Here is a 57314-nt window from a genome sequence, read left to right as displayed (position 1 = left end):
CCTGCGGCATCTGCAGGACTTTGTTCTCTTCGGCAGGGCGATAGCCGACATCATCGATGACAATGGCCAGTTTGCCCGCCTGTGCAGCATAGCTGAACAGTAAGGCGCTCAACAGAACGGAGATTTTTCGACGTTGCAGCAAAACTTATTTTCCTAACCACGGGAGTGGATTGACGGCCTGTCCCTGACGTCGGATTTCAAAATAGAGCGACGGGGTACCGCGGCCACCACTGGTGCCCACCAGTGCTATAGGCTGTCCTGCCTTCACCTGCGTACCCACGCTCACCAGCGCACTTTGGTTGTAGCCATACAGGCTCATATCACCTTTGCCGTGCTCCAGCACCACCACCAGACCGTAGCCCTGCAACCAGTCGGCCATCAGCACACGACCATCGGCAATCGCTTTCACCTCGGTGCCTTCCCGCGCATCAATCACCAGTCCTTTCCAGCGCAGTTCACCCTGCAGCTGTTCACCAAAGCGATGTTCAATGCGTCCGCGCACCGGCCACAACGCCTGTCCGCCCGCGCGCCCCAGTCCACCCGTGCGGGCTACCAGTTCACGTTCGCTCTGAGTCGGCTGATAGCTGGAGCCTTTGGCTTTCGCCTGCGCCTGACGCTGACGCACTTTTTCCGCCTCGCGGGCTTCACGAGCTGCGCGCTCGCGCGCCTCACGTTCCGCCCGGGCGATCTTATCCTGCAGACGGCTTTCGTTCTGGCGCATCTCGACCAGATCGGCCTGATCTTTTTCCAGCGCGCTTTCCAGTGACGTCAGGGTCTTTTTACGCGCGTCGCTCGCCTGTTGCAGCTTCTGCTGCTGCCCCTGCTGCTGCGCTAATAACTCTTTCTGCTGCTGCTGCTTCTGCTCCAGCGAGGCGCGTTGCTGGTCTAAATCCTGTCGCGTTTTTTGCAGCGATTCGATACTTTTCTGGCGGGCAGCGTTCAGATAGCCGAAATAGGCCAGAATACGCTCACTGCGCTGGCTCTCTTCACCGCCCATCAGAAGCTGCACGCCGCTGTGCTGACCCTGACGAAATGCCGCATCAAGTTGCTCAGAAAGCAGGTTTTCCTGGCGGGTTTGCTGTTTTTCAAGCCGGGCGATGGAGGTGGCGAGTTGTTTCATCTCATCATTCAGGGCAGTGAGACTATTGCGGGTATCTCGCAGCTGACGACTTGCCTGAGCAATGATCTTTTCCTGGCTCTGCAACTGATCCAGCAGTTTGCTGCGCTGCAATTTCTGCGCTTTAACGCTTTTCTCTTTTGCAGCAATGTTTTGCTGAATGGATTGCAACTGAGATTTACTGTCTTCTGCACTGTGAACAACGGCAGGCAACAACAGTGCTCCCGCACAAAGCAGACTAAGGGAGAGGCTGGACAGGTGTGTGAACAACGGCAGGTTATCGCCGTTGGGACGGGTCCTTGTGTGCGAAACGGTTGTTTTTCCCTTCATAGGCCAATGATTATTCCACGATGAACCGCCGCTTACCAGTGCTGCCAGCGGGCATTTGCTTTTCCAGTTATGTCCACTTTCGCCATGACATGGATTAACCCTTACGCCATTTTTGCCTTTCAGCCACTTTTTTTGGAAAATGGAGCACAAATCGATACTCTGGCCGCATAGCATCTGTACATGCGAAGTGGCGCAGGTATACTCAGAACCCTTGTTTTAGCTTATTAGCCCGGTCTGGAGTCGTTACCCCTCATGCAAGAAATTATGCAGTTTGCAAGCAATCACCCCATCCTGAGTCTGGCATGGGTCGTTTTACTCGTTATGGTGATTGTGACTACCGTTAAAGGAATGTTCTCTAAGGTAAAAACGATCAGCCGCGGTGAAGCCACCCGCCTGATTAATAAAGAGGACGCGGTAGTAGTAGACGTGCGTTCGCGCGACGATTTCCGCAGGGGGCATATTTCAGGTGCGCTGAATGTGGCAGCCGCTGAGATTAAAAAAGGCAACCTCGACGAACTGGCAAAGCATAAAGCGCAGCCCATAATTGTGGTGTGTGCAACCGGACAAAGCGCAGGCGATTCTGCTGCACATCTAAGCGCGGCAGGCTTTGAGCAGGTTTCAGTGCTGAAAGAGGGTATCAGTGGCTGGAGCGGCGAAAATCTGCCGTTAGTTCGCGGTAAATAATCTTACAGAGGTGCTGATCATGGCAAATGTTGAAATGTATACCAAGGCCACCTGTCCTTACTGCCATCGTGCGAAGGCGCTGTTAACGCAAAAAGGTGTTTCGTTTCAGGAAATCCCCATTGATGGCGATATGGCGAAGCGCGAAGAGATGATCAAGCGTAGCGGTCGTACCACCGTGCCTCAGATTTTTATTGATGCGCAGCACATTGGCGGCTGCGATGACTTATTCGCACTCGATAATCGCGAAGGTTTAGATCCCTTACTGCAGGCGTAATTTTACGCCGGACAACCTCATATATAGGATTTGGTCACATGTCAGAACACAACACCAACGAAATGCAGTTCCAGATTCAGCGCGTATTCACTAAAGATATCTCCTTTGAAGCGCCAAATGCCCCGCAGGTTTTCCAGAAAGAGTGGGAACCGGACGTTAAGCTGGACCTGGATACTGCATCTTCTCAGCTGGCTGACGAAGTTTACGAAGTGGTACTTCGTGTGACTGTAACCGCAACTGTGGGCGAAGAGACCGCTTTCCTGTGTGAAGTTCAGCAGGCCGGTATTTTCACCATCAGCGGTATCGAAGGAACGCAGATGGCACATTGCCTGGGTGCATACTGCCCGAACATTCTGTTCCCATACGCACGCGAATGCATTACCAGCCTGGTATCACGTGGTACCTTCCCGCAGCTGAACCTGGCACCGGTTAACTTTGATGCGCTGTTCATGAACTACCTGCAGCAGCAACAAGGTGAAGAAGGTGCTGAACCACATCAGGATGCCTGATGACAACTCACGCTTCGATTAGCGTCATCGGTGCCGGTTCCTACGGCACCGCTTTGGCGATTACGCTGGCCCGTAACGGCCACCCGGTGCTGTTGTGGGGACATAACCCGGCGCATCTGGCGCAACTTCAGACTGACCGCTGCAACACTGCTTTCCTGCCCGATGTCCCGTTTCCCGATAACCTCTCCCTTGAGCCTGATCTGACCAAAACCATTACCGCCAGCCGCGATTTATTAATCGTGGTGCCGAGTCATGTGTTTGGCGATGTGCTGCAGCAGATTAAACCTCATCTGCGGCCAGACTCACGTATTGTCTGGGCGACCAAAGGGCTGGAAAAAGAGACGGGCCGTCTGTTGCAGGACGTGGCACGTGAAATCGTAGGCGATGCCATTCCGCTGGCCGTGATCTCCGGGCCGACCTTTGCGAAAGAGCTGGCGGCAGGATTACCGACGGCCATCGCGCTGGCCGCCACGGATGCGCAGTTTGCTGACGACCTGCAGCAGAAGCTGCACTGCGGTAAAAGCTTCCGCGTTTATAACAATCCTGATTTCATCGGCGTACAGCTGGGCGGCGCGGTAAAAAACGTGATTGCTATCGGTGCTGGTATGTCCGACGGAATTGGTTTTGGCGCGAACGCGCGAACTGCACTGATCACCCGTGGTCTGGCTGAAATGAGCCGGCTGGGCGCAGCGCTGGGTGCCGATTCCACTACCTTTATGGGTATGGCGGGTCTGGGCGATCTGGTGCTGACCTGTACCGATAATCAGTCACGAAATCGTCGTTTTGGCATGATGCTGGGCCAGGGCGAAGATGTAGATAGCGCGCAACGCATTATCGGACAAGTTGTAGAAGGGTACAGAAACACCAAAGAAGTCAAAGCATTGGCTGCACGTTTTGGTGTGGAAATGCCGATCACCGAGCAGATTTATCAGGTGTTGTATTGCGAAAAACCGGCGAGAGATGCAGCATTGAGCCTGCTGGGACGAACAAGGAAGGACGAAAACAGCATCAGCTAACGCAGGAAGCGTAGCATCATCACCTGCAGCGCCATTCAGGCGCTTTTTTTATCGGGAGAAAGCAGCAATGTCGTCTGATGAGTTAGAACTGGTCTGGAATAATATCAAAGCAGAAGCGCGCGCCCTGGCTGATTGTGAGCCGATGCTGGCCAGCTTCTTCCACGCGACATTGCTCAAGCATGAAAATCTCGGTAGTGCACTGAGTTACATGCTGGCCAACAAGCTGGCAAACCCGATTATGCCTGCTATCGCCATTCGTGAAATCGTTGAAGAAGCCTACCGTGAAGATCCGTCAATGATACTGTCAGCGGCTTACGATATTCAGGCGGTACGTCAGCGCGACCCGGCGGTCGATAAATATTCCACGCCGCTGCTCTATCTCAAAGGGTTCCATGCGCTTCAGGCCTACCGCATTGGTCACTGGCTGTGGAATGAAGGCCGACGCGCGCTGGCGGTTTATCTGCAGAATGAAATTTCCGTCTCCTTTGCTGTCGATATTCATCCCGCTGCGAATATAGGCCACGGCATCATGCTCGACCATGCCACCGGCATTGTGATTGGTGAAACCGCCGTGGTTGAGAATGATGTCTCGATCCTGCAATCGGTGACGCTGGGCGGTACTGGCAAAACCAGCGGCGACCGCCATCCGAAAATCCGCGAAGGGGTGATGATTGGTGCCGGTGCGAAAGTGCTGGGCAACATTGAAGTCGGCAGGGGAGCAAAAATCGGCGCGGGTTCTGTGGTGTTACAGCCTGTACCACCACATACCACGGCAGCAGGCGTACCCGCGCGTATCGTCGGCAAGCCAGGCAGTGAAAAGCCGTCAATGGATATGGATCAGCACTTCAATGGCAGCCTGGCCGGTTTTCAGTTTGGCGACGGCATCTAGTCTTTAATCAGTGCGCCCGCGTAATCCAGCTGGCGCCACGCTTCATAGACCACCACCGACACGGCATTCGATAAATTCATGCTGCGGCTCTCCGCTCTCATCGGGATGCGGATTTTCTGCTGCGCCGGTAATGCCGCCAGAATTTCCGCTGGCAGTCCACGGCTCTCAGGTCCAAACAGCAGATAATCGCCCGCCTGATACGCGACGGCACTGTGTGCAGGCGTCCCTTTGGTCGTCAGCGCAAACAGACGTTCAGGCGACTCCGCGGCGATAAACGCCTGATAGTCAGCATGGAATTTTATGGCCGTGAATTCGTGGTAATCCAGTCCGGCGCGACGTAAACGCTTGTCATCCCACGCGAAGCCGAGCGGCTGAATCAGATGAAGCTGGAAGCCCGTATTGGCGCACAGGCGAATGATATTGCCGGTATTTGGCGGAATTTCTGGTTCAAACAAGACAATGTTAAGCATAAGGCCCCCGATGACAGGGGCCGAAGCATAGCAAATTATTGACGACCGGAGGAGTAGAGTGGCAACCAGAGGGTCAGACGCAGGCCGCCCAGTGGGCTGTCATCGGCTTTAACCCAGCCGCGATGCTGCTGCACTGCTGTTTCGACAATCGCCAGGCCAAGGCCGGTACCGCCTGACTCACGATCGCGTGCTTCATCAGTACGATAGAAGGGACGGAAAATCTGTTCGCGATCTTCCGGGCTCACGCCAGGACCGTCATCATCAACGTGTACCGTGATACCAGAAATATCGACGGAGAAGCTGACGCTGATATGCGTGTGTGAATAGCGCAGCGCATTGCGGACGATATTTTCCAGCGCACTCTCCAGCGCATGAGGGTTGCCATAGAGCGGCCACGGGCCAGGCGGGTAGGGGATATCCATCTTCTTGCCCATCTGTTCCGCTTCGAAACGGGCATCTTCCAGCACCCCATTCCACAGCTGATTCGCCTTCATCGCTTCGCTGACCAGTGCATTTTTATGCTGGGTGCGTGACAGCACGAGCAGGTCGTTGATCATGCCATCAAGACGCTGTGCTTCCATCTCAATCCGCTCCAGCTCTTTACCTTCGCCCTGACGCCGACGCAGCAGCGCGGTAGCCAGTTGCAGACGGGTAAGCGGGGTACGAAGCTCATGGCTGATATCCGATAGCAGACGTTGCTGACCGGTCATCATCCGCTCCAGCGCACTGACCATCTGGTTAAAGCTGGAACCCGCCGCCAGAAACTCCTGTGGGCCCGATTCCAGTTCCGGATGCTGACGCAGGTTTCCGCTTGCGACTTCATCGGCGGCATATTTCAGCTTACGCGCCGGACGCGCCAGGCTCCAGGCGAGCCACAGCAGCAGCGGTGAGCTGATGAGCATGGTGACAATAAGCAGCAGTAACGGACGGTCAAACAGCAGGTTGACGAAATCGAGCTGGGAGCTGTTGGCGGGACGGATCATGTAAAGCTGGTAGTTATCTTCGCCATCCCGGACGGCAAAAGGCCCTACCAGCTCAACACGACCATATTTCTTCTTCTGCGGATGATCGGCGTTATCAGACTGGCCGATAAAATTGCGGATAACCTGCATTTCATTATGTTGCGCGCCAATCACCCGACCTTCACTGGTCACTAACAGCAGCCGCTGACCCGGCGGTGCCCACTTCTCCACGGCGCGAAACAGACGACGCCACCACATCAGATCGTTAGGGGGATCCTGTGACAGCTCTGCTTCGACGTGTTGCTCAATCATGATGCCCTGCCGCTGCTCACTCTCCAGCAGCGAGGTCATCTGTCGTGAATCGAGCTTGGGCACCATTAGCACCAGCATCAACACCAGCGCCAGCGTTAACCAGAAGATGGCGAAGATACGGGTGGTCAGACTTCCAATCATGATGCCGAAACCATCAGGTAGCCGCGGCCACGTAAGGTTTTAAACCAGGGATGACCGTCACGGCGTTCAGGCAGCTTGCGACGCAGATTTGAGATGTGCATATCAATGGCGCGGTCAAAAGGTGTCAGGCGCTTGCCCAGCACTTCCTGACTCAGATGTTCACGCGATACAACCTGGCCCAGGTGCTGCGCAAGCAGATAGAGCAGGGTGAACTCCGTGCCGGTGAGATCTAGCGTGACATCATCAAAACTCGCTTCCTGACGGCCAGGATTGAGCCGCAGGCAGTCCACTTCCAGTGTGGGCGAGCTATTGTCGTGTTGCTGCTGCTGTTCACTCCAGTTGGAGCGCCGCAGAATAGCGCGGATACGCGCCACCAGTTCGCGATCGTTAAACGGCTTGGGCAGATAGTCATCTGCACCCAGTTCAAGGCCCAGTACGCGATCCAGCTCGCTGCCGCGCGCCGTTAGCATGATGACGGGGGTCTGATGTTGCTGTCGCAGTTCTTTCAGGGTGTCGATACCGTTTTTCTTCGGCATCATGACATCCAGTAAAAGCAAATCAATAGAGTTATCGAGCAGGTTCAGCGCTTGTTCACCATCGCTGGCTACCACCACTTCAAACCCTTCCATTTCTAACAGTTCTTTTAAAAGCGAAGTTAATTCGCGGTCATCATCTACCAACAGGATTTTATTCATTTTTGTAGCCCTCCGCAGGCAAAATACCGTGTTCCTGGCGCACCTATCTATCGCTTTACGTAGTTTTACACCCCCTGACGGATGTTTGCAGCTGTCGCCGTACACTGGCTCTCGTTGAATCGCAAAACGGAACGAACTGGAGTACACGATGCGCAAATTAACCGCCGTCGTCCTTGCCTCAGCGATGGCTCTGAGTCTCGCCAGCGCAGGTGCTAAAGATGCGACGACGATTGACGAGATGCATCATGGCGGATTGCCGACAGGCAGTATGACGCAAAATCCGCAAAGCCACATGTTCGATGGTATCGAGCTGACTGAAGAGCAGCGTCAGCAGATGCGGGACCTGATGCAACAGGCCCGACATGAGCGCCCGGTCGTTCATATTGACGATATCGCAGCACTACACGACTTAGTGACTGCAGACCAGTTTAACGAAGCGGCCATCCGCGCAAAGGCGGAAGTCATCGCCAGAGTTCAGGTTGAACAGCAGGTTGAGATGGCGCGCGTACAGAATCAAATGTTTCAACTGCTAACGCCGGACCAGCAGGCCACGTTGCAGAAGAATTACCAGCGGCGACTTAACGAGCTGCGACAGTTTTCGAATCTGCAGTCAGTGTCATCGCTGCAGGCAGTGAGTAGTACCAGCAGTAACCAGTAACATAGTATCCCTGTTTTCCTTGCCATAGACACATCCCTGTCTTCCCCCGCCATGATGGTGGGGGTTTTTTTTATCTTTTTTTCGCTTTTTTTAATTTGACTGGAATCATCACCGCGCAACAAAACCTCCATTTTATTAGCGCTTGTTTAACGTTTGTTTGTCAGGCCCGACGATTATTGACTATTCAGGCCATAACGTAAATTTAAGCGTACCGGTAAGCATTTTAAGGCCATTTAAATACTTTAAGCCACTGAAAATGATAGATTTATAACCTTGTGGTGTAAGCTTTTATCTTAACTATCAACGTGTTGGTTTTCCCGCGTTACGCTTGCCGGTTCAGGCGCACCCTCTACACTTAATCCTGTCACTGCAGGGAAGTTAAGTGTCTTTGCGAAGTCTCAGGGAGCAACAACCACATTATGTAGTCCTGAATGAATCTATTAACGGAGTAAGTTATGGCAGAGCATCGTGGTGGTTCAGGTAATTTCGCAGATAATCCGCAAAAAGCGTCTGAAGCCGGTAAGAAAGGCGGCCAGAGCAGCGGCGGCGGAAACTTCAAAAACGATCGTGAAAAAGCATCAGAAGCAGGGAAAAAGGGCGGCAAAAAGTAATCGCCGCGTCTTTCTCAGCCCAGACCAGCACATGACTGTGGTCTGACACTGATGTGTATGACACTTTGCCCCGTCCTCCCCGAGGTCGGGGCTTGTTTTTTATGCCTGCCAGGCTTTTGCAAAAGAAACTGAGCCGTTGAATGACCCGCTAAGCACTGCCCGCCTCCTGGTGTTAAACTTTAGCCATTCTTTCATTTGAGTACGCATCGTCGCTGATGCTGCATAGGGAATCTGGCATGCAACCCTCTTATGGCCGACTGGTAAAGCGTGCTGCGCTGGCCGCCACCATTCTTGCATCTGTGCTGTTAATCGTGAAAATTTTTGCCTGGTGGTACACCGGTTCGGTGAGTTTGCTGGCCTCACTGGTGGACTCGCTGGTGGATATCGCTGCCTCGCTGACCAATCTGCTGGTGGTGCGTTATGCGCTGCAGCCTGCCGACGAAGATCACACGTTCGGGCACGGCAAAGCAGAGTCGCTGGCAGCACTGGCGCAAAGTATGTTTATCTCCGGCTCGGCACTGTTTCTGTTTCTGACCGGCCTGCAGCATCTTGCCTCGCCCAGTGAGATGCGGGCACCCGGCGTCGGTATTGTGGTGACCGTTGTGGCACTGAGCTCAACGCTGGTGCTGGTCGCCTTTCAGCGCTGGGTGGTGCGTAAAACCCGTAGCCAGGCGATTCGGGCTGACATGCTGCACTATCAGTCGGACGTCATCATGAATGGTGCCATTCTGATCGCGCTGGTCCTGAGCAGCTATGGCTTTGCCCGGGCAGATGCCCTGTTCGCGCTGGGGATTGGCATTTTCATTCTCTACAGTGCGTTGCGTATGGGCTATGAGGCGGTGCAGTCATTGCTGGATCGCGCGCTACCGGAAGAGGAGCGGCAGCAGATTCTGACGCTGGCGACAAACTGGCCACAGGTGCAGGGCGTCCACGATCTGCGAACCCGCCAGTCCGGCCCGACTAAATTTATTCAGCTACATCTGGAACTGGAAGACCAGTTGCCACTGGTGCAGGCGCACCGGGTAGCCGATCAGGTTGAGAAGGCGTTGCGCAAAGAATTTCCTGGGTCAGACGTAATTATCCATCAGGATCCCTGTTCTGTGGTACCGTTCGAGAGAGAGGATTCTTTAGGTTTTTAACGTAAATGAATCAAATCGATACGAAAGGAATGACGTAACGCTAACATTGCTGCAAAAAATAGTGAAAAGTTGTCTGACCTGAATCAATTCAGCAGCAAGCCTTTGATATACTATCTGCCATCACATGTCGCGCTAATCGTAAAATGACCTTCAGCAGCGATCGACAGGCAGGATTAACCCTTAGTTTTGAACAATCCAGAGGTTGTCATGATCAAAAAAATTGGTGTATTAACCAGCGGCGGTGACGCCCCAGGCATGAACGCAGCTATTCGTGGAGTGGTTCGTTCCGCGCTGAGTGAAGGACTGGAAGTTTTTGGGATCTATGACGGTTATCTGGGATTGTACGAAGATCGCATGATCAATCTTGATCGCTACAGCGTCTCCGACATGATTAACCGTGGCGGCACGTTCCTGGGCTCAGCGCGTTTCCCTGAGTTCCGTAATGAAGATGTGCGCCAGGTTGCCATTGAGAACATGAAAAAGCGCGGCATCGATGCGCTGGTTGTAATTGGTGGTGATGGTTCTTACATGGGTGCTAAGCGCCTGACTGAAATGGGCTTCCCCTGCATCGGTCTGCCAGGCACCATCGATAATGACGTGGCCGGAACGGATTACACCATCGGTTATTTCACTGCCCTGGAAACCGTGGTTGAAGCGATTGACCGCCTGCGTGATACCTCTTCTTCGCATCAGCGTATTTCGATTGTTGAAGTGATGGGCCGCTATTGTGGTGATCTGACCCTGGCAGCGGCGATTGCCGGTGGCTGTGAGTTCATCGTCCTGCCAGAGTTCCCGTATACCCGCGAAGAGCTGGTTGCGGAAATCAAAGCGGGCATCGCCAAAGGTAAAAAACACGCTATCGTAGCGATTACCGAACACATCTGCGATATAGACGATCTGGCGCGTTTCATTGAAACAGAAACCAAACGTGAAACCCGTTCGACCGTTCTGGGCCATATTCAGCGTGGTGGGGCACCTTGTGCTTATGACCGTATCCTGGCGTCACGCATGGGCGCTTACTCAATTGAACTGCTGATGCAGGGTTACGGCGGCCGTTGTGTCGGTATTCAGAACGAGAAGATGGTGCATCACGATATCGTCGACGCCATTGAAAACATGAAGCGTCCGTTCAAGCGCGACTGGCTGGACACCGCGAAAAAGCTCTATTAATTCCCCTGCGGGGGTGTGCTGCACAGCATGCCCCGGCATTTTCCTTCTATATTCCCCGCGGTTATAACAGCTTATTTTTAATTCTTTTAGCTCTGTAATAGTTTATGTCACGCTTAGCCCATAACGACATTGGGAGAGTGCGTAATGAACAAGTGGAGTATTGGCGTTACCCTGTTGCTGGCCTCAACCAGCGTGCTGGCGAAAGACATTCAGCTGTTAAACGTTTCCTATGATCCAACGCGTGAGCTGTACGAACAGTACAACAAAGCGTTCAGTGCGCACTATAAACAGGAAACCGGCGATAATGTCGTGGTCCGCCAGTCGCATGGTGGCTCTGGCAAGCAGGCGACCTCCGTGATTAACGGCATCCGTGCGGATGTGGTCACACTGGCGCTGCAATCGGATGTTGATGCCATTGCCGAACGTGGTCGTATTGATAAGAACTGGATCAAGCGTCTGCCGGACAACTCTGCGCCTTACACCTCGACCATTGTCTTCCTGGTTCGTAAAGATAACCCTAAGGGTATCCATGACTGGAGTGACCTGACCAAACCTGGCGTATCTGTGATTACCCCGAACCCGAAAACGTCCGGCGGCGCACGCTGGAACTATCTGGCGGCTTGGGGCTGGGCACTGGATCATAACAACGGCGATCAGGCCAAAGCACTGGCTTACGTCAGAGCGCTCTTCAAAAACGTTGAAGTACAGGATTCGGGTGCACGTGGCGCAACCAACACCTTCGTTGAGCGCGGGATTGGTGATGTGCTGATCGCCTGGGAAAACGAAGCTTATCTGGCCGTTAACAAACTGGGCAAAGATAAGTTCGAGATTGTTACCCCGAGCGAATCGATTCTGGCTGAACCGACCGTGTCGGTGGTCGACAAAGTGGTGGATGAAAAGGGCACGCGTAAAGTCGCTGATGAGTATCTGAAATATCTCTACTCGCCAGAAGGCCAGACCATCGCTGCACAGAATTACTATCGTCCGCGTGATGCTGAAATCGCGAAGAAATTTGCCAGCACCTTTGCGCCAGTGAAGCTGTTTACCATTCAGGACAAGTTTGGTGGCTGGGCGCAGGCTCAGAAAGCCCACTTCGCCGATGGCGGCAGCTATGACGAGGTCATGAAACCATAATGTATTGCGGTCAGTGCGCTCTGCGCTGACCGCTTGTCCGCCACCCTCACGTCTTTTCTCTTCTCTGCCCAGCCGCCAGTTCATCAGGCCGAATTCCCCGTGACATTTTTTTCCCGGCAGGCGAGGATGCAGGCTGCTAAACCATTCAGGAAGCGTTGTTATGCCGACCAATCGTCGTGCAACCCGCCTGGTTGCCGCTCTGCTGGCGCTGGCTGCTGTGGGGATGCTGGCCGCCGCACTGCATTTCAAAAAGAACAGTGATGCACTCTGGCAGATCGTCAGCGAGAAATGCCTGCCTCATCAGCAAAACAGCGGAGACCCTGCGCCCTGCCAGCGTGTCGACCAGCCGCATCGCTATGCCATGCTGAAAGATATGAACGGGCCGTTGCAGTATCTGCTGATCCCGCTCGACAAAATCACCGGTATCGAAAGCCCCCGGTTACTGCAACCCGCGACGCCCAACTATTTTGCCCTTGCGTGGCATGAACGAACCCTGCTTGCACAGCGACGTGGCTCACCCATTGCTGATCGGGTTCTGTCACTGGCGATCAATTCACAATATGGCCGCACGCAGAATCAGCTCCATATTCATCTCTCCTGTCTGCGACCCGATGTGCGTCAACAGCTGGATCAGCTGACGCCGCAGCTGGGCGGTCAGTGGCAGGAACTCATGCTACGTAAGCACCGCTACTGGCTGCGAACCCTGACGGCAGGTGAGCTGACTCAGCAGAGTGCCTTTATCCGGCTTGCCGATGAACGGCCACAGGCACGCACAGAGATGGGGAAATATGGGCTGGCACTGGCTGAATTAAGCGATGGGCGACTGGTGTTAATGGCGATAGAGCGGAACTGGCTGCTACTGAACAGTGGTTCGGCGGAGGAGTTGCAGGATCACGCCTGTCAGCTGATTGCGCCCATAAAAAAGGCGGCTTAAGCGCCGCCTCTGACCGGAATGCTAATGCTTAAGCGCTTTTTGCAGCCGCCGCAGCTTTAACGATTACCGCGAAAGCATCTGCTTTCAGTGACGCACCGCCAACCAGCGCGCCATCGATGTCAGGCTGGGTGAACAGCTCAGCAGCATTCTTATCGTTAACCGAGCCGCCGTACTGAATGATGACCTGTTCTGCGATAGCCGCATCTTTCTTCGCGATATGATCACGGATGAATTTGTGGACGGCCTGTGCCTGAGCAGGGGTCGCAGATTTGCCGGTACCGATGGCCCAGACGGGCTCATACGCGATAACCGCATCTTTGAACGCTTCAGCGCCCTGAGTTTCCAGAACGGCATCCAGCTGACGCGCGCAGACTTCTTCGGTTTTACCCGCTTCGTTTTCTGCTTCGGTTTCACCAATGCACAGTACCGGGACCAGGCCCACTGACTTCAGTACCGCGTATTTCTTCGCGATGAACTCGTCGCTCTCTTTGTGGTAAGTGCGGCGTTCTGAGTGACCGATAATGATATATTTCGCGCCGATATCTTTCAGCATTTCAGCGGAAACTTCACCGGTAAACGCGCCAGACAGGTTAACGTCCACGTTCTGCGCACCCAGTGTGATGTGGCTACCGGAGATGGCGTGTTTTGCCTGCTCGAGATAGAGCGCTGGCGGTGCAATGGCGACGCCACAACCCTCAACGCCAGAGAGTTCCTTGCGCAGACCGGCGATCAGTTCAGCTGTGATCTGCTTGCTGCCATTCAACTTCCAGTTACCCATAACCAGTGGATGTCGCATTCTATCCTCCGCATAACGCGATACATGAAAAATCGCTGCCAGCCGGCAGCGTTGTCTGCCAGACAGTATAGAGATCAAATGTAGTGATGGCTTTGCTTTTCGTCATTTTCAGCCACATCATCAGGGACTCGCGAGCGCCAGTTTGACCGGTTCGACCGCGAAGGTCAGCCCCTTGTCGCCGTTGTCAGCGACCACAAAACGCAATGCGCCGTCGACCTGCGCAAAGTAGGGTAAATCCTTACCTTCCTTCAGCAGACCCTCCAGCTTTTTACGCCCCTCGTCGGTACTTAATCCCGGTACAAAGAAGCGCAGCATGGCGGTCATGTAGGCCAGTGCTTTTTGCTGCGAGGCGCTCTGGTCCGGGCCAGGTAGTGGCAGCCAGGTAATCTGCAGCGTCTTGATTTTGCCGGTGCCGGGCTCCAGCGCGGTTGAGGCATAGAGCGTTTCATTGATTTTGCTGGCGGCGCGAGTCAGGTTGCTTTTATCACCCCGGTTATCAATAGCGCGATACTCCGGCAGCATCAGCGCTGCATTGGCCAGATTATATTTTTCGCGAAACTGGCCGATAGTCATATCAAAGGTGGGCGCGCCCGCCAGCAGATAAGGCGCGGTGGGCAACGCATCGGGCCGATCCTGCGGTGGCGGATCGGCGGCAAAGACCGGAACCGTCAGCGCAAACGATAACAGCAGTGCGCCAGGCAAATTCTTCATTTTGTCGATCCTAACCCGTAAACTCAGGCGCAAATTAAAACGGTTTTTATCCGCGAGGTCAAAAGCGCGGCGGTTCTCTTCTCTCTGGATGATAATGCATGACGTTACAACAAGGGTGTTTTTCCTGGCGCGGCCGGCTGGGACGACGTGATTTCTGGATCTGGCAGGCGGTCTGGTTGCTGACCACGACACTGTTATTCGTCTTAGCAGCAAACGACTGGATTGATACCCAGATGGCGGCCTTTGGCGTGGTCTGCCTGCTGTGGCCCGCCAGCGCGGTTATGGTTAAACGGCTGCACGATCGTAACCGACGTGGCTACTGGGGGTTTCTGGTGATTGTTGCCTGGCTGCTGGTGGCGGGAAACTGGAGCATGCTGGGGAGTGTACTGCCCTGGCTGCTGGGCCGCGCCATTCCGTTTATGTTGATAGCTGGCCTGCTGCTCGATCTCGGCGTCTTTCGCGGTACCCCTGGCGCTAACCGGTTTGGTACCGCGACGCAGCCGGTGCGATACCGGCAAACGGCTCACCAGTAATGTTCACTGGTGATATGGCCCGGCTTACGCTTCAGGTGTTTGCGCATCTCGCGCGTCTCTTTCAGTAACTGCTGCGTATCACGCACCATCTGCGGGTTGCCGCACAGCATCACATGGCTGCTGTCGGCATCCAGCGTTAATCCGGTGGCACGCTCCAGCTCGCCATTTTCAATCAGCGCCGGGACCCGGCCCGTCAGCGAACCGGGGATCGCTTCGCGACTCACTACCGTCTGGATGTGCAATTTACCGTGATAGCGCTGCTGCAGCTGCTGCATCATCGGCAAAAAGCTCAGGTCAGCCGCATAGCGCGCAGCATGCACCAGCACGATGTTTTCAAAGCGATCCAGCCCTTCGCCCTGCTGGAGCATCGACAGGTAGGGACCAATCGCGGTGCCGGTTGCCAGCATCCATAAGGTTTTGCACTCCGGGACTTCATCCAGCACAAAGAATCCCGCAGCTTCTTTGGTGACCATCACCTGATCGCCCGGCTGAAGTGCCTGCAGATGCGGACTCAGCTTGCCGTCTGGCACCGTAACCAGATAAAACTCCAGCAGGTCATCTTTCGGCGCATTAACGTAGGAGTAAGCGCGCTGCACCCGCTCACCGTCGATTTCCAGCGCCAGCTTGGCAAATTGCCCGGCGATAAAGGGATCGATGGGCGCTTTTACCCGGAGACTAAACAATGCATCAGTCCAGTTTTTGACTTCCTTTACTTCACCATTGACCCACTCAGCCATAATCACTCCCTGGTTGTTGATTATTCAGGCAGGTCACTATTTTCGCGACTCGCCGGTGAGATTGCCAGCCTGCGCCCTGGCAAAGGCTCTAATCGACAAACTGTTGCTTTGTCTTTACAGGCTGGCGCATAAACTTGACAGGCGCAAGCCGGGACCTTTTCGCTTACCTCTCGCTTTGTCATCTAATCCTGATATTTTGCCCGCCATAACAAGATGACTGGCGGGTGAACCGCTGTTTTAACCTCCTTTCACAGAAAGAAATTTTGCATAATCATGATTAGTAAACTGGAAAATCGCCCACTGCTGGTGATGCTCATTGTGCTGGTGGCTGTCGGGCAGATGGCACAGACTATCTACGTCCCGGCGATGTCGGTGATGGCGGACGCCCTGAATGTGCGGGATGGCGCGCTGCAGCGAGTGATGGCGGCCTATCTGATGACCTATGGCGGATCCCAGCTGATCTACGGTCCGCTGTCAGACAGCGTGGGCCGTCGTCCGGTGATCCTGGCGGGCATGATGATCTTTATGATCGGCGCAATCACGGCTCTGATGGCGACATCACTCAATATGCTGGTGCTCGGCAGTGCTATTCAGGGGCTGGGAACCGGCGTGGCAGGCGTGATGGCCCGTACCATGCCGCGCGATCTCTACGAGGGTCACGCGCTGCGCCGCGCTAACAGCCTGCTTAATATGGGCATTTTGGTCAGCCCGCTGCTGGCGCCGGTGATTGGCGCACTGCTGACCCAGCTCTTTGGCTGGCACGCCTGTTTTGCCTTTCTGCTGCTGCTCTGTCTGGCGGTGACCGGTTCCATGGCGCGCTGGCTGCCGGAGACCCGGCCGCAGAGTGCAGAAGTGACCCCTTTCTTTAAACGTTATGCCCGCCTGCTCAGCGACGCGAATTTCGTCCGCTATATTGTGCTGCTGATTGGCGCGCTGGCCGGGATTGCGGTCTTTGAGTCGAGCTGTGGCGTTCTGCTGGGCGGCGTGCTCGGCCTGCACAGCCTCACCGTCAGCATCCTGTTCATCCTGCCGATTCCGGCTGCGTTCTTTGGTGCCTGGTTTGCCGGGCGCGAGCAGGGTTCATGGCACAGCCTGATGTGGTGGGGTGTGAATAGCTGCCTGCTGGCGGGCATTCTGATGTGGATCCCGGCGTGGTTCGGCGTGATGAATATCTGGACGCTGCTGGTCCCCGCCGCGCTGTTCTTCTTTGGTGCCGGTATGCTGTTTCCGCTGGCGACCTCAGGCGCGATGGAACCGTATGCGTGGCTGGCGGGTAGCGCGGGCGCACTGATTGGCGGCATGCAGAATCTGGGATCGGGGCTGGTGGCGTGGCTCTCAGCCATGATGCCGCAGCGCGATCAGTTCAGCCTTGGCATGCTGATGTTCTTTACCGCGCTGGTGATGCTGCTCTGCTGGTTGCCGCTCTCACGTCAGCCGGAGCGCGGCAACCAGCCGGTTACAGGATAAACGGATGGAGCGCCGGATCTTTACGGTCAAGATAGTGAATCGACTGGATGCGGCGAATGGTGCGTGATTTACCGCGAATCAGCAGCGTTTCGCTGGTGGCAATATTGCCCTGACGCGTAATGCCTTTCAGTAGTTCGCCACTGGTAATGCCGGTGGCGGCAAACACCACGTTGTCGTTGCGCGCCATCTCACTCAGCGTCAGCTTTTTACCCGCTTCAATCCCCATCTCTGCACAGCGCTGCAGCTCCTGCTCACCGAGCCGACGGTTTTCAGCGCTGTCGCCTTTCACATGATGACGTGCCAGCAACCGGCCCTGCATATCGCCGTCCAGTGCACGGATCACCGCCGCAGAGACTACGCCTTCCGGTGCGCCACCAATGCCATACATCACATCCACTTCGCTGTCCGGCATGCAGGTCAGAATCGAGGCGGCGACGTCGCCATCCGGGAAGGTAAATACCCGCACGCCCAGCTGCTGCAGCTGGCTAATCACCGCATCGTGACGCGGCTTTGCCAGAATCGATACGGTCAGCTGCGACAGCGGCTTGTTCATCGCTATTGCGATATTACGCAGGTTGGTTTCCAGCGGCAGGTCGAGGTCGATCGCACCATGCGCTGCCGGACCGACAATTAGCTTCTCCATGTACATGTCAGGGGCGTGCAGAAAGCTGCCTTTATCGCCGACGGCCATCACAGCCAGTGCGTTAGCCTGGCCAAGCGCCGTCATGCGGGTGCCTTCAATCGGATCGACAGCAATATCGACCGCATCGCCGCGACCGGTACCGACTTTTTCGCCAATATAGAGCATCGGCGCTTCGTCGATTTCGCCTTCACCGATCACAATCTGACCGTCAATTTCAATGGAGTTCAGGACATGACGCATGGCATGGACTGCCGCACCGTCAGCCGCATTTTTGTCGCCGCGTCCTAACCAGTGATAGCCTGCCAGGGCGGCAGCTTCGGTTACGCGGGAAAATTCAATGGCAAGTTCTCGTTTCATGGCATCTACCTGACAAAAAACCGGCAGGCAGTGTAACACAGCGGGGCAGTGGGGCGGGGAAAAGGCCCGCGACGGCCAGCGTCGCGGGCACAGAGATTACTCCTGGTCTTCCCACGCCTGTGCGCGGGCAACCGCTTTTTTCCAGCCGGCATAGCGGAAGTTACGCTCGGTGGTTTCCAGGCTTGGACGGAACTCACGCTCAATAACCGCTTTAGCGCGCACTTCATCCAGATCCTGCCAGAAGCCGACAGCCAGACCCGCCAGATAGGCAGAACCCAGCGCGGTGACTTCACGCACTTCCGGACGCTCAACACGGGTACCGAGGATGTCAGCCTGGAACTGCATCAGGAAGTTGTTGGACACCGCACCACCATCCACACGCAGCGCCTGCAGGCGGGTGTTGGCATCGTTCTGCATCGCTTCAAGCACGTCACGCGTCTGATAAGCGATCGACTCCAGCGTCGCGCGGATGATGTGGTTAGAGTTTGCGCCGCGCGTCAGACCGAAGATTGCGCCACGGGCATACGGGTCCCAGTAAGGTGCACCCAGGCCGGTGAAAGCAGGCACCATGTAAACGCCGTTGGTGTCTTTCACTTTCATTGCGAAGTATTCAGAGTCAGCCGCTTCGCTGATCAGCTTCATTTCATCACGCAGCCACTGAATAGAGGCACCACCGATGAATACGGCACCTTCCAGCGCATAGTTCACTTCACCGCGCGGGCCACAGGCGATAGTGGTCAGCAGGCCATGGGTCGAGGTCACCGCTTCAGTACCGGTGTTCATCAGCATGAAGCAGCCGGTGCCGTAGGTGTTTTTCGCCATGCCAGGCTGTACACACAGCTGGCCATACAGCGCGGCCTGCTGGTCACCGGCAATACCGGCGATAGGAATACGCGTACCGCCTTTACCACCGATGTTGGTCTGACCGTAGACTTCAGACGAAGATTTCACTTCCGGCAGCATTTCACGCGGGATATCTAGGATATCCAGCATGCGCTGATCCCACTCCAGCTTGTGAATGTTAAACATCATGGTACGTGAGGCGTTGGTATAGTCGGTGATGTGAACGCGGCCCTGAGTCATTTTCCAGACCAGCCAGGTATCAACGGTACCGAACAGCAGTTCGCCACGTTTTGCACGCTCACGTGAGCCTTCAACGTGATCCAGGATCCACTTCACTTTTGTCCCGGAGAAGTAGGGGTTAATCACCAGACCCGTCGTGTGCTGGATATACTCTTCCAGGCCCTCTTTCTTCAGTTTGTTACAGTAGTCAGCGGTGCGGGGATCCTGCCAGACGATGGCATTATAGATAGGTTTGCCGGTCTCTTTTTCCCACACGATAGCGGTTTCGCGCTGGTTAGTGATACCGATAGCCGCAATCTCATCAGAGCGGATGTCGGCATGGGCCAGCACTTCCACCAGCGTAGAGCTTTGTGAAGCCCAGATATCCATTGGATCATGCTCAACCCAGCCCGCTTTCGGGTAGATCTGAGTAAATTCGCGCTGCGATACCGCAACGATATTGGAATCGTGGTCGAGAACGACAGCGCGTGAGCTGGTTGTGCCCTGATCGAGCGCGACAATATATTTTTTATCTGTGGTAGTCATAAATTCAGTCCTGATGATAAAAGGTGAAACTTACGCTTTACGCTGCTGAGCGCGTGCAACCGGTTTGTCTGCTGGAATTTTTGCAGGTTCTTTAGCGGCACCTGGCAGGTAGCGGCCAATCAGGGTGCGATAACCGACTGCACCCAGGCAGGCACCGACCAGCGGGCCAAAAATAGGGACCAGGAAGTAAGGAATATCTTTACCACCTGTGAAGGCAACGTTACCCCAGCCAGCGAAGAAGGCGAACAGCTTAGGTCCGAAATCACGTGCCGGGTTAAGAGCAAAGCCGGTCAGTGGACCCATTGACCCACCAATGACCGCGACCAGCAGACCGATTAACAGCGGTGCCATCGGCCCACGCGGTACACCGTTGCCATCGTCGGTCAGTGCCATAATCACTGCCATCAGCACGGCAGTAATCACCATCTCGACCAGGAACGCCTGACCTACGCTGATGTGAGGGTTAGGATAGGTTGAGAAGATACCCGCCAGATCCAGACTCTGAACCGTACCGCGTACCATCTGATGACTTTGTTCGTAATCGAAAAAGAGGCTGTAGTAGAGGCCATAAACCAGCGCGGCCGCGCAGAATGCCCCGGCAATTTGCGCCATAATAAACGGCACCACTTTACGGCCTTCGAAGTTGGCAAACAGGCAGAGCGCAACCGTAACGGCAGGGTTCAGATGCGCACCTGATACCCCAGCGGTAAGATAGACAGCCATTGAGACGGCTAAGCCCCAGATAATGCAGATTTCCCACTGACCGAAGGCGGCACCGGCGAGTTTCAGTGCAGCCACACAGCCTGCGCCGAAGAAAATAATCAAGCCTGTCCCCAGAAATTCGGCAATACACTGACCTTTGAGCGTGTTAGTTGTCTGACTCATAATAGTGGTTCCTGAAGCGAGGTTAAATTTTATCAGTTTTTGTTCTCAGTCCATGAGGCACCCAGCTTTTATGTAGGGCTGATGTGAATTTATCGTTAACGAACATAAACGAGAAATAGCGAAATCGTTTTTTGTGTACTGTGTCATAAAAATGCGCGTTTTCGCGTATTCTGGCTTTCTTAAGCCATTATTCGCGCCTCATTACAGCGATAACGGGCCAGTGCCGGAACGCAGCTTCAGTAAGCGCAGCGTAAATTCAGGGATTGGCTGAAAAGTGTTACAGACTACGCCCGCAAAGGCCGCGTTGCTGGACTTGCGGGGTGAGGCTACATACAATCGGGACAACGTTGCTGGCTTAAGCTGGCATCATCAACGCCTTGCAGGAATTTAGGAGAGGTCAGAAAGATGTCATTTGAAGTGTTTGAGAAACTGGAAGCGAAAGTACAGCAGGCGATTGATACCATCACCCTGTTGCAGATGGAAATCGAAGAGCTGAAAGAGCAGAACAACTCACTGCGTAACGATGCGCAACAAGTCGCGGGCAACCACGATGCGCTGATGCGTGAAAATCAGCACCTGAAAGAAGAGCAGCACGTATGGCAGGAACGTCTGCGTGCCTTGCTGGGAAAAATGGAAGAGGTTTGAAGCCTCAGCTGATGTGAAAAACGGGTGCTCAGGCACCCGTTTTCATGTCTGGCCTATTCGAGGTCCAGCGCATCCTCTGACAGAATGATACCGGTGTTATCGGCATAGAGATGGTCGCCGGAGAAAAAGGTGACGCCGCCGAAATTGACGCGCACATCGCTTTCACCAATCCCTTCACCCGCAGCGCCTGCCGGAATCGCGGCAATGGCCTGAATGCCAATCTCCAGCTCTTCCAGCTCATCAACCTGGCGTACCGAACCGTAAATCACCAGGCCTTCCCACTCGTTGGTGGCCGCCAGACGTGCCAGCTGCGCATCGACCAGCGCACGACGCACGGAGCCGCCGCCATCGATCACCAGGACGCGACCCCGGCCATTCTCTTCCAGCAGATCGTAGAGTAAGCCGTTGTCTTCAAAGCATTTCACTGTGGTAATCTGACCACCGAATGAAGTGCGCCCACCAAAGTTTGAAAAAAGCGGTTCAACAACATTCACTTCTTCATGGTAGATATCGCAGAGTTCAGATGTATCGTATTTCATAGGGGTTTCGTCTGTTTGCCACAGGAAGGGTAAGTATATCGCTATATGCAGATTGTTGGCAAAATCATCAGTATGAAAAAAGCATCGTTCGATCAAGAACATGCATAAAAAAGCCCAGCCGGATGGGCTGGGCTTCGGAAAAGCGCTGATTCAGTGAATCAGAGAATGAAGCGGCTGAGGTCTTCGTCAGCCACCAGTTCATCCAGATGTTTACCGACATAATCAGCATCGATGGTCACGGATTCACCGTGACGATCGCTGGCGTCATACGAGATATCTTCCATCAGACGCTCCAGCACGGTATGCAGACGGCGCGCACCAATGTTTTCGGTGGTTTCGTTGACCTGCCATGCGGCTTCTGCGATCCGGCGAATACCCTCTTCGGTGAACTCGATGTTCACACCCTCGGTATTCATCAGCGCTTTGTACTGTACGGTGATGGAGGCATTCGGCTCAGTCAGGATGCGCTGGAAATCATTCACGGTCAGCGCCTGCAGCTCTACACGGATTGGCAGACGACCCTGCAGTTCCGGAATCAGATCGGAAGGGCTGGCCACCTGGAACGCGCCTGAGGCGATAAACAGAATATGGTCAGTTTTCACCATGCCATGTTTGGTCGAAACGGTACAGCCTTCAACCAGCGGCAGCAGGTCACGCTGAACACCTTCGCGAGAAACATCCGGGCCGCCGGCATTCTGGCCGCCGCGCTTACAGATTTTATCGATCTCATCGATAAACACGATACCGTGCTGTTCAACGGCATCAATCGCGTCCTGCTTAAGTTCTTCAGGGTTAACCAGTTTTGCCGCTTCTTCTTCGATCAGCAGCTTCATCGCTTCTTTGATCTTCAGCTTACGGGCTTTCTGCTTCTGACCGCCGAGGTTCTGGAACATCGACTGCAGCTGGCTGGTCATCTCTTCCATGCCAGGAGGCGCCATGATCTCAACACCAGGCGCGCTGGCGGCCAGATCGATCTCAATCTCTTTATCATCAAGCTGGCCTTCGCGCAGCTTTTTGCGGAACGACTGGCGCGCCGCAGACGGCTCAGCGCTCTGCTCTGCCTGGCCCCAGTTGTTTTTCGCAGGCGGAATCAGCACATCGAGAATGCGCTCTTCGGCCATCTCTTCGGCACGGTATTTGTTCTTTTCAATCGCCTGACTGCGCACCATCTTAATGGCCGAATCGGTCAGATCACGAATGATAGAGTCCACTTCCTTACCGACATAACCCACTTCGGTAAATTTAGTCGCTTCGACTTTGATGAACGGTGCATTGGCCAGCTTAGCCAGACGACGCGCGATCTCGGTTTTACCGACACCGGTCGGACCGATCATCAGAATGTTTTTAGGGGTCACTTCATGACGCAGCTCTTCGTCGAGCTGCATGCGGCGCCAGCGGTTGCGCAGTGCAATCGCCACGGCGCGCTTGGCGCTGTCCTGGCCGATGATAAAGCGGTTCAGTTCGCTGACGATTTCGCGTGGAGTCATCTCAGACATATTTATACCCTTACGCCTTAGACGTTAATTCTTCGAAATTAACGTTGTGGTTAGTGTAGATGCAGATATCACCCGCGATATTCAGCGACTTTTCGACGATGTCGCGTGCGCCCATTTCGGTATTCTCCAGCAGCGCACGTGCCGCTGCCTGGGCGAAAGGCCCACCGGAGCCGATGGCGATCAGATCGTTTTCAGGCTGGATGACATCACCGTTACCGCTGATGATCAGAGAAGCTGACTCATCCGCGACGGCCAGCAAGGCTTCAAGGCGACGCAGCATACGGTCAGTACGCCAGTCTTTCGCCAGTTCCACCGCGGCTTTCACCAGATGGCCCTGATGCATTTCCAGTTTACGTTCGAAAAGTTCAAACAGGGTGAAGGCGTCTGCGGTGCCGCCAGCAAATCCGGCAATCACCTTATCGTTGTATAAACGACGCACTTTTTTAACGTTGCCTTTCATCACGGTATTGCCGAGCGTAGCCTGGCCATCACCGCCAATCACTACCTGGCCGTTGCGTCGTACACTTACTATTGTTGTCACGGGCAGACCCCTTGTTGCAGTCGGAAAAGGACTCCGCGCACGGGGCGCGGAGTATCATGCAACAGATATGGGGCGGGTTTGACGGGTTTCAACCCCCGACGGAGAGTGGAATACAGCTGGAGTGTCCGGAACTGCGCAGGCGTTTCAGGGTGCTGTCAGCGGATGCGCGGTCTTTATACGGACCGATAACCACACGATTCCAGCCGCCACCGGTTGTAATGCGGCTTTCAAAGCCTTCAAAGGCTAAGCCTGCACGCACCGATTCAGCCTGGTCAGTGCCTTTGAACGAACCACACTGCACCATCCAGCGCTGCGAAGAAGCTTTCTCCGCTGGTTTCGCCTTCGCTGTCTCCTGCGGTTTAGACTGTACGTCCGGTTCCCGCGTAATGGGGGCAGGCTGCGACTGGCGCTGTACGTTTTGCTGCTGCTGCTGCTGCTGCTGACGTTGCTGTTGCTGTAATTGCTGCTGTTGCTGACGCTGTTGTTGTTGCTGCAACTGTTGCTGGCGTTGCTGTTGGGCCTGCAACTGCTGACGCTGTTGCTGAACCTGTTGTTGTTGCTGATGTTGCAGTTGCTGTTGTTGCTGAACCTGCTGCTGCTGACGTTGCAGCTGTTGCAACTGCTGCTGATGCTGCAGCGTCTGCTGACGTTGCGCCGGCGTCTGTTCGTTCCACGGCACTTCGTTGAGCTGCGTCGGCTGCTGACGCATATCAGCCTGCATCTGCTCCAGCAACTGGCGCTGCTCGTCGGTCAGCTGTGTCTGCGACTTCACTTCGCCACCTGAAGAGGGTTCGATAGGCGTTGGCACGGTGACCTGACGGTTTTCCAGCTCTTTAATATATTTCCAGCGCTCTTCTGGCTTCGGCGGCAAGCCATTGCCGTTGGCTTTATGATCCGTAATGACCGGCACGTCTTCTTTCTTGTGATGCGCCAGGAACCATAAACCACCGGCAAAGGTCACCAACACTGCGACCGCCAGTACAATCATCAATTTAGATATTCCCGAACCGACTTTGCTCTTCTTGCCACGGCTGGGGCTTTTTTTGCGACGCGTCCCTGTTGAACGCCCGCGGCCTACGTAATCTTTTTGTGCCACTCTCGTTCTTATACCCTTCAAAAATAGTGCCAGTTGGGCGAAATGATGATTTTACGCGCCCGGCAAGGAGTCCGCCATGTTACTCAAGGGTCGGAACTTTGACCAGCAGTGTTCGCTTTAAGAATCTACTGAAAAAACCAGACGAACAGGCTTATTTTTCACGTTTTTTTGCGCGCGCCGTACTGCCACGAATCGTTAAGCCGGCATCCAGCAACCGCGATCCGCTGATCACCCGTTTACCATTTAACTCATCCAGCAGCAGCAGCATCGCTTCCCGACCAATCTGGTAACGTGGCTGTGTCACCGTGGTCAGCGGCGGCTCGCAGTAACGTGACAGCTCAATGTCATCGAATCCCACTACAGAGAGATCCTCCGGTATGCGCAGTCCACAGCGTCTGGCCTGATTCATCGCCCCCAGCGCCATAATATCGCTGTGACAGAACAGGGCGCGCGGCGGTTGTGGCAAAGTCATCAGCTGATTCATGGCGGCAACGCCTGCTTCAAACGTGAAATCACCGCGCACAATATAGGTGGGATCAACCGTCAGCCCGCTGCGACGCATCGCCTGTACATAGCCCTGCAACCGATACTGACAGAGCGGCATCTCTTCCGGCCCGGCAATACAGGCGATCTGCGTGTGGCCTAACTGCAGTAAATGATTGACCGCTTCAAATGCGGCGGTCAGGTTATCGATGTGGACCGTGGGCAGCGACATTTCCGGCGCAAACTCATTCGCCATCACCATGGGCGGCAGGTTGCGTTGCTCATCAATGCTGGCATCAAAGGGCAACTGTGACCCGAGCAGCACCATGCCATCGATCTGTCGTGTGACCATCAGATTGAGAAAGGTTCGCTCCTGCTGATTCTGATGAGCGCAGTCACCAATCAGCACCAGATAGCCCTCTTCGGCTGCCGTGACTTCGACGCCACGAATGATTTCACTAAAGAAGGGATCGCAGATGTCAGGGACAATCACCAGAATGGTTCGCGTTTCGTTACGCCGCGCGTTGCGCGCAGGGCCGTGTGCTGCATAGCCGACGGCGGCAACGGCCTGCTCGACTTTCTGACGGGTCGCCGCAGAAACCTTCTCCGGATTCATCAGCGCACGCGATACGGTGGCGGTTGAGACGCCCGCGTGCTCCGCGACATCCTTCATCGTGGCGGCGGGCGGTTGTTGATTCTGCTCCAACACATGCTCCTGACGCGTTATGGCGCGTTCGATTCTGTTTTTGCCTGACCTGAAAGCAATCCGGGCAACATTGTTAACGATTGCCCGGCTGGTTGTTACTTAATTTGCATAAAAATTGTGACTTATGCGACGTTTTTCGATCTGGCTCGCAGTGTCAGCAAAAATCAGCTCTCGGTCGGGTCGATATCCAGCGTCCATTTCACTTTGCGCGCAGCGGGGAGCGTTGAAACCAGCGGCAACGAACTGCTCAGTAACTGTTGCAGACGTTGCCGGGAAGGATGCTGCAGCAGCAGTTGCCAGCGCCAGCGTCCACTGCGTTTGGGCTGCAAAGCGGGCAACGGACCCATAAACCACATCGCCTTATCGTTCAGCGGGCTCGCTTCCAGCAAATTGCGGAGTTGCTGCAGGAATTCCGCCGCCTGCTGGTTATCCATATCTTCCGCGCGGAACAGTGCATGCCGGCTCCAGGGCGGCAGGTGAACCGCCTGGCGCTCCAGGAGTGCCTGCTGGGCGAATGCCGAATAACCCTGGTGCAATAGCGTCTGTAACAGCGGGTGTTCGGGATGGTGCGTCTGCAGTAGCACCTCGCCCTGTTTGCCAGCACGGCCAGCGCGACCGGCGACCTGGGTATAGAGTTGAGCAAAGCGTTCCGCTGCACGGAAATCGGCTGAGAACAGCGCGCCATCGACATCCAGCAGCGATACCAGCGTGACATCGGGGAAGTGATGGCCTTTGGCCAGCATCTGCGTGCCGACAAGGATACGTGCGCCGCCGCGATGGACGTCAGCCAGATGCTGCTCCAGCGCCCCTTTGCGGCTGGTGGTATCACGATCGATGCGCGACACCGGCACGCCAGGGAAGAGTGTGCCGAGCTGCTGCTCCAGCTGTTCAGTCCCGACCCCGACCGGCAGCAGATGGGTTGAACCGCACTGCGGGCACTGATTTGGCAGCGGACGCTGGCTGTCGCAATGATGGCAGCGTAGCTGGCGGTGGTGCTGATGCAGTGTGTAGTAGCGGTCACAGCGGGTACATTCTGCAATCCAGCCGCAGTCGTGACAGAGCAGGGCGGGGGAAAAGCCGCGGCGGTTAAGAAACAGCAGCACCTGATTATCAGCCTGCAGATGCTGGCGCATTTTACCAATCAAACCGGGCGCCAGGCCGCCGATCAGCTGCACGCCTTTTAAGTCGATAAGCTGTTGCAGCGCCGGTCGGGCGTTGCCAGCGCGCTTTGTCAGGTCGAGCTGGCGATACTTACCGCTGCGGACATTGTGCAGTGTCTCCAGAGCAGGCGTCGCCGATCCCATCACAATCGGGATATCCTCTTCATGCGCACGGAAGACAGCCAGGTCGCGCGCCTGATAGCGCCAGCCTTCCTGCTGTTTATAGGAGCTGTCATGTTCTTCATCAATAATGATCACGCCCGGACGGGCCAGCGGTGTAAACAGCGCCGATCGGGTGCCGATCACAATGGCCGTTTCGCCGCGCCGCGCACGCAACCAGACCGCCAGCCGTTCACTGTCATTTAAGGCGGAGTGCAGCACATCGATGGGCGCATCAAAACGTTCGCGAAAGCGGGCGATAGTCTGCGGGGTTAAGCCTATCTCCGGCACCAGCACCAGCGCCTGTTTACCGCGTGCCAGCACATTTTCCAGCACGCTGAGGTAAACCTCGGTTTTGCCGGAGCCAGTGATGCCCGCCAGCAGCCAGGCGGAGTAATGTTCATCATCTGCCCGAATCGCACCCACGGCCATCGCCTGATCGGTGTTTAATCGCAGACGTTCGCCTTTCACGGCATAGGTGGTACGCCAGTCGTGCATCTGTGGCTGATGCTCATGCAGTTCGCATAAGCCTTTGGCCCGCAATGCCTGTAATGTCGCCTCGGTGAGATCGTGTTCACTGACCTGATGCCGATAGAGCGGTTGCTGACGCAGTGCTGCCAGCGCCTGCTGCTGTTTTGGTGCCCGCTTTAAACTTTCCGGCGTGGTTGCCCGGCCCTGCTCGGTGATTTCCCAGCGCCACAGGGGATTGTCCTGCGCCGCTTTGCCCTGGCGCAGCAGCACCGGAATCGCGTGGCTCAGCACTTCGCCCTGCGGAGAGTGATAGTAGCTGGCGGCCCAGTTCAGGATGCGCCACAGCGACGGCGGATAGAGAGACTCACTGTCCAGCACCTCAACCACGCGTTTGAGTTGTGCTTCCGGCAGATCGCTGCTGTCACGAAAGGCGACCACAATCCCGATCATCCTGCGATTGCCAAAGGGCACACTCACGCGCCCGCCAATGACCGGCTGCGGACCCTGAGGCGGCAGATAGTCAAACAGGCGGGGCAAGGGGACGGGCAGGGCAACCTGAACGACGGGCATAACTCTCTCTTTCCGGCTTAATTATCGGGGAAGCTAGTGTACACGCTGACCCCTATGGCGGGTATCTCAGCATATATTTGCAGCAATCGAAACTTACCTGTATAATATGCCGCCTTCGGTGAGAAATATCTGGCCGGAGTACACCCTATAATGTTCAACCGCGTGTGGTGCTGTGCAGGTTAACGCCTGGCACGGAGAGCGACACGGCCTTCTATGAGGTTTCCCATGAAACAAGGTATTCACCCGAAATACGAAGCAGTTACAATCAAATGTACCTGCGGCAACGAGATCCACACCCGTTCAACACTGACTCACGAACTGAACCTGGACGTTTGTGGCAAATGCCACCCGTTCTATACCGGTAAGCAGCGTGAAGTGGCAACTGGTGGCCGTGTTGACCGCTTTAACAAGCGTTTCAGCGTGCCAGGCGCTAAAAAATAAGATTAAAAGGCACCTGAACCTGCGGGTTCGGCGGCAAGAAAAAACCCAGCTTCGGCTGGGTTTTTTTATGGCTGTTACAGGCTGGTGTCCGTTGCCGGGGTCGCCGCAGGCTTATTCAGTTCAAGTACCTGCGTCGTATAAGTACCATTTAAATCACTAATCGCGGCGATCTTCGGTGCGGTAATCGTGATTTTATCGGCTGACATTGTGCCTTTACTGCACAGCACCCAGAGTAAACAGGATGCGTTACTGATTTTCTCGTCTGTCGCCAGTGTCAGCGTTCCCGCTCTCATGGTACCGCTATTAGAGATGCCGTTTTTACCCGACACGTTTAACAGTCCGGTTGTCTGCATGACGCCCTGATTGCTGACCTCATTCGCCACGACAGAGGCATTCTGAGCGGTCAGGGTCGCTGCGTTAGAGACCTTTGTCGCAGAAACATAGGCTGTACCCTGTGAAGTCACGTCTCCGCCAGACAGGAGGCTGACCTCTTTAACGGCATTCATACTCAGGTTACCTGCCTGAATCGCCCCTGAATTGAGCAGGCTGGTGTTGGCGACAGCCGTGACGACACCGTCAACCGTATTATAACCGGTCTGCATGGCCAACGTTTTTGGCGTCGTGATGGTTCCTCTGTTCTCAATATTACCGGCCAGAGAAATAATATTTACAGCACCAGCAGCATCAATCTGCGCATTATTGTTGTTAGAAATTTTCCCCAGGCTGACGATGGTGGCGTAATCCGTCGTTTTAATGGTGCCGTTATTGGTGAACGCATCCGTTGTCTGCAGAACAGCCTGGCTGGCAGACAGCGTTCCTCTGTTCGTTATGCTGCCACCTGCGGTAGCGCTCAGCAGTCCGGTTTCAATCGTGCCGTTGTTGGTTAATGTGCCATTAGCTGTAATGTAGAGATTAGTCGCATTCAGTACGCCGCTGTTATTGACACCCGCACCGGCATCAGTAGTCTCCAGCTGAATAATTCCCGCAGTTGCCCCACCCAGCGCGCTGACATCAATGGTGTTGCCGTAGGCTTTGACCGTTCCACTCGCTGTCGCCGAACCGGAAGTGATATTGTAATCATAGATACCGGCAATCGCTTTCAATTGAGTGGTATCGATCTCTCCCTGGATATTAATTTTCTGCGCCAGCAGGTCGGTGTAATCGGCTCCTTTCAGACCATCACCATTAACAGTAATTGTGCCTTTCGCCACATTGAAACCAGTCAATGTACCATCGGTAAAGGTGGGCGTTCCGGTGGTCAGCGTGGCGCGTCCGGTGTTAATGAAGCTACAGCCAGAGCAGGTAATACCATTCGGGTTAGCGATAATGACATCCGCTTTTTGACCGGCGACTTCAATATACCCGTTCAGTGAAGAAGAGCTTTTTGAGATAACTTCATTCAGGATAAGGCTGGCTGACTTATCCAGATTGCTGTTTCGCGCAAGATCACCCTTGTCACGCACTAAATCTGTGGTGCTATTATTCAGGACCATTCCATCACTGGTGACGTTAAAGTTCTGATACATATTGTGTGAAAGACCATTTGCATCAGCCTGGTTAATATTAACGACGGTCGATCCATTTGCATGGGTGTAAGTATTGAGTGCAGCCAGCGCAGGCTGTCCACACAATGTGGCCACGGTAGCCAGGAATACCAGGTTAAAATTGTGCTTCTTCATTATCTCTATCCTTTTTTTGTGTGAGTGTGTTTATTTTTTAAAGCTGTTTTTTATTAAAAAATCTCCATCTTTTTTAATATTTCCATTGCAATGAAAAACCCAGCGTAAGTGGATCAGTGTGAAAGGCTTGTGGTTTTTTTAGCGGGGTACCGGCAAAAAGATCAAAGCGTGTTTGCAGAAGTTTTCCACGCAGGCCGACAACGCTGCCTGTGACGGTTTTTCCGGTATAATACTGCTGGTTGTAATTGCCATAGACCTGGCCTGCATCAACACCGATATAGGGCTGAATCGGTTTGCCGGGAATTATCCAGCTAAGATCGTTGCGCCAGTACCATCCCTTATTGTCCTGAAGAGAATATTCACCATCGAAACCGCGCACCGTCCAGCGGTTTGCCAGCGAAAAGCGGTTGAGTGACGAGAGGCTATCGGGCGAATATTGCAGGCTGAAATGAGGAGAGTAGTTTAGCCAGTTTTCATAGACACGAAAGTTGATGGAACCCTCAAGATCTAAAGTAACAATCCGGCCTTGCTTATCAATGAGTCCATACTCCTGCTCAACAGTTTTGCTGCTGTTAAACCAGGGCATCTTTCTTTGGTAACTTAGTGTGGTTGCGAGACCTGCATTATCAACATTGATTTGATGTTGCAGCACCGCTTTCCAGCCCGCACTTCTTTTATGCATGCTGACAAGGTCAAAATCATCCAGGGAGTAACGCGATTCCGCATCGAATATTTGCAGGCCAACCGTACTGGTCTGATGCACGGTGCGTGAAACCAGTCGATTGAGTTGCGCATTGTAATAACGGTTCTTATTATTCAGCGTCCATTTTGCCCAGTTTGCGGTCATAAATTGCCGGTAGTCACTGTGACTGGCGTAGAGATCGAGCCACCAGTAACCCCAGGGGATTGAATAACCTATCGATTTATTACTGTTACCTTTTATCGTGTGCTTCGGGGCAATATCGTGGCCATAAGAGACGTAAAGGGTGTCACTCAGTGAGGTGATATTATTCAGATAGAGCGCTGCACCACCCTGGTAACGGCCTGTTGCAACTGAGCCAGCATCATTAAGCCATGCACCCACCTGCCAGTATTTATCCTGCCTGCGCTGGATATAGATGTCACTTTCACCTTTGCCACTGCCAGGCACCAGATTGACGTTAACCTGCGATCCCGGTACGCGCTGAAGATTAAGGCTACCCTGTTCAAGGTCGCTGAGTTCAAGCACATCACCCGTTTTGAACGGTAATGTGCTGGTTAAATTGATATAGTCTTCCCCGGATTTATTAAGAACGATTTTTCCCACTTTACCGGCATTAATATCAAATTTTAATTCGCCACCTGACAGGTTTTGCTCCGGTAAATTAACGCGAGTGGTGATATATCCTGTCCGGATGATTTCATTCTGCAGGGTTTTTGACAGCAATCTTATACCCGCGATACCCAGACATTTTCCTTCTGCCTGAGAAGTAAAATACCTTAATTTTTCGAGGTGAAGTTTTTTGCTATCCTGCTTTAAAGAGACCTTATCAATGAGATAGCAGTTTTCTTCATGCGGAAAGGGAATATCTTCTGGCCGGAAGCGCTGTTGTTCAGACGCTGCCCGCTGCGGTTCAGGCATCAGTTGCTCTTTGCGTACACGATCCTGTTGCAGTGCATTGATATTCCCATTTGGCTCTGTGAGAGCGGGTGCAGCTTTCGCCGGATAAAAACAAGAGAGAGCTGCTGAGGCGACCAGGATAATAATAAAAGCAGATGCACATGACGTTATTTTATATTTAATGCTCATTTTCTTTCCGTGAAATAGTCGCTCAGACAAAATTTTACGGATGCGGATAATAGTGAACAATAGTAATTATTCTATTATCGAAATAAAAAGGCATTCTTATTGCAACAGAAATAACGGAATAATATGAGAACAGGCTGGATTTTTATGATAAGTCTGACGGGCAATATTCAGAAGGGTCAATCAGATTGCGGAAAGCAGCAAAAGCCGCTCATATCGCATCAGAAAGCGGCTCCCTGAGCGGAGCCTGCTCCTCTGAAGCGGGATTCAGTGAAACCGGACCCCGGGGATCAATACTCCCAGGTATCCGGGTCGACACCCATCTGGCGCATGATTGCTTTTGCTTCTTCCGGAATCTCATCATTACGCTCTTTGCGCAGGTCGACGTCATCCGGCAGCGGTTGGCCCGTAAAGGCATGTAAAAAGGCTTCGCAAAGCAGTTCGCTGTTGGTGGCGTGACGCAGGTTGTTCACCTGACGACGGGTACGCTCATCCGTTAAAATCTTCAGCACGCTCAATGGGATAGAAACTGTAATCTTCTTGACCTGCTCGCTCTTCTTACCGTGCTCAGCGTACGGGCTGATATATTCGCCGTTCCATTCAGCCATGGGTTACCTTAATTAATAAACGTTAAATGTGAGGAAATCAGCGGATTATGCCTGATTTTTTCCTGCCTGACCCCTGATATGGCGGGTTTTCTTCGCTCGCAGCCTCTTCATCACAGAGGGGAACGCCAGGCGATGACGCATAATTTTAGCGGTTATTGCGTTTTTGCTCAATCTATACGCAAAGACATTTAGATGTCCAGATGTATTGACGTCTAATTAGAGGGTGATATTCTGTGGACTACATTTTCTTAACTCTTCAGGAACAATTCGCTCATGACGCGTAAACCGGCAACCATCGCAGTTCGCAGCGGTTTGAATGATGACGAGCAATATGGCTGCGTTGTCCCGCCCATCCACCTCTCTACAACCTATAACTTTCTTGATTTCAATGAGCCTCGTGCACATGACTATTCCCGTCGTGGTAACCCCACACGCGATGTCGTACAGCGTACGCTGGCGGAGCTGGAAGGCGGAGCAGGTGCGGTATTAACCAATACCGGCATGTCGGCCATTCACCTGGTCACGACGGTGTTCCTGAAGCCTGGCGATCTGCTGGTTGCGCCACACGACTGTTATGGCGGCAGCTATCGGCTGTTTGACAGCCTGAGCAAACGCGGCGCGTATCGGGTGAAATTTGTCGATCAGGGCGATCCGGTGGCGCTCCAGGCAGCACTGGATGAAAAACCGAAACTGGTGCTGATTGAAAGCCCCAGCAATCCGCTGCTGCGCGTCGTGGATATCAGCGCGATTTGCGCCGCCGCGCGCGCTGCGGGTGCCGTCAGCGTGGTAGATAACACCTTTATGAGTCCGGCGCTGCAGAATCCTCTGGCGCTGGGTGCGGACCTGGTGATCCACTCCTGTACCAAATACCTCAATGGTCACTCCGATGTGGTGGCGGGCGCGGTGATTGCCAAAGATCCGCAACTGGCGACCGACCTGGCCTGGTGGGCGAATAACATTGGCGTGACCGGCGCAGCCTTTGACAGTTATCTGCTGCTGCGCGGCATTCGTACGCTTGCGCCGCGCATTGCAGCCGCACAACGCAACGCACTCGCGATTGTGGACTATCTGAAGCAGCAGAAGCGGGTGAAAAAGTTGTATCATCCTTCGCTGCCGGAAAACGCCGGACACGAACATGCGGTACGTCAGCAGCGCGGCTTTGGTGCCATGCTGAGTTTCGAGGTCGACGGTGATGAGGCGCTGCTGCGTCGCTTCCTGAAAGCGTTGCGGCTATTTACGCTGGCGGAATCGCTGGGCGGCGTAGAGAGTCTGATCTCCCATACCGCCACCATGACGCACGCGGGGATGTCGGCAGAAGCACGCGCGGCAGCAGGCATTTCCGATACGCTGCTACGGGTTTCTGTTGGTATTGAAGATCACGAAGATTTAATTGCCGATCTGGATAATGCATTCCGGATCGCAGCCGAGGGTTAAGCATGACGATTTCAGCAGGCGCGGGAACGCCGAACATCAGGCAGTTGCATAAGTTTGGCGGCAGCAGCCTGGCCGATGCGCGTTGCTATCAGCGCGTTGCCAGCATTATGGCGGACTACAGCCAGCCGGGCGATCTGATGGTGGTCTCCGCGGCAGGCTCAACCACCAACCAGCTGATTAGCTGGCTGAAGCTGAGCCAGAACGATCGGCTCTCTGCGCATCAGGTGCAACAGGCTTTACGGCGCTATCAGAGCGAGCTAATCGGTGCGCTGCTGCCTGCTGAGATCGCCGACCCCTTAATCACCGCATTTATCCGCGATCTGGAAAAGCTGGCCGTACTGCTGGATGCGCCGATCACCGATGCAGTCTATGCCGAAGTGGTCGGGCACGGTGAAATATGGTCGGCACGCCTGATGTCAGCGGTACTGAGCCAGCGTGACCTGCAGGCCTGCTGGCTGGATGCGCGTGAGTTTCTGCGTGCTGAACGTGCTGCTCAGCCGCAGGTGGATGAGGGGAAATCCTGGCCCCTGCTGCAGACTTTGCTGGCGCAGCATCCGCAAAAGCGCATCGTGGTGACCGGCTTTATCAGCCGCAACGATGCCGGTGAAACCGTCCTGCTTGGCCGCAACGGCTCCGACTATTCCGCTACGCAGATTGGCGCGCTGGCGGGTGTCGGACGCGTGACCATCTGGAGCGATGTCGCGGGCGTTTACAGCGCCGATCCCCGCAAAGTCTCTGATGCCTGTCTGCTGCCGCTGTTAAGGCTGGATGAAGCCAGTGAGCTGGCGCGGCTGGCTGCTCCGGTGCTGCACACCCGCACGCTGCAGCCGGTTTCTGGCAGCGATATCGACCTGCAACTGCGCTGCAGTTATCAGCCGGAGCAGGGCTCAACCCGTATTGAACGTGTGCTGGCCTCCGGAACCGGGGCGCGCATCGTCACCAGCCACGATGATGTGTGCCTGATTGAGATTCAGCTGCCCGGGCAGCATGACTTCGCCATCCTGCACAAAGAGATTGACCTGCTGCTGAAGCGCGCGCAGCTGCGTCCGCTGGCGTTTGGCGTCCATCCTGACCGTCAGCTGCTGCAGCTCTGCTATACCTCTGAAGTGGTTAACAGCGCCTTCACACTGCTACAGGACGCCGGTTTACCGGGCCATCTGCAGCTGCGCGACGGCCTGGCGCTGGTGGCGCTGGTTGGCGCAGGCGTTACCCGCAATCCACTGCATACCCATCGTTTCTGGCAGCAGCTAAAAGATCAGCCGGTTGAATTCATCTGGCAGTCCGAAGATCACATTAGCGTGGTGGCGGTACTGCGCGTCGGGCCGACCCAGCACCTGATTCAGGGACTGCATCAGTCGCTGTTCCGCGCAGAAAAGCGCATCGGTCTGATGCTGTTTGGCAAAGGCAATATCGGTTCACGCTGGCTTGAACTGTTTGCCCGCGATCAGGAAACGCTGTCAGCGCGCACCGGCTTTGAATTTGTCCTGGCGGGCGTCGCGGACAGCCGCCGCAGCCTGCTGAGCTATGACGGGCTGGATGCCAGTCGTGCGCTCGCCTTCTTTGATGATGAAGCGGTGGAGCGCGATGAAGAGTCGCTGTTCCTGTGGATGCGTGCTCATCCGTTCGATGATTTGGTGGTGCTGGATGTCACGGCCAGTACACCGCTGGCGCAGCAGTATCTTGATTTTGCCAGCCACGGTTTTCATGTAATCAGCGCCAACAAGGTTGCGGGTGCGTCTGACAGTCAGACCTGGCGGCAGATTCGGGATGCCTTTACCAAAACCGGGCGTCACTGGCTCTATAACGCCACTGTTGGTGCTGGTCTGCCGATTAACTATACGGTGCGCGATCTGCGCGACAGCGGCGATACCATTCTGGCGATTAGCGGGATCTTCTCCGGTACGCTGTCGTGGCTGTTCCTGCAGTTTGATGGCACGGTGCCGTTTACCGAGCTGGTAGATCAGGCGTGGCAGCAGGGTTTAACCGAGCCTGACCCGCGCGCCGATCTCTCGGGTCAGGATGTGATGCGCAAGCTGGTGATCCTGGCGCGTGAGGCGGGCTATAACATCGAGCCGGATCAGGTGCGGGTTGAATCGCTGGTACCAAATAACTGTCTTGAGGGATCGATTGATCACTTCTTTGAAAATGGCGAAGAGCTGAACGAACAGATGCTGCAGCGGCTGGAAGCCGCGCGAGAGATGGACCTGGTGCTGCGCTACGTTGCCCGTTTTGATGCTAACGGCAAGGCGCGCGTAGGAGTTGAAGCGGTGCGACCTGAGCATCCGCTGGCCGCGCTGCTGCCGTGCGACAACGTCTTTGCCATTGAGAGCCGCTGGTATCGCGATAATCCGTTGGTGATCCGCGGGCCGGGCGCAGGCCGGGATGTCACCGCTGGCGCTATTCAGTCCGATATTAATCGCCTCGCACAGCTGCTGTAATCCTTCCTCATCAGGCGCTTCGGCGCCTGTTTTCAAAGTGTTGCCTCCTTCCTGTTGAAATTCCTTCATGTTGGTTGAAAATTGATCACGTCTGTTGACCATTTTTACGTTGACGGCACACTGAGATTGCGTCATTTTGAACATCTGGACGTCTAAACGTTTAGATGTTTACGAGCCGATTATTAATCAGTGAGGGTGCAGGATGAGTTTCTTTCATGCCAATCAGCGCGAAGCGCTAAACCAGAGCCTGGCTGAACTGAACGGGCAAATTAGTGTGTCGTTTGAGTTCTTTCCGCCGCGCACCAGCGAAATGGAAGAGACTCTGTGGACCTCAATTGACCGCCTGAGCAGTCTGAAACCGAAATTCGTTTCTGTCACTTACGGTGCGAACTCAGGTGAACGCGATCGCACCCACAGCATTATCAAAGGCATTAAAGATCGCACCGGCCTGGAAGCAGCACCCCATCTGACCTGTGTTGATGCGACGCGCGATGAACTGCGCACCATCGCTCAGGATTACTGGAACAACGGTATCCGTCATATTGTGGCACTGCGTGGCGATCTGCCACCTGGCAGCGGCAAGCCAGAAATGTACGGCAGCGATCTGGTTTCGCTGCTGAAAGAGGTCGGCGATTTTGATATTTCTGTTGCTGCTTATCCGGAAGTCCATCCCGAAGCGAAAAGCGCCCAGGCCGACCTGATTAATCTCAAACGAAAAATTGATGCAGGTGCAAACCGGGCCATTACCCAGTTTTTCTTCGACGTCGAAAGCTATCTGCGTTTCCGCGACCGCTGTGTCTCGACCGGCATTGATGTGGAAATTGTGCCGGGCATCCTGCCGGTCTCTAACTTTAAGCAGCTGCAACGCTTTGCCACGCTGACCAATGTGCGCGTGCCCGGCTGGATGAGCGCGATGTTTGCCGGTCTGGATGACGATCCGGAAACGCGCAAAATGGTGGGAGCGAATATCGCGATGGATATGGTGAAAATCCTGTCACGCGAAGGGGTGAAAGATTTCCATTTTTACACGCTGAACCGTGCCGAAATGAGTTACGCCATCTGCCACACGTTAGGGGTTCGCCCGGTTGCGGCGGCGGCTTAACCGTTCTGCCTGAGCCAGTAAAAAAGTCGGGAATTTCCCGACTTTTTTATTGCTGCTCTCTGGCGGCGCGGGGTGTGATCCGCGCCTGACCGGGATTAACCGGTATTGCGCATGCCTGCCGCCACACCCGCAATTGTCACCATCAGAGCCTGCTCAACGCGGGCATCCGGTTCTTCACCCCGCGCTTCCTGCGCACGGGAACGATGCAGCAGTTCCGCCTGGAGTACGTTGAGCGGATCGGTATAGACGTTACGCAGCGCAATCGACTCGGCAATCCACGGCTGGTCAGCCATCAGATGCGAGTCGTTGGCAATGGTCAGTACCGCTTTGATATCGGCATCAAGCTGGTCGCGCAGCTGTTTGCCTAACGGCCAGAGTGATTTGTCGACCAGACGCTGATCGTAATATTCCGCCAGCCACAGATCCGCTTTCGAGAACACCATCTCCAGCATGCCCAGGCGGGTAGAGAAGAACGGCCAGTCGCGGCACATCGCTTCCAGTTGATCCTGATGACCGGCCGCCATCGCCTGCTGCAGAGCAGCACCGGCACCCAGCCAGGCAGGCAGCATCAGACGGTTCTGCGTCCAGGCAAAAATCCATGGGATCGCACGCAGCGACTCCACGCCACCGGTAGGACGGCGTTTGGCCGGACGTGAGCCGAGCGGTAATTTGCCCAGTTCCTGCTCCGGCGTCGCCGAACGGAAGTAGGGGACGAAGTCCGCATTTTCACGCACATACCCGCGATACATTGCGCAGGAGTCAGCAGAGAGCTGATCCATAATGTCGCGCCATTCGCGTTCTGGCTCTGGTGGTGGCATCAGGTTCGCTTCCAGAATCGCGCCGGTGTAGAGCGACAGGCTGGCGATCGTCACGGCCGGTAAGCCATATTTAAAGCGGATCATCTCACCCTGTTCGGTCACACGCAGACCGCCGCGCAGGCTGCCTGGCGGTTGTGACAGCAGTGCGGCATGCGCGGGCGCGCCGCCACGGCCAATGCTGCCGCCGCGTCCGTGGAACAGCGTCAGGGAAATCCCGGCTTTTTCGCAGGTTTTAATCAGCGCATCCTGTGCCTGATACTGCGCCCAGCTGGCGGCCATCACACCGGCATCTTTCGCCGAGTCAGAATAGCCAATCATCACCATCTGTTTGCCCTGAATAAAGCCGCGATACCAGTCGATGCTCAGTAACTGGCTCATCACGTCATTTGCGTTGTTCAGGTCATCCAGTGTTTCAAACAGCGGTGCAACCGGCATCGCATAGCCGATACCCGCTTCTTTCAGCAGCAGATGCACGGCCAGCACGTCGGAAGGGGTTTTCGCCATCGAAATAACATAAGCGGCGATAGAGCCTTGTGGCGCTTCAGCCGCAACGCGACAGGTCTCCAGCACTTCACGCGTCTCATCGCTGGGTTCCCAGCTGCGTGGCAGCAATGGGCGTTTGGAGTTCAGTTCACGGATCAGGAAGGCCTGTTTGTCTGCTTCGGACCAGCTTTCATAATCGCCGAGGCCCAGGTAACGGGTGACTTCAGCAATCGCCTCTGTATGGCGGGTACTTTCCTGACGCAGATCGATACGCACCAGCGGCACGCCGAAGCATTTCACGCGGCGCAGCGTATCGAGCAACTGACCGTTGGCAATAATGCCCATGCCGCACTGTTGCAGTGACTGATAGATGGCATACAACGGGTCCCACAGCTGATCGTTGGAGACCAGCAAATCGGCCGGACGCGGCAGGCGCTCACCTTTCAGGCGGCGTTCCAGGAATGACTGGGTAGACATTAACTGGCTGCGCAGGCGTTTCAGGATCACGCGGTAAGGTTCCAGCGCTTCCGGATCGCCGCTGAGCTCGCGGATCTCTTCGCTGCACTCGGACATCGACAGCTCGGAGATCAGCACGCCGATATCACGCAGGAACAGATCTGTGGCTTTCCAGCGGCTTAGCTGCATCACATGGCGGGTAATGGAGGCTGTGACGTTCGGGTTACCGTCGCGGTCGCCACCCATCCATGAGGTGAACTGAACCGGCACGAAATCGACCGGCAGCTTAATGCCAAATGCCTCTTCGACCTGCTCATTCAGCTCACGCAGGAAGGCGGGAACGCCTTCCCACAGGCTGTTTTCTACAACGGCAAAGCCCCATTTGGCTTCGTCGACGGGGGTCGGACGATATTTGCGGATCTCATCGGTGTGCCACGCCTGTGCCACCAGCTGACGCAGACGGCGCATAATCTGGTTACGCTCGTAGTCGGAGACGTCGCTGTGGTCGAGCTGTTTCAGACAGCTGTTCACTTCAACCAGCTTGTGAATCAGCGTACGACGGGTGATTTCGGTCGGGTGCGCAGTCAGCACCAGCTCCAGCGACAGCGACTCAATGGCCGCCAGAATGTCGGTTTCGCTGATATCTTTCTGCTGCTTCAGGGTATCAAAGGTCTTTTTCAGCAGTTCAGGATGGTTTTCACCTTCGCCGCTCTGCGAGATGGTCTGATACTGCTCCGCTACGTTGGTGAGGTTCAGAAACTGGCTGAATGCGCGTGCAACCGGCAGAAGCTCCTCGTTGGAGAGGTTCTGCAGCGTATTGAGCAGCTCTTTACGATGCGTATCATTGCCTGCACGGGATGACTTGGAGAGCTTACGGATGGTTTCCACCTGGTCGAGGATGTTCTCTCCCAGTGCATCCTTAATCGTATCCCCGAGCAGTTTGCCGAGCATACTGACATTACTTCGCATTGCGGAATATTGTTCGTTCATTGGACCCTGACACCCTTATCGTCTTTAAAAACTTCTACACCCGACCTTTCAGGCAGCAAAAAATCAGCAACATCGTGTTCCCGATAATCTACAGGGAACCGCCTCCGTTGCCGCCTGTCCGCATTCTGAAACGTTCTGGATAATCACCCGGTGGGCATAACATCGTCTTTTATCTAGCCACGTAATGTTGCGTTCGTCAAATGCGTTAAAGTGCACTGAAGATGGCGCTAACTAACGGAAATTCACAGAATTTATCGGGAAGGAAGCGGGATAAGTTATTCTTATTGTTAAATCCCGCAGAATGAGGGGGCATTTTGCTGTTAATACAGTGAAATGCCCCATTTACTGTCAATCAGTGACAAAAATGCTGCACAACCTGACTGATAAGTGCCCGCGTCGGCTTAATAAATGCCGTATCGATAAATTCATCTGGCTGGTGTGCCTGATTAATCGAACCCGGACCCAGGACCAGCGTCGGGCAGAGCTGCTGAATAAACGGCGCTTCGGTGCAGTAGTTCACTATCTCCGTTGGCGTACCCAGCAATTTCTCTACCACGCTCACCAGCTCATGATTAGCCGGACACTCATAGCCTGGAATCGGTGGATGCAGTTCGGCCACCGTGACACGGCCCGGCCAGCGGGCACTCACTGGTGCCAGCGCCTCGTTCAGTAACCCATCCAGATCGCTCAGCGACAGGCCCGGCAGCGGTCGGATATCCATATGCAGTTCACAACAGGCGCAGATACGGTTAGCGGCGTCGCCGCCATGAATATGCCCGAAATTCATGGTGGGATAGGGGATGGCAAAGCCGTCATGGTGATAACGCTCCTGCAGCGTGTTGCGCAGTTGCATCAGGTGAGTGATCGACTCATGCATCAGTTCAATGGCGTTGACGCCACGCGCCGGATCGCTGGAATGGCCCGATTTTCCTTCAATACGAATCACATTCGACAGATGGCCTTTATGTGCACGCACCGGTTTCAGCGAGGTCGGTTCACCGATGATGGCGCAGTCGGGACGCAGTTGCGTTGATTCCGAGAAATATTTGGCACCCGCCATGGTGGTTTCTTCATCGGCCGTGGCGAGGATATAGAGCGGCTTACTCAGCGTACTGACATCCACATCGCGCAGCGTATCGAGAATAAAGGCGAAGAAGCCTTTCATGTCTGCCGTGCCCAGACCATAGAGCTTGTTGTCGTGCTCGGTCAGGGTAAAGGGATCGCGCGTCCAGCGGCCATCATCAAAGGGAACGGTATCCGTATGACCCGCTAACAGCAGGCCGCCCGCTCCGCTGCCGGTTCGTGCCAGCATGTTAAATTTATTGCGGGTGCCGGGCACCGGCTGCACTTCAACGCTAAAGCCAAGGTCGCGGAACCAGCCGGCCAGCAAATTGATTAAAGTTTCATTACTCTGATCCAGCGCGGCATCGGTTGCACTGATCGACGGTGTGGCGATTAACTGGCTGTACAGTTCAATAAAAGGCGGTAATTTTGTCTTCACTGTTGGCGGTCCTTGGGTTAGGATGTATCCATATTCATGCAGTAATAGTGAATAAAAATACATTAACGTCCTCTGCAAGGGAACCTTAAATCACTGCAGATGACAGGGTGGGTAACGGGGCAAGGCCGCGACCCGGAACGTGCGACTGTAAAAAGGGTTACAGCCTGATGTTGAATACGCTGATCGTTGGTGCCAGTGGTTACGCTGGTGTTGAGCTTGCCACCTTCCTGAATCGCCATCCACATATCAACATAACCGCTTTGGCGGTTTCGGCGCAAAGCCCTGATGCCGGCAAGCGCCTGTCCGATCTCCATCCGCAGCTGAAAGGCGTGGTGGATTTACCGCTGCAGCCGCTGAGCAGCGCGGCGGAGTGGGCAGACAAAGTGGATGTCGTGTTCCTGGCGACGGCCCACGAAGTCAGCCACGATCTGGCCCCGGAATTTCTCAAGGCTGGCTGTGTGGTATTCGACCTGTCGGGTGCGTTCCGCGTGAACGACGCTGATTTTTACACCCGTTTCTACGGTTTCACGCATCAGCATGGCGACTGGCTCGATAAAGCCGTTTACGGCCTGGCGGAATATCAGCATGAGAAAATTCAGCAGGCGCAGCTGGTGGCGGTACCCGGTTGCTACCCGACCGCTGCTCAGCTGGCTCTGAAACCTCTGGTGGATGCAGGACTGTTAAACGATGCGCAGTGGCCGGTTATCAACGCCACCAGCGGCGTGAGCGGTGCCGGACGTAAAGCCAATGTCGGCACCAGCTTCTGCGAAGTGAGCCTGCAGCCTTACGGGCTGTTCAATCATCGTCACCACCCGGAAATTGTCGCGCACCTCGGTACGCCAGTAATCTTCACTCCGCACCTGGGGAGCTTCCCGCGCGGTATCCTGGCCACCATCACCTGCCGTCTGAAAGCGGGTGTCAGCCGCGAAGATATCGCTGCCGTCTTCCATCGTGCCTATGACGACAAGCCGCTGGTACGCCTCTACGATAAGGGCGTACCGGCGCTGAAAGCCGTTGTCGGCCTGCCTTACTGCGATATTGGTTTTGAAGTGCAGGACGAGCATCTGATTGTTGTAGCAGCCGAAGATAACCTGCTGAAAGGGGCGGCATCGCAGGCAGTACAGTGCCTGAACATCCGGTTCGGCTTCCCTGAAACGCAGTCACTGATTTAACGGATAACTAAACCATGACCAATCCATTGATTATTAAGCTGGGCGGTGTGCTGTTAGACAGCGAAGAAGCGCTGTCGCGCTTGTTTGAAGCATTGCTTAACTATCGTAGCGCTCATCAGCGTCCGCTGATCATCGTCCACGGCGGCGGCTGCCTGGTTGATGAACTGATGAAAAAGCTGGCGCTGCCGGTGATGAAGAAAAATGGCCTGCGCGTCACCCCGGCCGATCAGATCGACATCATCACGGGTGCGCTGGCGGGAACCGCGAATAAAACGCTGCTGGCCTGGGCAAAAAAATCGGGCATTAACGCGGTAGGCCTTTGCCTGGGCGATGCAGGCATCGTCAATGTTGCCCCGTTTGATGAAGAACTCGGCCATGTTGGCCACGCAACGCCGGGCGATCCGGCGCTGCTGAACACCCTGCTGGCGGCCGGTTATATGCCAGTAGTCAGCTCGATTGGTATTACTGACAGCGGCGACCTGATGAACGTCAACGCGGATCAGGCAGCGACCGCACTGGCCTCGACGCTGGGCGCTGATCTGGTTCTGTTGTCAGACGTTAGTGGTATTCTCGACGGCAAAGGTCAGCGCATCGAAGAGATGACCGCCGATAAAGCCGAGCAGCTGATTACCCAGGGCATTATTACCGACGGCATGATTGTGAAAGTACACGCTGCGCTGGATGCGGCACGTACGCTGGGCCGCCCGGTGGATATTGCCAGCTGGCGTCACGCTGAGCGGCTGCCTGACCTGTTTAACGGCGTGTCGATTGGCACCCGGATTCTCGCTTAACGACTCTGATTCAAGGATTACGAAATGCAAACGCAAAACATCAAAAAAATCGTTCTGGCTTACTCCGGTGGTCTTGATACGTCAGCCATCATTCCATGGCTGAAAGAGAACTACGGCGGCTGTGAAGTGGTCGCTTTCGTGGCAGACATCGGTCAGGAGCGTGGCGATCTGGAAGGTGTGGAGAAGAAAGCGCTGCAGTCTGGCGCATCTGAATGTCACGTGGTTGACCTGCGTGAAGAGTTCATCAGCGACTACGTTTATCCGGTGCTGCAGACCGGTGCGCTGTATGAAGGCACCTATCTGCTGGGCACCTCAATGGCGCGTCCTATCATCGCTAAAGCGCAGGTTGAGCTGGCGCTGAAAGTGGGCGCGGATGCGCTGTGTCATGGCGCAACCGGTAAAGGGAATGACCAGGTGCGTTTCGAAACTACCTACACCGCGCTGGCACCGCAGCTGAAAGTGGTGGCACCGTGGCGTGAATGGAACCTGCGTTCACGTGAAGCACTGCTGGACTACCTGAAAGAGCGCAACATTCCGACCACTGCGTCGCTGGAAAAAATCTACAGCCGCGACGAAAACGCCTGGCACATCTCCACCGAAGGCGGCGTGCTGGAAAGCCCGGCCAACGCACCGAACAAAGATTGCTGGGTCTGGACTGTCGATCCGCTGGAAGCACCTGACCAGCCGGAAGAAGTGACCGTGACCGTTGAGAAAGGTCGGGTTGTGGCGGTTAACGGTGAAAAACTGAGTCCGTTCCAGTGTCTGGAAAAACTCAACGTGCTGGGCGCAAAACATGGCGTTGGCCGTATCGATATTGTTGAAAACCGTCTGGTGGGCATTAAATCCCGTGGCTGCTACGAAACCCCGGGCGGCACCATTATGGTGAATGCGCTGCGTGCGGTTGAGCAGCTGGTGCTGGATCGCGATAGCTTCAAATGGCGTGAGCAGCTGGGCCACGAGATGTCTTATGTGGTTTATGACGGCCGCTGGTTCGCCCCGCTGCGTAAGTCGATTCAGGCTGCTGCCGAATCGCTGGCGGAAGAGGTTAACGGTGAAGTGGTGCTGCAGCTTTACAAAGGTCAGGCGACAGCCACCCAGAAGCGTTCCGCGAACAGCCTTTACTCAGAAGAGTTCGCTACCTTCGGTGAAGATGAAGTCTACGATCACCGTCACGCGGGCGGCTTTATCCGTCTGTTCTCGCTCTCTTCACGCATTCGCGCCCTGAACGAGCAGAAGAAGTAATTTTCAGGCGGGGTGCGCCTCGCCTCACCGTTTTAATTCAGAGGCGGCATTTATGCCGCCTCTTGTTTAACGATTCAGAGGAGTTTTCACATGGCACTTTGGGGTGGACGGTTTACTCAGGCAGCGGATCAGCGTTTTAAACAGTTCAATGACTCGCTGCGCTTCGATTACCGCCTGGCAGAGCAGGACATTATTGGCTCTGTTGCCTGGTCCAAAGCGCTGGTGACGGTCAACGTTCTGACTCAGGATGAGCAGCAGCAGCTGGAAGCCGCGCTGAATGCGTTACTGGATGACGTGCGTGAGAATCCTGAGCAGATCCTGCAGAGCGACGCCGAAGATATCCACAGCTGGGTTGAAGGCAAGCTGATCGATAAAGTCGGTGCGCTGGGCAAAAAACTGCACACCGGCCGTAGCCGTAACGATCAGGTCGCGACCGATCTGAAACTGTGGTGCAAAGTGCAGATTGAGGCGTTACTGGGTGCGACCCGCGAACTGCAGCAGGCGCTGGTGGTGACGGCAGAAGCGAATCAGGATGCGGTGATGCCGGGCTACACCCACCTGCAACGCGCGCAGCCGGTGACGTTTGCGCACTGGTGTCTGGCCTACGTTGAAATGCTGGCGCGTGACGAGAGCCGACTGCAGGATACCCTGAAGCGGCTTGATGTCAGCCCGCTGGGCTGTGGCGCTCTGGCTGGTACCGCTTACGAGATCGATCGTCAGCAGCTGGCTGGCTGGCTGGGCTTTGCTTCTGCCACACGTAATAGCCTGGATACCGTATCAGATCGCGATCACGTGCTGGAGCTGCTCTCTGATGCTGCCATTGGCATGGTGCATCTGTCGCGCTTTGCCGAAGATATGATCTTCTTCAATACCGGCGAAGCGGGCTTTATTGAGCTGTCAGATAAAGTCACCTCTGGCTCCTCGCTGATGCCGCAGAAGAAAAACCCGGATGCGCTGGAGCTGATTCGCGGCAAGTGTGGTCGGGTGCAGGGCGCACTGACCGGCATGATGATGACGCTGAAAGGTCTGCCGCTGGCCTACAACAAAGATATGCAGGAAGACAAAGAGGGGCTGTTTGACGCGCTCGACACCTGGCTCGACTGTCTGCATATGTCCGTACTGGTGCTGGATGGCCTGCAGGTTAAACGTCCGCGCTGCCAGGAAGCCGCTGAACAGGGTTACGCAAACTCCACCGAACTGGCTGACTATCTGGTCGCTAAAGGCGTGCCGTTCCGTGAAGCACACCATATCGTCGGGGAAGTGGTGGTGGCTGCCATCGGGCAGGGCGTGGCGCTGGAAGCGCTGTCGCTGGCGCAGTTGCAGCAGTTCAGTACGGTAATTGGCGAGGATGTTTATCCGATCCTGGCGCTGCAATCCTGTCTGGATAAGCGTAATGCGCAGGGCGGTGTTTCGCCGCAGCAGGTTGCGCGTGCCATTGGTGACGCAAAGCAACGTCTGGCGTGATTGAGAAGCGGGCAGAGTTAATGCTTTGCCCGTTATTTTAATGTCAGGTAAAAGGCATTACTTTTGCGAAATTATTAACAGCTGGGTGCGCTGATTATTCAACCGCACTAAGATTTTGGGCGAAAACCAACATCAGTTGCTATTACCGGTAGTCTTTATTTTTTTTAAAAAAAATTAATCCGTGCCAAACTTTTCCCGATAATCATTCAGTAACAGCCCTGTCGCCTCGTAACCTATCGTAATGCTGGATACCATGCCCAATATGCCGCCCATTATTGCGGGGACAATAAGACCAACCAGTTGAGATATAGCGCCAAATATGATGCCACCTGCGCCACCCCATTTTCCACCAATCGCCATGCCAGTAGATGCCCCATCTAAGGTATTACTCAGCACCTGATCCATATAAGCCCAGGTTTCAGTATTAATAACGGACGCACCACTGACATATTGAAATTCATTGATCGATAATGCTCTCATGCACGATACCTTTTTATTTTTCAATAGGAAACAAAAAAGGGCGAAGAAATAAATTAATCAGACCCGGCTTCGCCCTGAAGAGTTAACAGGCGCGCGGATTAGCCGATCGTGCCGCCGTGATCAACGTTACCTGGACCGAAAGTGGAACGATAATCTGCAAGCAGGCTTTGCACTGAAGCGGTATCGGTGGCAGCGCCGATAACTAAGCCTGCGACACCACCCATGATGGTTGGAATAATCAGACCAAAAAGCTGTGATATACCACCAACGATGAAGCCACCTGCACCACCCCATTTACCCCCAATTGCCATACCTGTTGCTGCGCCATCTACCATGCCGATAACTGCACCTTGCAGGTCAGCACCACTCACTGCATTTGTTTCTTCATAAGACAAAGTACGCATAATTATATCCCTCAAAAAGTTATTTCTAAATAGAATAGGGTTTATGTCCGAACATATAAAGTTGTCCGACGAAGTCAAAAATAACCGAATGATGGATGGTGGTATATAGCATAATTTCCATTTTACGCACTGGCGGTATTTTATCTTTATTTTAGTGGTTTTCAGTCTGAATAAGTGAAAATTATATTCACTGTGCGTATTTTTACATGAGTTGCAGTATGGTAATTTTAGTGAGTCAACTTTATTTATATTATTTCGTGGGTGAGGTTTTTTCTAAAGGGAATTTCCCAGAGATTTGGGTACGTGTAAGTTGCGGGTTCTTACCTATTATCTGGCATTATTATGGAGCATCCAGTTAATCTGACTATTTTCCGTGTGATAATTGCGGGATCTGAAAAAGTGCATGTCAGCTGCTAAGCAGGTAAAAAAAGCGGGCACATTAAATGCCCGCCAACCTCTAGCTTCAGAATTACTACTTTTTTTATAGGCACATCATCAAAGCGCCTGCTCTCCCGGCCGACGCTCAGATTCTTTACGCTGACAGCAGGTAGTGTTGCAGCTCCTCACTGCCGCCAATATGACGACCACCCATGAAGATCTGCGGCACCGTCGCCCGGCCTGAAACGGCACGCAGACTCACGGTTGTCGCATCCTGCCCCAGCACAATCTCTTCGTACTGAATACCATGATCCATCAGCATCTGTTTTGCCTGAGTGCAGAAGGTGCAGCCAGGTTTAGTAAAGATGGAGACCGACTCCTGGGCTTTACACTCCGGCGCCAGATAGCGCAGCATGGTGTCAGCATCGGAGACCTCAAACGGGTCGCCAGGTTTGTTCGGCTCGACAAACATTTTCTCTACCACGCCGTTACGCACCAGCATCGAGTAGCGCCATGACCGCGGACCAAAACCGAGATCGGCTTTCTCAACCAGCATCTCCATGCCACGCGTGAACTCGCCGTTGCCATCAGGAATAAAAGTAATGTTGTCTGCGCGCTGTTCGGCTTTCCAGGCGTTCATCACAAAGGTGTCATTCACCGAGACGCACAGAATGCTGTCCACGCCCTGTTGGGCAAACAGACCCGCTAATTCGTTATAACGCGGCAGATGGCTGGAGGAGCAGGTCGGTGTAAATGCACCCGGCAGTGAAAAAACGATTACCGTTTTGTCTTTAAACAACGCTTCTGTGGTGACATCTACCCAGCGATCGCCCTGACGCGTGTGAAAAGTGACTGATGGAATCGCTTTACCTTCCTGACTTGCAAACATTTTTTGCTCCTGACCTGCCGTGTTCCATTTGATGCGCGCATTATTCCTAACCACCCTTGATAGGGCCAATCGTTCATTGCTATTCTATCTATCGCCACGGGCTATCGTGGTTTGGAGGGTAATAATGAATATTCGTGATCTTGAATATCTGGTTTCGCTTGCTGAACACCGTCATTTCCGCCGTGCCGCGGATGCGTGTCATGTCAGTCAGCCAACATTAAGCGGGCAGATCCGTAAGCTGGAAGATGAGCTGGGTGTGATGCTGCTGGAGCGCACCAGCCGTAAAGTGCTGTTCACACAGGCAGGTCTGCTGCTGGTGGATCAGGCGCGAACGGTGCTGCGTGAAGTGAAAGTGCTGAAAGAGATGGCCAGTCAGCAAGGGGAAGCGATGTCAGGTCCGCTGCATATCGGCCTCATCCCGACCACCGCGCCTTACTTATTGCCACAGATTATCCCGACGCTGCACCAGACATTCCCGAAACTGGAGATGTACCTGCACGAAGCGCAGACGCAGCAGCTGCTGTCTCAGCTCGACAGCGGCAAGCTGGACTGCGCGATTATCGCGCTGGTCAAAGAGAGTCAGGCCTTTATCGAAGTGCCGCTGTTTGATGAGCCGATGAAGCTGGCCGTCTATGCCGATCATCCGTGGTGCGATCGCGATCGCGTACCGATGTCCGATCTGGCTGGCGAGAAGTTGCTGATGCTGGAAGACGGGCACTGTCTGCGTGACCAGGCGATGGGTTTCTGCTTTGAGGCGGGTGCGGATGAAGATACCCACTTCCGCGCGACCAGTCTTGAGACGCTGCGTAATATGGTGGCGGCTGGCAGCGGAATTACGCTGTTACCAGCGCTGGCAGTCCCGCCGGAACGCGTCCGCGATGGCGTCTGCTATCTTCCCTGCTACAAACCGGTGCCACAGCGTACGATTGCGCTGGTCTATCGTCCGGGGTCACCTCTGCGCAGCCGTTATGAACAGCTGGCAGAGGCGATTAAAACCCACATGGCCCACTATTTCGACGCTACGCTAAAACAGGCGGTTTAAGCCGTTTAACGCGGCAACGCGATAAGCTTCAGCCATGGTCGGATAGTTAAAGGTGGTATTCACGAAGTACTCAATCGTGTTGCCACCATTTTTCTGCTCCATGATCGCCTGACCGATGTGAATAATCTCGGCGGCACGCTCACCAAAACAGTGGATCCCCAGAATCTCTTTCGTTTCGCGATGGAACAGAATCTTCAGGCTGCCCACGTTCATGCCGACGATCTGCGCACGCGCCAGATGTTTGAACTGCGCGCGACCCACTTCGTAAGGCACCTTCATCGCCGTCAGCTGCTGCTCGGTTTTACCTACAGAGCTGATTTCCGGAATGGTGTAGATGCCGGTCGGGATATCTTCAATCAGGTGCGCTGACGCTTCTCCTTTGATAATTGCCTGCGCGGCAATACGGCCCTGATCGTAGGCGGCAGAGGCCAGGCTTGGATAGCCAATCACGTCACCCACGGCATAGATGTGCGGCTGAGCCGTCTGATACATGCTGTTCACTTTCAGCAGGCCACGACCATCCGCTTCCAGACCGACATTTTCCAGCGACAGTGAATCGGTGTTACCGGTACGGCCGTTGGCGTAAAGCAGGCAGTCTGCTTTCACTTTCTTGCCGGACTTCAGATGCATGATCACGCCATCTTCCACGCCTTCGATCTTCTCAAACTCCTCGTTGTGACGAATGACTACGCCGCTGTTCCAGAAGTGATAAGAGAGGGAGTCAGACATCTCCTGATCGAGAAACGCTAGCAGGCGATCGCGGGTGTTAATCAGGTCAACTTTGACGTTCAGGCCACGGAAAATGGACGCATATTCACAGCCAATTACACCCGCACCATAAATAATGACGTGGCCCGGTTCATGGTGCAGGTTGAGGATAGAGTCAGAGTCATAAACGCGGGGATGGGTAAAGTCGACATCGTCAGGATGATAAGGTCGTGAACCGCAGGCAATAACAAACTTCTCTGCCGTCAGCGTCTCACGCGTGCCATCGGGTTGCTCAATTTCAATGGTATTGGCATCAACAAAATGCGCATCACCCTGATAAAGTTCACAGCGGTTACGCTCGTAGAAGCCCTGACGCATGGCTGTCTGCTGGCTGATCACATTTTCAGTGTGATTGAGAATGTCGGCGAAAGAGGAGCGAAGCAGTCGGGTATGGTCGCTGTAGAGCGGGTTCTGGTTGAATTCAATAATGCGACTGACGGCGTGGCGAAGGGCTTTAGAAGGGATGGTGCCCCAGTGCGTACAACCGCCACCGATGTTGTGGTAGCGTTCGATCACGGCGATGCGCGCTCCCTGTTTTACCAGCCCCATCGCCGCCCCTTCACCGCCGGGCCCTGAGCCAATCACAATGGCATCGTAATCGTAAGACTTTTGCATACCGATACGTCCTATTATTTATACATTTTTACAACGAGATTCTAACATCTCGTCGCGCACTTCTGAATTCTATCAGCGATTTTCATCACATTTTGACAAAGAGTGAGGTTCACAGGCGGTGACAAAGATTGCCAATCTGTACGCTGAAAATTTTGTTATAGTGCCCACTCAATACCGCTAAAGGCAGAGAGCATGGGCGTCAGAGCGCAACAAAAAGAACGTACACGACGTACACTGATTGAAGCAGCTTTCAGTCAGCTCAGCGCCGAACGCAGTTTTACCAGTCTGAGTTTGCGGGAAGTTGCCCGTGAAGCGGGAATAGCACCTACCTCTTTTTATCGTCATTTTAAGGATGTTGATGAGCTTGGTCTGACGATGGTGGATGAAAGCGGGCTGATGCTGCGACAGCTGATGCGTCAGGCGCGCCAGCGTATCGCCAAAGGTGGCAGCATCATTAAAACGTCGGTGGCGACCTTTATGGAGTTCATCGGCAACAACCCCAACGCTTTTCGCCTGTTACTGCGTGAACGTTCCGGTACCTCTGCCGCTTTTCGTGCCGCCGTGGCGCGTGAAATTCAGCACTTCATCGCTGAACTGGCCGATTATCTTGAGGTCGAAAATCGCATGCCGCGTAGTTTTACCGAAGCGCAGGCTGAAGCGATGGTGACCATTGTTTTCAGCGCCGGTGCAGAAGCACTGGATGTTGATGCTGAGCAGCGACGTAAGCTTGAGGATCGGCTGGTGCTGCAGCTGCGTATGATCGCCAAAGGCGCTTATTACTGGTATCGCCGTGAGCAGGAACGACTGGTGGTTACCCTGGAAAAACCCGAAGAGCAATGAGTAAGGATCCGTCCATGACCCACCCAGGTATCCGCGATAAAAGCACTCTGGCACTGGCTTTTATTACCGGCTTAGCGATTAACGGCTCGTTTTCTGTGCTGTTCAGCGCTTTTGTTCCCTTTTCGATTTTTCCGCTGATTGCGCTGGGTCTGGCGGCCTGGTGTCTGCATCAGCGTTATCTCAACACCAACATGCCGGACGGCATGCCAGGTCTGGCGGCGGCGTTTTTCCTGCTGGGGATTCTGGTGTATAGCGCGCTGGTGCGGGCGGAATACCCGGACATTGGCTCCAACTTTGTCCCTACCGTTCTGATGGTTGCGCTGGTGTTCTGGATTGCGACGCGATTTAAGCGCAAGCGTAATCAGTAGGGATATCATCAGGAATATATGAAAACGGGAACCTCAGGGTTCCCGTTTTTGTTTACGCTTTACGCGTCAGCAGAACGCCGCATTCCATATGGTGGGTATAGGGGAACTGATCAAACAGCGCCAGCCGCGTTACCTCATGCGTTTCTGACAGCGTCTGCAGATTGTCGCTCAGGGTTTGCGGATTGCAGGAGATGTAAAGGATGCGCGGATAGGCCTGCACCATTTTCACCGTCTCTTCATCCAGGCCGCTGCGCGGCGGATCAACAAAAATCGTCTCGCATTCGTAGCTGGTCAGGTCAATCCCTTCCAGACGATTAAAGCTGCGTACGCCATTCATCGCCTGCGTAAACTCTTCCGCTGCCATGCGAATGATCTGCACGTTATCAATCTGGTTCACGGCAATGTTGTATTGCGCCGACGCAACAGAGGGTTTGGCGATTTCTGTCGCCAGCACGCGGCGGAAATTACGCGCCAGCGCCAGCGAGAAGTTACCATTGCCGCAATAAAGCTCCAGCAGGTCGCCCTGTGAATCCTGCGTCACATCCAGCGCCCACTCCAGCATCTGAATATTCATCGCCGCATTAGGCTGGGTAAAACTGTTCTCGACCTGACGATAGATAATCTCACGACCCGCCACGGGCAGACATTCGTCTACAAAGTCGCGATCCAGACAGATTTTGGTTTTGGTCGCACGGCCAATCAGCTGCACATCCAGCCCTTCCGCGCGCAGCTGGTTACGCAGCGCAGCAGCTGCCTGCTGCCACTCATCATCCAGCTTGCGGTGATAGAGCAAGGAAATCACAATCTGATTGCTCATGGTCGACAGATAATCGATCTGGAACAGTTTATGACGCAGAGTGCGGTTATCACGGATCGCGGCGATCATCTTTGGCATCAGCTGGTTGATCAGCTGGCTGGCCGCCGGGAACTGATCAACACGGATCCGCTCGCGAGTCTGCTGATCAAAGATGATGTGATAGATATCATCGCCGTCGTGCCACAGGCGAAATTCAGCGCGCATCCGATAGTGGCTGACCGGCGAACGGAACACCTCCACGTCGGGCGCAGCAAACGGCGTCATCATCGTCTCTAAACGACTGACTTTTTCCGCCAGCTGTGCGTCATACTCTTCAATGGGGAGATGTTCGGGTGTCATGAGCAATCCTGATTAATAGCTTACCAGCGGGCGATTGTAGGCATTCACTTGCTGATGTCCAGTCCTGCAGCGAGAAGATATTTAGCAGTCTGGACTTCCGTATCTCCACTCCGTAGACTGCAAGCGCCGGCCTCAAGCCCGAGTTACCAGGGAATCCAGTGTGAATCTGGAGCTGACGCGCAGCGGTAAGGAATGTCGTGATGTGTGCAAGTGCAGACACTGTCCTGCGGGATGGGAAGTCATCATCACTTATGGTTCCCAGCCCGAAGACCTGCCGGTGTAACGTCGCTACTCGTTCAATCATCGCGTTCTATTGATTGTCGGCCCGCGGCATCCTGCTTCGTCTTATGGATGCGATTAAAAATGACTAAAAAAACTGCATCGCTGTTCGCGCTGAGCGCAACGGCGATTTCCCTCTGGACGCAAAACGGTTTTGCGCAGGGAAATGATGATACGCAAATCGTTACCGCCAACCGTTTTGCTGAACCCGTTTCAGGTGTGCTGGCACCGACCACCGTCGTCACGCGTGATGAGATTGATCGCTGGCAGGCCAAAAGCCTGACGGATGTGATGCGGCGTCTGCCGGGTGTCGATGTCGCACAGAATGGTGGACTGGGGCAGCAAAGTTCACTGTTTATCCGGGGAACCGAGTCCCGACATGTGCTGATCCTGATTGATGGTATCCGGCTTAATCAGGCGGGTATCAGCGGTTCGTCTGACCTCAGCCAGATCCCTCTGTCGCTGGTGCAGCGCATCGAATATGTTCGCGGCGCGCGGTCTGCGGTTTACGGTTCTGATGCGATTGGCGGCGTGGTGAATATCATTACAGGTCGATCGCAACCGGGCGCCACGCTGACGGCGGGCATGGGGTCCAATGGTTATCAGATATACGATGGCTCCACCCAGCAGAAACTGAGTGATGCGACAAAGCTGACCCTGGCTGGCAACTACACCTATACCAAAGGGTATGACGTGGTGGCGGGCTATCCCAATGACTATGGTCCGGCGCAGCACGATCGCGACGGCTTCATGAGCAAAACGTTGTATGGCAACCTTGAGCATCAGTTCAGCGATGAACTCAGCGGTTTTGTGCGCGGCTATGGATTTGATAACCTTACCGCCTACGACGGGTCATACACTTATGATGACAGCTTCACTAATATCATCGGTCTGGCGGATACCCGTCAGCTCTACAGCCAGACCTGGGACACCGGGTTACGCTTCAACCGTGACATATACTCTACCCAGCTCATCGCCAGTTACGGCCATACTAAAGACATTAACTACGATCCGCGCAATGGCCGCTATGGCGCTGCATCCACCTTTGATGATGTCACCCAGTACAACCTGCAGTGGGGCAACACGGTGCAGGTGGGGCAGGGCGCCGTCAGCGCCGGTGTTGACTGGCAGAAAGAGACGACTGAGCCGGGCACGAACACTTTGTCAGAGGGCTATGAGCAGCGTAACACCGGCCTCTACCTGACCGGCCAGCAGCAGGTTGGCAGTGTCACCCTTGAAGGTGCGGTACGCGGTGACGATAACAATCAGTTCGGCTGGCATAACACCTGGCAGACGGCGGCGTCATGGGAGTTCATCTCTGGTTACCGCGCATTCGCCTCTTATGGCACGGCTTTTAAAGCACCGAATCTGTCGCAGGTTTACAGTCCGTTTTATGGTAATCGCGACCTCGACCCGGAAAAAAGTAAGCAGTGGGAAGGCGGTTTTGAAGGCCTTAGCGGGCCGGTGAACTGGCGCGTGTCGGGCTATCGCAATGATATCGATAACCTGATTGAAGGCGATCCGCAGACCTTCCGCTACCACAACGTTGAGCAGGCGCGTATTAAAGGCGTTGAAGCCACCGCCGGATTTGATACCGGGCCGCTGACGCATCAGTTCTCTTATGATTATGTTGATGCGCGGGATGGCAGCACCGATCAGCCCCTCATTCGCCGGGCTAAGCAGCAGGTGAAGTATCAGCTCGACTGGACGCTGTATGAGTTTGACTGGTCAGTCACCTACCATTATCTGGGCGACCGTTATGATACCGACTTTAACAGTTCACCCAGCCGACGCGTGAAGTTAGGAGGAGTGAGCCTGTGGGATCTCGCCGTCTCATATCCGGTCACTTCACAACTCACGGTTCGTGGTAGAATTGCCAACCTGTTCGATAAAGATTACGAGACAGTGTATGGCTATCAGACCCCAGGACGAGAGTATTACCTCAGCGGCAGCTACAACTTCTGATTTGCGCCCTACCGTGCTGGTGTTTGATTCCGGCGTCGGTGGGCTTTCTGTCTATGACGAGGTCCGTCAGCTATTGCCGGACCTGCATTATCTCTATGCCTTCGATAACGCGGGCTTCCCCTACGGTGAGAAAAGCGAGACCTTCATCGTGGAGCGGGTGGTCGCTATCGTTGAGGCTATTACGCAGCGCTACCCTCTCTCATTGGTCATCATCGCCTGTAATACGGCCAGCACAGTTTCATTACCCGCTTTACGTGAACGTTTTGCATTTCCTGTGGTGGGAGTGGTGCCGGCAATTAAACCGGCCGCGCGCCTGACGCGTAATGGCGTGGTGGGATTACTGGCAACGCGTGCTACGGTGCGCCGTCCTTATACCCATGAGCTGGTGTCGCAGTTTGCCGGTTCCTGCAACATTGAGATGCTGGGATCGGCAGAGCTGGTGGAACTTGCCGAAGCGAAGCTCCACGGTGCGGAGGTTGCACTGGATGAAGTGCGCCGTATTGTTCAGCCGTGGCTGAGGATGGCTGAGCCACCGGACACGGTCGTCTTAGGCTGTACGCATTTTCCTTTACTGCGCGAAGAGCTGCAGCAGGTGTTGCCTGAAGGAACGCGTCTGATTGATTCCGGTGCGGCAATCGCCCGACGTACCGTCTGGCTGCTGGAGCATGAAGCGCCAGAAGTGCACTCCTCGCAGCAGAATGTCGCATTCTGTACGGCGCTGGATGGCGAAGCGGGTCAGTTATCACCCGTTTTGCAGCGTTATGGCTTCCCGTTGCTCGAAAAACTGGCGCTTTAGCGACTTTTAGCTGAAAAAATCAGCACTCGGAATTTTATTTGAAATTAGTACTTGTCAGCCTCCGGGAACTCCCTATAATGCGCCTCCACTGACACGGCACAACGGCTTACGAAGCGCCGGGTTGAGTAGGTTCGAAATCATACGAACCAGTGAGTTAAGCGAAAATAAATGCTTGACTGACAATGCGGAAAGCGTAATATACGCAGCCCGCGCCGCAGTAAATCGCGGCATGCTCTTTAACAATTTATCAGACAATCTGTGTGGGCACTCGCAGGATTGAT

At 54.5% G+C, this 57314-nt stretch carries 54 protein-coding genes and 1 riboswitch (1 of these 55 running past the window's edge); of the genes, 27 read left to right on the top strand and 27 right to left on the bottom strand.

All coding sequences use genetic code 11. The features are described 5' to 3' along the window. Both IBT54_RS19045 and envC read right to left on the bottom strand, forming a co-directional pair. Positions 1 to 142: the 5' portion of a divergent polysaccharide deacetylase family protein gene (locus tag IBT54_RS19045; RefSeq protein ID WP_013359490.1), read on the bottom strand. It extends 761 nt beyond the left edge of the window; the window shows 142 of its 903 coding nt (coding positions 1–142); it begins with the start codon at positions 140 to 142; its stop codon lies beyond the left edge, outside the window. A 3-nt stretch (positions 143 to 145) separates the two neighbouring features. Beyond that, positions 146 to 1447 (bottom strand): murein hydrolase activator EnvC, encoded by a 1302-nt coding sequence (envC, locus tag IBT54_RS19040; protein ID WP_033784296.1) that lies wholly within the window; start codon positions 1445 to 1447, stop codon positions 146 to 148. 252 nt (positions 1448 to 1699) lie between these two features. Here envC and IBT54_RS19035 point away from each other — a divergent pair, with 252 nt between their 5' ends. The 5 genes from IBT54_RS19035 to cysE all read left to right on the top strand — a co-directional run bounded on the left by IBT54_RS19035 (position 1700) and on the right by cysE (position 4819). Then, positions 1700 to 2131, top strand: coding sequence for a rhodanese-like domain-containing protein (locus IBT54_RS19035; protein WP_013359488.1), 432 nt, complete (start codon positions 1700 to 1702; stop codon positions 2129 to 2131). A 19-nt stretch (positions 2132 to 2150) separates the two neighbouring features. Next, the gene (gene grxC / locus IBT54_RS19030; RefSeq protein ID WP_008926942.1) at positions 2151 to 2405 is read left to right on the top strand and encodes a glutaredoxin 3; all 255 of its coding nucleotides are present in this window, start codon (positions 2151 to 2153) and stop codon (positions 2403 to 2405) included. A 38-nt stretch (positions 2406 to 2443) separates the two neighbouring features. Then, a complete protein-coding gene (gene secB, locus IBT54_RS19025) occupies positions 2444 to 2914 on the top strand; it encodes a protein-export chaperone SecB (RefSeq protein WP_010258229.1) in 471 nt (156 codons plus the stop codon). Then, on the top strand, positions 2914 to 3930 hold the full coding sequence (gene gpsA / locus IBT54_RS19020) for an NAD(P)H-dependent glycerol-3-phosphate dehydrogenase (RefSeq protein ID WP_013359487.1): 1017 nt from the start codon (positions 2914 to 2916) through the stop codon (positions 3928 to 3930). Before secB ends, gpsA begins: the two co-directional genes overlap by 1 nt. A 67-nt stretch (positions 3931 to 3997) precedes the next feature. Beyond that, on the top strand, positions 3998 to 4819 hold the full coding sequence (cysE, locus tag IBT54_RS19015; protein ID WP_013359486.1) for a serine O-acetyltransferase: 822 nt from the start codon (positions 3998 to 4000) through the stop codon (positions 4817 to 4819). On the opposite strand, the gene trmL is transcribed toward cysE, so the two are convergent. Genes trmL through cpxR form a run of 3 tightly spaced genes read right to left on the bottom strand, consistent with a single transcriptional unit; the run spans position 4816 to position 7399 of the window. Beyond that, the gene (gene trmL, locus IBT54_RS19010; protein ID WP_013359485.1) at positions 4816 to 5289 is read right to left on the bottom strand and encodes a tRNA (uridine(34)/cytosine(34)/5-carboxymethylaminomethyluridine(34)-2'-O)-methyltransferase TrmL; all 474 of its coding nucleotides are present in this window, start codon (positions 5287 to 5289) and stop codon (positions 4816 to 4818) included. The two genes, cysE and trmL, sit on opposite strands and share 4 nt — an antisense overlap. Before the next feature lie 35 nt (positions 5290 to 5324). Then, positions 5325 to 6704: an envelope stress sensor histidine kinase CpxA gene (gene cpxA / locus IBT54_RS19005; RefSeq protein ID WP_013359484.1), complete on the bottom strand. Its 1380-nt coding sequence runs from the start codon at positions 6702 to 6704 to the stop codon at positions 5325 to 5327. Further along, entirely contained in the window at positions 6701 to 7399 is a 699-nt protein-coding gene (gene cpxR / locus IBT54_RS19000) for an envelope stress response regulator transcription factor CpxR (protein WP_009088062.1), read from the bottom strand. Before cpxR ends, cpxA begins: the two co-directional genes overlap by 4 nt. Positions 7400 to 7547: 148 nt before the next feature. Between cpxR and cpxP the strand changes: the two genes are divergently transcribed. From cpxP to IBT54_RS18970, 6 genes are all read left to right on the top strand, one after another. Beyond that, positions 7548 to 8057, top strand: a complete 510-nt coding sequence (cpxP, locus tag IBT54_RS18995; protein WP_013359483.1) for a cell-envelope stress modulator CpxP — start codon at positions 7548 to 7550, stop codon at positions 8055 to 8057. Positions 8058 to 8512: 455 nt separating this feature from the next. Beyond that, complete coding sequence (locus tag IBT54_RS18990; RefSeq protein WP_010258211.1) at positions 8513 to 8668, top strand: general stress protein; 156 nt, start codon at positions 8513 to 8515, stop codon at positions 8666 to 8668. Positions 8669 to 8904: 236 nt separating this feature from the next. After that, positions 8905 to 9807: a CDF family cation-efflux transporter FieF gene (gene fieF / locus IBT54_RS18985; RefSeq protein ID WP_033784292.1), complete on the top strand. Its 903-nt coding sequence runs from the start codon at positions 8905 to 8907 to the stop codon at positions 9805 to 9807. Positions 9808 to 10014: 207 nt separating this feature from the next. After that, a complete protein-coding gene (gene pfkA, locus IBT54_RS18980; RefSeq protein ID WP_003851263.1) occupies positions 10015 to 10977 on the top strand; it encodes a 6-phosphofructokinase in 963 nt (320 codons plus the stop codon). A 144-nt stretch (positions 10978 to 11121) separates the two neighbouring features. Further along, on the top strand, positions 11122 to 12111 hold the full coding sequence (locus IBT54_RS18975) for a sulfate ABC transporter substrate-binding protein (protein WP_013359480.1): 990 nt from the start codon (positions 11122 to 11124) through the stop codon (positions 12109 to 12111). Between the two features lie 160 nt (positions 12112 to 12271). After that, positions 12272 to 13045 carry a CDP-diacylglycerol diphosphatase gene (locus IBT54_RS18970; RefSeq protein WP_201252750.1) on the top strand — a complete coding sequence of 258 codons (774 nt, stop codon included), beginning with the start codon at positions 12272 to 12274 and terminating at the stop codon, positions 13043 to 13045. 28 nt (positions 13046 to 13073) lie between these two features. Here the strand turns inward: IBT54_RS18970 and tpiA are convergent, their stop codons facing one another. Both tpiA and IBT54_RS18960 read right to left on the bottom strand, forming a co-directional pair. Then, positions 13074 to 13841, bottom strand: coding sequence for a triose-phosphate isomerase (tpiA, locus tag IBT54_RS18965; RefSeq protein ID WP_201252749.1), 768 nt, complete (start codon positions 13839 to 13841; stop codon positions 13074 to 13076). 120 nt (positions 13842 to 13961) lie between these two features. After that, positions 13962 to 14552 (bottom strand): DUF1454 family protein, encoded by a 591-nt coding sequence (locus IBT54_RS18960; protein WP_201252748.1) that lies wholly within the window; start codon positions 14550 to 14552, stop codon positions 13962 to 13964. 98 nt (positions 14553 to 14650) lie between these two features. Between IBT54_RS18960 and IBT54_RS18955 the strand changes: the two genes are divergently transcribed. Continuing rightward, positions 14651 to 15085 carry a DUF805 domain-containing protein gene (locus IBT54_RS18955; protein WP_095706508.1) on the top strand — a complete coding sequence of 145 codons (435 nt, stop codon included), beginning with the start codon at positions 14651 to 14653 and terminating at the stop codon, positions 15083 to 15085. On the opposite strand, the gene fpr is transcribed toward IBT54_RS18955, so the two are convergent. Beyond that, the gene (gene fpr / locus IBT54_RS18950; RefSeq protein WP_013359475.1) at positions 15076 to 15822 is read right to left on the bottom strand and encodes a ferredoxin--NADP(+) reductase; all 747 of its coding nucleotides are present in this window, start codon (positions 15820 to 15822) and stop codon (positions 15076 to 15078) included. The two genes, IBT54_RS18955 and fpr, sit on opposite strands and share 10 nt — an antisense overlap. Before the next feature lie 273 nt (positions 15823 to 16095). On the opposite strand from fpr, the gene emrD reads away from it, so the two are divergent. Next, a complete protein-coding gene (gene emrD / locus IBT54_RS18945; RefSeq protein WP_147789959.1) occupies positions 16096 to 17289 on the top strand; it encodes a multidrug efflux MFS transporter EmrD in 1194 nt (397 codons plus the stop codon). Here the strand turns inward: emrD and glpX are convergent. The 3 genes from glpX to IBT54_RS18930 all read right to left on the bottom strand — a co-directional run bounded on the left by glpX (position 17279) and on the right by IBT54_RS18930 (position 20782). Further along, on the bottom strand, positions 17279 to 18289 hold the full coding sequence (gene glpX, locus IBT54_RS18940; RefSeq protein ID WP_013359473.1) for a class II fructose-bisphosphatase: 1011 nt from the start codon (positions 18287 to 18289) through the stop codon (positions 17279 to 17281). The genes emrD and glpX overlap by 11 nt on opposite strands. 96 nt (positions 18290 to 18385) lie before the next feature. Further along, on the bottom strand, positions 18386 to 19897 hold the full coding sequence (gene glpK, locus IBT54_RS18935; protein ID WP_013359472.1) for a glycerol kinase GlpK: 1512 nt from the start codon (positions 19895 to 19897) through the stop codon (positions 18386 to 18388). Between the two features lie 30 nt (positions 19898 to 19927). Beyond that, a complete protein-coding gene (locus IBT54_RS18930) occupies positions 19928 to 20782 on the bottom strand; it encodes an MIP/aquaporin family protein (RefSeq protein ID WP_201252747.1) in 855 nt (284 codons plus the stop codon). A 405-nt stretch (positions 20783 to 21187) separates the two neighbouring features. On the opposite strand from IBT54_RS18930, the gene zapB reads away from it, so the two are divergent. After that, positions 21188 to 21427: a cell division protein ZapB gene (zapB, locus tag IBT54_RS18925; protein ID WP_003851242.1), complete on the top strand. Its 240-nt coding sequence runs from the start codon at positions 21188 to 21190 to the stop codon at positions 21425 to 21427. A 53-nt stretch (positions 21428 to 21480) separates the two neighbouring features. Here zapB and rraA read toward each other — a convergent pair whose 3' ends face one another. The 6 genes from rraA to priA all read right to left on the bottom strand — a co-directional run bounded on the left by rraA (position 21481) and on the right by priA (position 28648). Further along, positions 21481 to 21966, bottom strand: a complete 486-nt coding sequence (rraA, locus tag IBT54_RS18920; RefSeq protein ID WP_009088032.1) for a ribonuclease E activity regulator RraA — start codon at positions 21964 to 21966, stop codon at positions 21481 to 21483. A gap of 158 nt (positions 21967 to 22124) precedes the next feature. Next, positions 22125 to 23462, bottom strand: a complete 1338-nt coding sequence (hslU, locus tag IBT54_RS18915) for an HslU--HslV peptidase ATPase subunit (RefSeq protein WP_013359469.1) — start codon at positions 23460 to 23462, stop codon at positions 22125 to 22127. A gap of 10 nt (positions 23463 to 23472) precedes the next feature. After that, positions 23473 to 24003 (bottom strand): ATP-dependent protease subunit HslV, encoded by a 531-nt coding sequence (gene hslV / locus IBT54_RS18910; RefSeq protein WP_003851234.1) that lies wholly within the window; start codon positions 24001 to 24003, stop codon positions 23473 to 23475. Between the two features lie 88 nt (positions 24004 to 24091). Continuing rightward, positions 24092 to 25099 carry a cell division protein FtsN gene (ftsN, locus tag IBT54_RS18905; RefSeq protein WP_201252746.1) on the bottom strand — a complete coding sequence of 336 codons (1008 nt, stop codon included), beginning with the start codon at positions 25097 to 25099 and terminating at the stop codon, positions 24092 to 24094. A 151-nt stretch (positions 25100 to 25250) separates the two neighbouring features. Further along, on the bottom strand, positions 25251 to 26288 hold the full coding sequence (gene cytR, locus IBT54_RS18900) for a DNA-binding transcriptional regulator CytR (RefSeq protein ID WP_013359467.1): 1038 nt from the start codon (positions 26286 to 26288) through the stop codon (positions 25251 to 25253). A 164-nt stretch (positions 26289 to 26452) separates the two neighbouring features. After that, complete coding sequence (priA, locus tag IBT54_RS18895; protein WP_013359466.1) at positions 26453 to 28648, bottom strand: primosomal protein N'; 2196 nt, start codon at positions 28646 to 28648, stop codon at positions 26453 to 26455. Between the two features lie 225 nt (positions 28649 to 28873). Between priA and rpmE the strand changes: the two genes are divergently transcribed. Further along, entirely contained in the window at positions 28874 to 29089 is a 216-nt protein-coding gene (gene rpmE, locus IBT54_RS18890) for a 50S ribosomal protein L31 (RefSeq protein WP_003851227.1), read from the top strand. Positions 29090 to 29163: 74 nt separating this feature from the next. On the opposite strand, the gene IBT54_RS18885 is transcribed toward rpmE, so the two are convergent. The 3 genes from IBT54_RS18885 to metJ form a co-directional block, all read right to left on the bottom strand. Beyond that, positions 29164 to 30768, bottom strand: coding sequence for a filamentous hemagglutinin N-terminal domain-containing protein (locus IBT54_RS18885; RefSeq protein WP_201252745.1), 1605 nt, complete (start codon positions 30766 to 30768; stop codon positions 29164 to 29166). A 73-nt stretch (positions 30769 to 30841) separates the two neighbouring features. Next, the gene (locus IBT54_RS18880; RefSeq protein ID WP_201252744.1) at positions 30842 to 32557 is read right to left on the bottom strand and encodes a ShlB/FhaC/HecB family hemolysin secretion/activation protein; all 1716 of its coding nucleotides are present in this window, start codon (positions 32555 to 32557) and stop codon (positions 30842 to 30844) included. A gap of 287 nt (positions 32558 to 32844) precedes the next feature. Beyond that, on the bottom strand, positions 32845 to 33162 hold the full coding sequence (gene metJ / locus IBT54_RS18875; protein ID WP_013359463.1) for a met regulon transcriptional regulator MetJ: 318 nt from the start codon (positions 33160 to 33162) through the stop codon (positions 32845 to 32847). A 273-nt stretch (positions 33163 to 33435) separates the two neighbouring features. Here metJ and metB point away from each other — a divergent pair, with 273 nt between their 5' ends. The 3 genes from metB (at position 33436) to metF (ending at position 38136) form a co-directional block, all read left to right on the top strand. Beyond that, positions 33436 to 34596, top strand: coding sequence for a cystathionine gamma-synthase (gene metB, locus IBT54_RS18870; protein ID WP_013359462.1), 1161 nt, complete (start codon positions 33436 to 33438; stop codon positions 34594 to 34596). 2 nt (positions 34597 to 34598) lie between these two features. After that, positions 34599 to 37034 carry a bifunctional aspartate kinase/homoserine dehydrogenase II gene (locus IBT54_RS18865; RefSeq protein WP_147789963.1) on the top strand — a complete coding sequence of 812 codons (2436 nt, stop codon included), beginning with the start codon at positions 34599 to 34601 and terminating at the stop codon, positions 37032 to 37034. Between the two features lie 202 nt (positions 37035 to 37236). Continuing rightward, a complete protein-coding gene (metF, locus tag IBT54_RS18860; protein ID WP_201252743.1) occupies positions 37237 to 38136 on the top strand; it encodes a methylenetetrahydrofolate reductase in 900 nt (299 codons plus the stop codon). Positions 38137 to 38231: 95 nt separating this feature from the next. Here metF and ppc read toward each other — a convergent pair whose 3' ends face one another. Together ppc and argE are read right to left on the bottom strand one after the other, a co-directional pair. Next, entirely contained in the window at positions 38232 to 40883 is a 2652-nt protein-coding gene (gene ppc / locus IBT54_RS18855; protein WP_013359459.1) for a phosphoenolpyruvate carboxylase, read from the bottom strand. Between the two features lie 352 nt (positions 40884 to 41235). After that, positions 41236 to 42384: an acetylornithine deacetylase gene (gene argE / locus IBT54_RS18850; protein ID WP_061061096.1), complete on the bottom strand. Its 1149-nt coding sequence runs from the start codon at positions 42382 to 42384 to the stop codon at positions 41236 to 41238. A gap of 167 nt (positions 42385 to 42551) precedes the next feature. On the opposite strand from argE, the gene argC reads away from it, so the two are divergent. The 4 genes from argC to argH all read left to right on the top strand — a co-directional run bounded on the left by argC (position 42552) and on the right by argH (position 47053). After that, positions 42552 to 43556 (top strand): N-acetyl-gamma-glutamyl-phosphate reductase, encoded by a 1005-nt coding sequence (argC, locus tag IBT54_RS18845; RefSeq protein ID WP_013359457.1) that lies wholly within the window; start codon positions 42552 to 42554, stop codon positions 43554 to 43556. 14 nt (positions 43557 to 43570) lie between these two features. After that, the gene (gene argB / locus IBT54_RS18840; RefSeq protein WP_013359456.1) at positions 43571 to 44347 is read left to right on the top strand and encodes an acetylglutamate kinase; all 777 of its coding nucleotides are present in this window, start codon (positions 43571 to 43573) and stop codon (positions 44345 to 44347) included. A 24-nt stretch (positions 44348 to 44371) separates the two neighbouring features. Then, positions 44372 to 45589, top strand: a complete 1218-nt coding sequence (locus IBT54_RS18835) for an argininosuccinate synthase (protein ID WP_022624925.1) — start codon at positions 44372 to 44374, stop codon at positions 45587 to 45589. Between the two features lie 90 nt (positions 45590 to 45679). Continuing rightward, positions 45680 to 47053 carry an argininosuccinate lyase gene (gene argH / locus IBT54_RS18830; RefSeq protein ID WP_147789966.1) on the top strand — a complete coding sequence of 458 codons (1374 nt, stop codon included), beginning with the start codon at positions 45680 to 45682 and terminating at the stop codon, positions 47051 to 47053. Positions 47054 to 47227: 174 nt separating this feature from the next. Here the strand turns inward: argH and IBT54_RS18825 are convergent, their stop codons facing one another. The 3 genes from IBT54_RS18825 to IBT54_RS18815 form a co-directional block, all read right to left on the bottom strand. After that, the gene (locus tag IBT54_RS18825; protein ID WP_049788880.1) at positions 47228 to 47533 is read right to left on the bottom strand and encodes a hypothetical protein; all 306 of its coding nucleotides are present in this window, start codon (positions 47531 to 47533) and stop codon (positions 47228 to 47230) included. A 98-nt stretch (positions 47534 to 47631) separates the two neighbouring features. Then, complete coding sequence (locus IBT54_RS18820) at positions 47632 to 47937, bottom strand: hypothetical protein (RefSeq protein ID WP_013359453.1); 306 nt, start codon at positions 47935 to 47937, stop codon at positions 47632 to 47634. Positions 47938 to 48469: 532 nt separating this feature from the next. After that, complete coding sequence (locus IBT54_RS18815; protein ID WP_033734438.1) at positions 48470 to 49204, bottom strand: glutathione peroxidase; 735 nt, start codon at positions 49202 to 49204, stop codon at positions 48470 to 48472. Positions 49205 to 49328: 124 nt separating this feature from the next. Here IBT54_RS18815 and oxyR point away from each other — a divergent pair, with 124 nt between their 5' ends. Beyond that, positions 49329 to 50246, top strand: coding sequence for a DNA-binding transcriptional regulator OxyR (gene oxyR / locus IBT54_RS18810; RefSeq protein WP_013359451.1), 918 nt, complete (start codon positions 49329 to 49331; stop codon positions 50244 to 50246). On the opposite strand, the gene sthA is transcribed toward oxyR, so the two are convergent. Then, the gene (sthA, locus tag IBT54_RS18805; RefSeq protein WP_013359450.1) at positions 50229 to 51629 is read right to left on the bottom strand and encodes a Si-specific NAD(P)(+) transhydrogenase; all 1401 of its coding nucleotides are present in this window, start codon (positions 51627 to 51629) and stop codon (positions 50229 to 50231) included. The two genes, oxyR and sthA, sit on opposite strands and share 18 nt — an antisense overlap. 192 nt (positions 51630 to 51821) lie before the next feature. Here sthA and fabR point away from each other — a divergent pair, with 192 nt between their 5' ends. Both fabR and IBT54_RS18795 read left to right on the top strand, forming a co-directional pair. After that, on the top strand, positions 51822 to 52469 hold the full coding sequence (gene fabR, locus IBT54_RS18800; RefSeq protein WP_201252742.1) for an HTH-type transcriptional repressor FabR: 648 nt from the start codon (positions 51822 to 51824) through the stop codon (positions 52467 to 52469). A gap of 14 nt (positions 52470 to 52483) precedes the next feature. Next, complete coding sequence (locus IBT54_RS18795; protein WP_013359448.1) at positions 52484 to 52837, top strand: YijD family membrane protein; 354 nt, start codon at positions 52484 to 52486, stop codon at positions 52835 to 52837. Between the two features lie 52 nt (positions 52838 to 52889). Here the strand turns inward: IBT54_RS18795 and trmA are convergent, their stop codons facing one another. Continuing rightward, positions 52890 to 53993 (bottom strand): tRNA (uridine(54)-C5)-methyltransferase TrmA, encoded by a 1104-nt coding sequence (gene trmA, locus IBT54_RS18790; RefSeq protein ID WP_201252741.1) that lies wholly within the window; start codon positions 53991 to 53993, stop codon positions 52890 to 52892. Positions 53994 to 54103: 110 nt separating this feature from the next. Further along, positions 54104 to 54287: riboswitch (cobalamin riboswitch) on the top strand. Positions 54288 to 54356: 69 nt separating this feature from the next. Here trmA and btuB point away from each other — a divergent pair. Together btuB and murI are read left to right on the top strand one after the other, a co-directional pair. Beyond that, positions 54357 to 56237: a TonB-dependent vitamin B12 receptor BtuB gene (gene btuB, locus IBT54_RS18785; protein WP_201252740.1), complete on the top strand. Its 1881-nt coding sequence runs from the start codon at positions 54357 to 54359 to the stop codon at positions 56235 to 56237. Beyond that, complete coding sequence (murI, locus tag IBT54_RS18780) at positions 56182 to 57033, top strand: glutamate racemase (RefSeq protein ID WP_061061088.1); 852 nt, start codon at positions 56182 to 56184, stop codon at positions 57031 to 57033. The genes btuB and murI overlap by 56 nt, the downstream gene beginning before the upstream one ends. Positions 57034 to 57314: the final 281 nt, after the last annotated feature.

The sequence above is a fragment of the Pantoea sp. S62 genome, from assembly GCF_016658625.1.
Taxonomy (GTDB): Bacteria; Pseudomonadota; Gammaproteobacteria; order Enterobacterales; family Enterobacteriaceae; genus Pantoea; species Pantoea vagans.
Note: the sequence above shows the minus strand (reverse complement) of the source record. Positions and strands in the feature narration are given on the sequence as shown.

Bases quoted from the DNA above. Each gene is read 5' to 3' on its own strand.
- envC (WP_033784296.1), bottom strand. From the start codon at position 1,447: ATGAAGGGAAAAACAACCGTTTCGCACACAAGGACCCGTCCCAACGGC.
- IBT54_RS19035 (WP_013359488.1), top strand. From the start codon at position 1,700: ATGCAAGAAATTATGCAGTTTGCAAGCAATCACCCCATCCTGAGTCTG.
- grxC (WP_008926942.1), top strand. From the start codon at position 2,151: ATGGCAAATGTTGAAATGTATACCAAGGCCACCTGTCCTTACTGCCAT.
- secB (WP_010258229.1), top strand. From the start codon at position 2,444: ATGTCAGAACACAACACCAACGAAATGCAGTTCCAGATTCAGCGCGTA.
- gpsA (WP_013359487.1), top strand. From the start codon at position 2,914: ATGACAACTCACGCTTCGATTAGCGTCATCGGTGCCGGTTCCTACGGC.
- cysE (WP_013359486.1), top strand. From the start codon at position 3,998: ATGTCGTCTGATGAGTTAGAACTGGTCTGGAATAATATCAAAGCAGAA.
- trmL (WP_013359485.1), bottom strand. From the start codon at position 5,289: ATGCTTAACATTGTCTTGTTTGAACCAGAAATTCCGCCAAATACCGGC.
- cpxA (WP_013359484.1), bottom strand. From the start codon at position 6,704: ATGATTGGAAGTCTGACCACCCGTATCTTCGCCATCTTCTGGTTAACG.
- cpxR (WP_009088062.1), bottom strand. From the start codon at position 7,399: ATGAATAAAATCCTGTTGGTAGATGATGACCGCGAATTAACTTCGCTT.
- cpxP (WP_013359483.1), top strand. From the start codon at position 7,548: ATGCGCAAATTAACCGCCGTCGTCCTTGCCTCAGCGATGGCTCTGAGT.
- IBT54_RS18990 (WP_010258211.1), top strand. From the start codon at position 8,513: ATGGCAGAGCATCGTGGTGGTTCAGGTAATTTCGCAGATAATCCGCAA.
- fieF (WP_033784292.1), top strand. From the start codon at position 8,905: ATGCAACCCTCTTATGGCCGACTGGTAAAGCGTGCTGCGCTGGCCGCC.
- pfkA (WP_003851263.1), top strand. From the start codon at position 10,015: ATGATCAAAAAAATTGGTGTATTAACCAGCGGCGGTGACGCCCCAGGC.
- IBT54_RS18975 (WP_013359480.1), top strand. From the start codon at position 11,122: ATGAACAAGTGGAGTATTGGCGTTACCCTGTTGCTGGCCTCAACCAGC.
- IBT54_RS18970 (WP_201252750.1), top strand. From the start codon at position 12,272: ATGCCGACCAATCGTCGTGCAACCCGCCTGGTTGCCGCTCTGCTGGCG.
- tpiA (WP_201252749.1), bottom strand. From the start codon at position 13,841: ATGCGACATCCACTGGTTATGGGTAACTGGAAGTTGAATGGCAGCAAG.
- IBT54_RS18960 (WP_201252748.1), bottom strand. From the start codon at position 14,552: ATGAAGAATTTGCCTGGCGCACTGCTGTTATCGTTTGCGCTGACGGTT.
- IBT54_RS18955 (WP_095706508.1), top strand. From the start codon at position 14,651: ATGACGTTACAACAAGGGTGTTTTTCCTGGCGCGGCCGGCTGGGACGA.
- fpr (WP_013359475.1), bottom strand. From the start codon at position 15,822: ATGGCTGAGTGGGTCAATGGTGAAGTAAAGGAAGTCAAAAACTGGACT.
- emrD (WP_147789959.1), top strand. From the start codon at position 16,096: ATGATTAGTAAACTGGAAAATCGCCCACTGCTGGTGATGCTCATTGTG.
- glpX (WP_013359473.1), bottom strand. From the start codon at position 18,289: ATGAAACGAGAACTTGCCATTGAATTTTCCCGCGTAACCGAAGCTGCC.
- glpK (WP_013359472.1), bottom strand. From the start codon at position 19,897: ATGACTACCACAGATAAAAAATATATTGTCGCGCTCGATCAGGGCACA.
- IBT54_RS18930 (WP_201252747.1), bottom strand. From the start codon at position 20,782: ATGAGTCAGACAACTAACACGCTCAAAGGTCAGTGTATTGCCGAATTT.
- zapB (WP_003851242.1), top strand. From the start codon at position 21,188: ATGTCATTTGAAGTGTTTGAGAAACTGGAAGCGAAAGTACAGCAGGCG.
- rraA (WP_009088032.1), bottom strand. From the start codon at position 21,966: ATGAAATACGATACATCTGAACTCTGCGATATCTACCATGAAGAAGTG.
- hslU (WP_013359469.1), bottom strand. From the start codon at position 23,462: ATGTCTGAGATGACTCCACGCGAAATCGTCAGCGAACTGAACCGCTTT.
- priA (WP_013359466.1), bottom strand. From the start codon at position 28,648: ATGCCCGTCGTTCAGGTTGCCCTGCCCGTCCCCTTGCCCCGCCTGTTT.
- rpmE (WP_003851227.1), top strand. From the start codon at position 28,874: ATGAAACAAGGTATTCACCCGAAATACGAAGCAGTTACAATCAAATGT.
- IBT54_RS18885 (WP_201252745.1), bottom strand. From the start codon at position 30,768: ATGAAGAAGCACAATTTTAACCTGGTATTCCTGGCTACCGTGGCCACA.
- IBT54_RS18880 (WP_201252744.1), bottom strand. From the start codon at position 32,557: ATGAGCATTAAATATAAAATAACGTCATGTGCATCTGCTTTTATTATT.
- metJ (WP_013359463.1), bottom strand. From the start codon at position 33,162: ATGGCTGAATGGAACGGCGAATATATCAGCCCGTACGCTGAGCACGGT.
- metB (WP_013359462.1), top strand. From the start codon at position 33,436: ATGACGCGTAAACCGGCAACCATCGCAGTTCGCAGCGGTTTGAATGAT.
- IBT54_RS18865 (WP_147789963.1), top strand. From the start codon at position 34,599: ATGACGATTTCAGCAGGCGCGGGAACGCCGAACATCAGGCAGTTGCAT.
- metF (WP_201252743.1), top strand. From the start codon at position 37,237: ATGAGTTTCTTTCATGCCAATCAGCGCGAAGCGCTAAACCAGAGCCTG.
- ppc (WP_013359459.1), bottom strand. From the start codon at position 40,883: ATGAACGAACAATATTCCGCAATGCGAAGTAATGTCAGTATGCTCGGC.
- argC (WP_013359457.1), top strand. From the start codon at position 42,552: ATGTTGAATACGCTGATCGTTGGTGCCAGTGGTTACGCTGGTGTTGAG.
- argB (WP_013359456.1), top strand. From the start codon at position 43,571: ATGACCAATCCATTGATTATTAAGCTGGGCGGTGTGCTGTTAGACAGC.
- IBT54_RS18835 (WP_022624925.1), top strand. From the start codon at position 44,372: ATGCAAACGCAAAACATCAAAAAAATCGTTCTGGCTTACTCCGGTGGT.
- argH (WP_147789966.1), top strand. From the start codon at position 45,680: ATGGCACTTTGGGGTGGACGGTTTACTCAGGCAGCGGATCAGCGTTTT.
- IBT54_RS18825 (WP_049788880.1), bottom strand. From the start codon at position 47,533: ATGAGAGCATTATCGATCAATGAATTTCAATATGTCAGTGGTGCGTCC.
- IBT54_RS18820 (WP_013359453.1), bottom strand. From the start codon at position 47,937: ATGCGTACTTTGTCTTATGAAGAAACAAATGCAGTGAGTGGTGCTGAC.
- IBT54_RS18815 (WP_033734438.1), bottom strand. From the start codon at position 49,204: ATGTTTGCAAGTCAGGAAGGTAAAGCGATTCCATCAGTCACTTTTCAC.
- oxyR (WP_013359451.1), top strand. From the start codon at position 49,329: ATGAATATTCGTGATCTTGAATATCTGGTTTCGCTTGCTGAACACCGT.
- sthA (WP_013359450.1), bottom strand. From the start codon at position 51,629: ATGCAAAAGTCTTACGATTACGATGCCATTGTGATTGGCTCAGGGCCC.
- fabR (WP_201252742.1), top strand. From the start codon at position 51,822: ATGGGCGTCAGAGCGCAACAAAAAGAACGTACACGACGTACACTGATT.
- IBT54_RS18795 (WP_013359448.1), top strand. From the start codon at position 52,484: ATGACCCACCCAGGTATCCGCGATAAAAGCACTCTGGCACTGGCTTTT.
- trmA (WP_201252741.1), bottom strand. From the start codon at position 53,993: ATGACACCCGAACATCTCCCCATTGAAGAGTATGACGCACAGCTGGCG.
- btuB (WP_201252740.1), top strand. From the start codon at position 54,357: ATGACTAAAAAAACTGCATCGCTGTTCGCGCTGAGCGCAACGGCGATT.
- murI (WP_061061088.1), top strand. From the start codon at position 56,182: ATGGCTATCAGACCCCAGGACGAGAGTATTACCTCAGCGGCAGCTACA.